At 68.0% G+C, this 57,671-nt stretch carries 46 protein-coding genes and 2 pseudogenes (1 of these 48 running past the window's edge); 23 read left to right on the forward strand and 25 right to left on the reverse strand.

Annotated features, from left to right (window positions below):
• Positions 1-18: 18 nt before the first annotated feature.
• The 4 genes and pseudogenes from BLQ73_RS05000 to purD form a co-directional block, all read right to left on the reverse strand.
• On the reverse strand, positions 19-1,251 hold the full coding sequence (locus BLQ73_RS05000) for a GTP cyclohydrolase IIa (RefSeq protein WP_093169237.1): 1,233 nt from the start codon (positions 1,249-1,251) through the stop codon (positions 19-21).
• Positions 1,252-1,516: 265 nt separating this feature from the next.
• A complete protein-coding gene (gene murA / locus BLQ73_RS05005) occupies positions 1,517-2,800 on the reverse strand; it encodes a UDP-N-acetylglucosamine 1-carboxyvinyltransferase (protein ID WP_093168756.1) in 1,284 nt (427 codons plus the stop codon).
• Between the two features lie 783 nt (positions 2,801-3,583).
• Positions 3,584-4,639 (reverse strand): annotated as a pseudogene (locus BLQ73_RS05010) (GmrSD restriction endonuclease domain-containing protein); the annotation flags it as partial.
• A 249-nt stretch (positions 4,640-4,888) separates the two neighbouring features.
• On the reverse strand, positions 4,889-6,136 hold the full coding sequence (gene purD / locus BLQ73_RS05015; protein WP_093168760.1) for a phosphoribosylamine--glycine ligase: 1,248 nt from the start codon (positions 6,134-6,136) through the stop codon (positions 4,889-4,891).
• 401 nt (positions 6,137-6,537) lie between these two features.
• Between purD and corA the strand changes: the two genes are divergently transcribed.
• Positions 6,538-7,656 (forward strand): magnesium/cobalt transporter CorA, encoded by a 1,119-nt coding sequence (corA, locus tag BLQ73_RS05020; protein ID WP_245690802.1) that lies wholly within the window; start codon positions 6,538-6,540, stop codon positions 7,654-7,656.
• Here the strand turns inward: corA and BLQ73_RS05025 are convergent.
• The 4 genes from BLQ73_RS05025 to fbaA all read right to left on the reverse strand — a co-directional run bounded on the left by BLQ73_RS05025 (position 7,637) and on the right by fbaA (position 11,913).
• Positions 7,637-8,563, reverse strand: coding sequence for a glycerophosphodiester phosphodiesterase family protein (locus BLQ73_RS05025; RefSeq protein WP_093168764.1), 927 nt, complete (start codon positions 8,561-8,563; stop codon positions 7,637-7,639). The genes corA and BLQ73_RS05025 overlap by 20 nt on opposite strands.
• Before the next feature lie 142 nt (positions 8,564-8,705).
• Positions 8,706-9,989 (reverse strand): adenylosuccinate synthase, encoded by a 1,284-nt coding sequence (locus tag BLQ73_RS05030; protein WP_093168766.1) that lies wholly within the window; start codon positions 9,987-9,989, stop codon positions 8,706-8,708.
• Between the two features lie 146 nt (positions 9,990-10,135).
• A complete protein-coding gene (locus BLQ73_RS05035; protein WP_093168768.1) occupies positions 10,136-10,558 on the reverse strand; it encodes a DUF3151 domain-containing protein in 423 nt (140 codons plus the stop codon).
• Positions 10,559-10,653: 95 nt separating this feature from the next.
• Complete coding sequence (gene fbaA / locus BLQ73_RS05040) at positions 10,654-11,913, reverse strand: class II fructose-bisphosphate aldolase (RefSeq protein ID WP_338056592.1); 1,260 nt, start codon at positions 11,911-11,913, stop codon at positions 10,654-10,656.
• Between fbaA and BLQ73_RS05045 the strand changes: the two genes are divergently transcribed.
• Positions 11,831-12,541 carry a DedA family protein gene (locus BLQ73_RS05045; protein WP_093168772.1) on the forward strand — a complete coding sequence of 237 codons (711 nt, stop codon included), beginning with the start codon at positions 11,831-11,833 and terminating at the stop codon, positions 12,539-12,541. The two genes, fbaA and BLQ73_RS05045, sit on opposite strands and share 83 nt — an antisense overlap.
• Here the strand turns inward: BLQ73_RS05045 and BLQ73_RS32095 are convergent.
• Positions 12,519-12,668 (reverse strand): hypothetical protein, encoded by a 150-nt coding sequence (locus tag BLQ73_RS32095; RefSeq protein WP_176955280.1) that lies wholly within the window; start codon positions 12,666-12,668, stop codon positions 12,519-12,521. The genes BLQ73_RS05045 and BLQ73_RS32095 overlap by 23 nt on opposite strands.
• Positions 12,669-12,789: 121 nt before the next feature.
• Here BLQ73_RS32095 and BLQ73_RS05050 point away from each other — a divergent pair, with 121 nt between their 5' ends.
• Positions 12,790-13,671, forward strand: a complete 882-nt coding sequence (locus tag BLQ73_RS05050) for an ion transporter (RefSeq protein WP_093168774.1) — start codon at positions 12,790-12,792, stop codon at positions 13,669-13,671.
• An 87-nt stretch (positions 13,672-13,758) separates the two neighbouring features.
• Here BLQ73_RS05050 and pyrE read toward each other — a convergent pair whose 3' ends face one another.
• Positions 13,759-14,292, reverse strand: a complete 534-nt coding sequence (gene pyrE, locus BLQ73_RS05055) for an orotate phosphoribosyltransferase (RefSeq protein ID WP_093169239.1) — start codon at positions 14,290-14,292, stop codon at positions 13,759-13,761.
• Positions 14,293-14,626: 334 nt separating this feature from the next.
• Here pyrE and BLQ73_RS32100 point away from each other — a divergent pair, with 334 nt between their 5' ends.
• The 4 genes from BLQ73_RS32100 to BLQ73_RS05075 all read left to right on the forward strand — a co-directional run bounded on the left by BLQ73_RS32100 (position 14,627) and on the right by BLQ73_RS05075 (position 21,985).
• Positions 14,627-17,368 carry a sigma-70 family RNA polymerase sigma factor gene (locus tag BLQ73_RS32100; protein WP_176955281.1) on the forward strand — a complete coding sequence of 914 codons (2,742 nt, stop codon included), beginning with the start codon at positions 14,627-14,629 and terminating at the stop codon, positions 17,366-17,368.
• 474 nt (positions 17,369-17,842) lie between these two features.
• Positions 17,843-19,051 (forward strand): NYN domain-containing protein, encoded by a 1,209-nt coding sequence (locus BLQ73_RS05065; RefSeq protein ID WP_093168778.1) that lies wholly within the window; start codon positions 17,843-17,845, stop codon positions 19,049-19,051.
• A 92-nt stretch (positions 19,052-19,143) separates the two neighbouring features.
• Positions 19,144-20,028, forward strand: a complete 885-nt coding sequence (locus tag BLQ73_RS05070) for a putative RNA methyltransferase (protein WP_093168780.1) — start codon at positions 19,144-19,146, stop codon at positions 20,026-20,028.
• 139 nt (positions 20,029-20,167) lie between these two features.
• A complete protein-coding gene (locus BLQ73_RS05075) occupies positions 20,168-21,985 on the forward strand; it encodes a S9 family peptidase (protein WP_338056593.1) in 1,818 nt (605 codons plus the stop codon).
• Positions 21,986-22,020: 35 nt separating this feature from the next.
• On the opposite strand, the gene BLQ73_RS05080 is transcribed toward BLQ73_RS05075, so the two are convergent.
• Positions 22,021-23,574 carry a PP2C family protein-serine/threonine phosphatase gene (locus tag BLQ73_RS05080; protein ID WP_245690803.1) on the reverse strand — a complete coding sequence of 518 codons (1,554 nt, stop codon included), beginning with the start codon at positions 23,572-23,574 and terminating at the stop codon, positions 22,021-22,023.
• 120 nt (positions 23,575-23,694) lie between these two features.
• Here BLQ73_RS05080 and BLQ73_RS05085 point away from each other — a divergent pair, with 120 nt between their 5' ends.
• The 6 genes and pseudogenes from BLQ73_RS05085 to BLQ73_RS34920 form a co-directional block, all read left to right on the forward strand.
• Entirely contained in the window at positions 23,695-28,035 is a 4,341-nt protein-coding gene (locus BLQ73_RS05085) for a HAMP domain-containing protein (protein WP_245690804.1), read from the forward strand.
• Between the two features lie 3 nt (positions 28,036-28,038).
• Complete coding sequence (locus BLQ73_RS05090; RefSeq protein ID WP_093168784.1) at positions 28,039-28,668, forward strand: response regulator; 630 nt, start codon at positions 28,039-28,041, stop codon at positions 28,666-28,668.
• 418 nt (positions 28,669-29,086) lie between these two features.
• On the forward strand, positions 29,087-29,983 hold the full coding sequence (locus BLQ73_RS05095; RefSeq protein WP_176955282.1) for an ABC-three component system protein: 897 nt from the start codon (positions 29,087-29,089) through the stop codon (positions 29,981-29,983).
• Positions 29,980-30,246 (forward strand): ABC-three component system middle component 6, encoded by a 267-nt coding sequence (locus tag BLQ73_RS05100; protein WP_093168788.1) that lies wholly within the window; start codon positions 29,980-29,982, stop codon positions 30,244-30,246. The genes BLQ73_RS05095 and BLQ73_RS05100 overlap by 4 nt, the downstream gene beginning before the upstream one ends.
• A 112-nt stretch (positions 30,247-30,358) precedes the next feature.
• The gene (locus BLQ73_RS05105; RefSeq protein ID WP_245690805.1) at positions 30,359-31,969 is read left to right on the forward strand and encodes an ABC-three component system protein; all 1,611 of its coding nucleotides are present in this window, start codon (positions 30,359-30,361) and stop codon (positions 31,967-31,969) included.
• 314 nt (positions 31,970-32,283) lie between these two features.
• Positions 32,284-32,430 (forward strand): annotated as a pseudogene (locus BLQ73_RS34920) (hypothetical protein); the annotation flags it as partial.
• A 335-nt stretch (positions 32,431-32,765) separates the two neighbouring features.
• Here BLQ73_RS34920 and BLQ73_RS05110 read toward each other — a convergent pair.
• Positions 32,766-34,718 carry a sensor histidine kinase gene (locus BLQ73_RS05110; protein WP_093168792.1) on the reverse strand — a complete coding sequence of 651 codons (1,953 nt, stop codon included), beginning with the start codon at positions 34,716-34,718 and terminating at the stop codon, positions 32,766-32,768.
• A 223-nt stretch (positions 34,719-34,941) separates the two neighbouring features.
• Between BLQ73_RS05110 and BLQ73_RS05115 the strand changes: the two genes are divergently transcribed.
• The 6 genes from BLQ73_RS05115 to BLQ73_RS05140 all read left to right on the forward strand — a co-directional run bounded on the left by BLQ73_RS05115 (position 34,942) and on the right by BLQ73_RS05140 (position 42,513).
• Complete coding sequence (locus BLQ73_RS05115; RefSeq protein ID WP_093168794.1) at positions 34,942-35,376, forward strand: hypothetical protein; 435 nt, start codon at positions 34,942-34,944, stop codon at positions 35,374-35,376.
• 266 nt (positions 35,377-35,642) lie between these two features.
• The gene (locus BLQ73_RS05120) at positions 35,643-36,710 is read left to right on the forward strand and encodes a BMP family ABC transporter substrate-binding protein (protein ID WP_093168796.1); all 1,068 of its coding nucleotides are present in this window, start codon (positions 35,643-35,645) and stop codon (positions 36,708-36,710) included.
• Positions 36,679-38,271 carry an ABC transporter ATP-binding protein gene (locus BLQ73_RS05125; protein WP_093168798.1) on the forward strand — a complete coding sequence of 531 codons (1,593 nt, stop codon included), beginning with the start codon at positions 36,679-36,681 and terminating at the stop codon, positions 38,269-38,271. Before BLQ73_RS05120 ends, BLQ73_RS05125 begins: the two co-directional genes overlap by 32 nt.
• Positions 38,268-39,371, forward strand: a complete 1,104-nt coding sequence (locus BLQ73_RS05130) for an ABC transporter permease (protein WP_093168800.1) — start codon at positions 38,268-38,270, stop codon at positions 39,369-39,371. The genes BLQ73_RS05125 and BLQ73_RS05130 overlap by 4 nt, the downstream gene beginning before the upstream one ends.
• Entirely contained in the window at positions 39,368-40,276 is a 909-nt protein-coding gene (locus BLQ73_RS05135) for an ABC transporter permease (protein ID WP_218125630.1), read from the forward strand. The genes BLQ73_RS05130 and BLQ73_RS05135 overlap by 4 nt, the downstream gene beginning before the upstream one ends.
• 107 nt (positions 40,277-40,383) lie before the next feature.
• Entirely contained in the window at positions 40,384-42,513 is a 2,130-nt protein-coding gene (locus tag BLQ73_RS05140; protein ID WP_143020129.1) for a hypothetical protein, read from the forward strand.
• Here BLQ73_RS05140 and BLQ73_RS05145 read toward each other — a convergent pair.
• Positions 42,491-42,958, reverse strand: coding sequence for a hypothetical protein (locus BLQ73_RS05145; protein ID WP_093168803.1), 468 nt, complete (start codon positions 42,956-42,958; stop codon positions 42,491-42,493). The two genes, BLQ73_RS05140 and BLQ73_RS05145, sit on opposite strands and share 23 nt — an antisense overlap.
• A gap of 100 nt (positions 42,959-43,058) precedes the next feature.
• Positions 43,059-44,084, reverse strand: a complete 1,026-nt coding sequence (locus tag BLQ73_RS05150; RefSeq protein WP_093168805.1) for an aldo/keto reductase — start codon at positions 44,082-44,084, stop codon at positions 43,059-43,061.
• A gap of 112 nt (positions 44,085-44,196) precedes the next feature.
• On the opposite strand from BLQ73_RS05150, the gene BLQ73_RS05155 reads away from it, so the two are divergent.
• On the forward strand, positions 44,197-44,652 hold the full coding sequence (locus BLQ73_RS05155) for a VOC family protein (RefSeq protein ID WP_093168806.1): 456 nt from the start codon (positions 44,197-44,199) through the stop codon (positions 44,650-44,652).
• Between the two features lie 135 nt (positions 44,653-44,787).
• On the opposite strand, the gene BLQ73_RS05160 is transcribed toward BLQ73_RS05155, so the two are convergent.
• From BLQ73_RS05160 to BLQ73_RS05170, 4 genes are all read right to left on the reverse strand, one after another.
• Positions 44,788-44,991 (reverse strand): hypothetical protein, encoded by a 204-nt coding sequence (locus tag BLQ73_RS05160; protein ID WP_093168808.1) that lies wholly within the window; start codon positions 44,989-44,991, stop codon positions 44,788-44,790.
• Positions 44,982-45,131 carry a hypothetical protein gene (locus BLQ73_RS32105; protein ID WP_176955283.1) on the reverse strand — a complete coding sequence of 50 codons (150 nt, stop codon included), beginning with the start codon at positions 45,129-45,131 and terminating at the stop codon, positions 44,982-44,984. Before BLQ73_RS32105 ends, BLQ73_RS05160 begins: the two co-directional genes overlap by 10 nt.
• Before the next feature lie 1,041 nt (positions 45,132-46,172).
• Positions 46,173-46,799 (reverse strand): DJ-1/PfpI family protein, encoded by a 627-nt coding sequence (locus BLQ73_RS05165; RefSeq protein WP_093168810.1) that lies wholly within the window; start codon positions 46,797-46,799, stop codon positions 46,173-46,175.
• A gap of 1 nt (position 46,800) precedes the next feature.
• Entirely contained in the window at positions 46,801-47,766 is a 966-nt protein-coding gene (locus BLQ73_RS05170; RefSeq protein WP_093169245.1) for a GlxA family transcriptional regulator, read from the reverse strand.
• A 92-nt stretch (positions 47,767-47,858) separates the two neighbouring features.
• Between BLQ73_RS05170 and BLQ73_RS05175 the strand changes: the two genes are divergently transcribed.
• On the forward strand, positions 47,859-48,515 hold the full coding sequence (locus tag BLQ73_RS05175; protein WP_176955284.1) for an AarF/ABC1/UbiB kinase family protein: 657 nt from the start codon (positions 47,859-47,861) through the stop codon (positions 48,513-48,515).
• On the opposite strand, the gene BLQ73_RS05180 is transcribed toward BLQ73_RS05175, so the two are convergent.
• From BLQ73_RS05180 to BLQ73_RS05195, 5 genes are all read right to left on the reverse strand, one after another.
• Complete coding sequence (locus BLQ73_RS05180; RefSeq protein WP_143020131.1) at positions 48,456-50,525, reverse strand: ABC transporter permease; 2,070 nt, start codon at positions 50,523-50,525, stop codon at positions 48,456-48,458. The two genes, BLQ73_RS05175 and BLQ73_RS05180, sit on opposite strands and share 60 nt — an antisense overlap.
• A 266-nt stretch (positions 50,526-50,791) precedes the next feature.
• The gene (locus BLQ73_RS05185; protein ID WP_093168815.1) at positions 50,792-51,478 is read right to left on the reverse strand and encodes a TenA family protein; all 687 of its coding nucleotides are present in this window, start codon (positions 51,476-51,478) and stop codon (positions 50,792-50,794) included.
• Positions 51,479-51,604: 126 nt separating this feature from the next.
• Positions 51,605-51,751: a Pycsar system effector family protein gene (locus BLQ73_RS35245; protein WP_476712860.1), complete on the reverse strand. Its 147-nt coding sequence runs from the start codon at positions 51,749-51,751 to the stop codon at positions 51,605-51,607.
• Entirely contained in the window at positions 51,748-52,902 is a 1,155-nt protein-coding gene (locus BLQ73_RS05190) for a pyridoxal phosphate-dependent aminotransferase (RefSeq protein ID WP_275936261.1), read from the reverse strand. Before BLQ73_RS05190 ends, BLQ73_RS35245 begins: the two co-directional genes overlap by 4 nt.
• A gap of 303 nt (positions 52,903-53,205) precedes the next feature.
• Positions 53,206-53,919, reverse strand: coding sequence for an SDR family oxidoreductase (locus tag BLQ73_RS05195; protein WP_093168819.1), 714 nt, complete (start codon positions 53,917-53,919; stop codon positions 53,206-53,208).
• Positions 53,920-54,059: 140 nt separating this feature from the next.
• Here BLQ73_RS05195 and BLQ73_RS05200 point away from each other — a divergent pair, with 140 nt between their 5' ends.
• Positions 54,060-54,461, forward strand: coding sequence for a MerR family transcriptional regulator (locus BLQ73_RS05200; RefSeq protein ID WP_093168821.1), 402 nt, complete (start codon positions 54,060-54,062; stop codon positions 54,459-54,461).
• A gap of 76 nt (positions 54,462-54,537) precedes the next feature.
• On the opposite strand, the gene BLQ73_RS05205 is transcribed toward BLQ73_RS05200, so the two are convergent.
• Together BLQ73_RS05205 and BLQ73_RS05210 are read right to left on the reverse strand one after the other, a co-directional pair.
• The gene (locus tag BLQ73_RS05205; protein ID WP_093168823.1) at positions 54,538-55,464 is read right to left on the reverse strand and encodes a glycosyltransferase family 9 protein; all 927 of its coding nucleotides are present in this window, start codon (positions 55,462-55,464) and stop codon (positions 54,538-54,540) included.
• 37 nt (positions 55,465-55,501) lie between these two features.
• Positions 55,502-57,145, reverse strand: a complete 1,644-nt coding sequence (locus BLQ73_RS05210) for a carbamoyltransferase family protein (protein ID WP_093168825.1) — start codon at positions 57,143-57,145, stop codon at positions 55,502-55,504.
• Between the two features lie 195 nt (positions 57,146-57,340).
• On the opposite strand from BLQ73_RS05210, the gene BLQ73_RS05215 reads away from it, so the two are divergent.
• Positions 57,341-57,671, forward strand: the 5' portion of a protein-coding gene (locus tag BLQ73_RS05215) for a D-glycero-alpha-D-manno-heptose-1,7-bisphosphate 7-phosphatase (RefSeq protein WP_218125631.1). The gene runs 227 nt beyond the window's last position; the window shows 331 of its 558 coding nt (coding positions 1-331); the start codon lies at positions 57,341-57,343; the stop codon falls past the right edge of the window.

Genomic DNA, 57,671 nt, shown 5'->3' on the forward strand with positions numbered 1-57,671 from the left:
CACCCACCGAGAAGCCGCTCAGCGGCTGCCGAGCTTTTCGATGATCAGCCGGTACAGCTGACGCGGCCGACCCGGCTGCGGAGTCCGGTTCGGCGGAAGCGGCCACGCGAGTCCCTCGTCAACCAGCGTGCGCAGCAACCGCCGAGCGGTGCGGGGTGTGACGCCGAGCATGCGCCCGGCCCCTTCCGCGTCGACCACCGTGTCCCCGCCCGACAGCTTGGCCGCCAGACGGGCCAGCACCTCGACCCCTTTGGGTTTCAGCGGGGTCGAGCCGGCCGGAGGCATCCGCGGCGGGGGGACGAGCGCCCGGCCTTCGCGGTCCACCGCGAAGCCCTGCGCCTGCTTGCCCGCCTGAGTGCGTGCCAGCGCGGCCCGTGCGTGGCTCTCCGCGTCGTGCGTGGTGCGACCCATGCCCACACCCACCTCGACCGCCAGACCGAGCTCATCGCGGATTCTGGCCGCGAACGGAAGCACGCGGAAACCGTCCGTGGCCACCGCCACCGAGCCCCTGGTCGCGGTGATCAGGTAGCTGTGGTCGTCGATGGGCCAGACCGTGGCGTTGATCCGGTTGGACTCCTGCACGAGCAGCCGGTGCAGCGAAAGCCGGAGCTCGTCGCGCCAATAGCGCGGCGCGGCCCGCCGTACGGGCTCGCGCAGGGTCGGCACCTCGACCAGCACCACCGTCAGTTGCGACTCCTCCAAGCGGTGATGGGCGCCCAGGAGGGCCGCGGTGTGCAGCGCGGTGCGCACCGCACCTGAGGTCGGGCGGATACGGATGACCGGAACCCCGGCCGTCTGTAGCCGCTCGGCCACCATCGGCAGGCATGTCAGTGCTCCTGACGTGCTGCCCTGGCGGTGCAGCCGTTCGTGATAGGCGGCGATGGTGCCTGTAGCTCCGGGGTCCTCCCGGGTGTGCACCTCCGCCGCGGATAATCCAAGGTCGGAATAGGCCTCCTCCACATCTGGGCGGGCGACCACGTCGACGCTGACGCGCCTCGGGTCGAACCGCTCGTCCATTGCCGCCTTCGCCAGCGTGGCCACCAGCGCGGCCCCGCCGAGTTGCACGAAGGTGGCGGGCATCGTCAGCACGCCCGAACGCCGAGCCAGGTCGTAGGGGACCGGGCTGGCGAACAGGCAGGCGTCCACACCTGGCCCGAGCCGTGTCACCTTGTCGGCTGCCTCCTGCTCATCGCGGTAGGCGGCCGCCACAAGGCGACACGGCAATGGAGCCGCGGCGTGGCCCATGAGCATGACTCTCTCCACGAGATCATGCGGCCCCACCACGCCGATCGTGAGATCCGGCGTCAGAGTGCCCGGGCGTGACACTCGGGGCGTTTCTTCGGCCCGTTCGACCAATGTTCGTCCCATCCTGCCGTCCGTATGCAGTGCTCTCTTTTGGAACGATCGCTCGTGACGGCCGTAATGTCACGCCCGGATTTCCGGAAAAAGATTCGGGGCAAGGGTGAATGTCAGACCAAATTGTTCATTCACGCAGCTCAGAGGGCATTGTGCACGTTCAGGCGACTGTGCCGGTTGAGGTCAAAATCTCTCTCGTGATGTCGGCGCCCAGAGCCCGCATCCGCTCGGCGAGATACGAGTGCCCCCGGTCGATGAGATAGCCGGAGGCGATCCGGGTCTCGCCCTCGGCCGCCAGACCCGCGAGCACCAGCGCGATACCCGAGCGCAGATCGTGCGCCGTCACGTCGGTGCCGCGCAGCGGCGTCATGCCCTTGACGACGGCACGGCTGCCGTCGACCTCGACGTCGGCGCCCATCTTGTTGAGCTCGGCCGCCAGAGCGAAACGGCCGTCGAAAATGCGCTCGTGGATATAGCTCGCGCCGTCGGCCAGGCACGCCACCGTCATGATCGGCGACTGCAGGTCCGTGGCGAACCCCGGGTAGGTGTCGGTGATGATGTTGATCGGGCGGAGCGGACGCTCCCTGCGGACATGCAGGACCGCGCCGTGCGTGGAGAACTCCACGCCCATCTGCTCAAGCTTCCACCGCACCACGCCCAGGTGCTCAAGCGAGGCGCCCACCAGGTTGACCTCGCCGCCCGTGATCGCCGCCGCCATCGCGAACACCCCGGCGTCGAGGCGGTCGGGCATGACGGTGTGTTCCACCGCCCGGAGCTCGCTCACGCCCTCCACCGTGATGAACCCCGTCCCGCCGCCGCTGATCCGCGCGCCCATGCGGGTCAGCATCTCGATCACGTCGAGCACCTCGGGCTCCAGCGCGGCGTTCTCGATCACCGTCGTGCCCTTGGCCAGCGCCGCGGCCATGATCAGATTCTCGGTGCCGGTGTGCGACGGCGTGTCCAGGTAGAGCTTCGCGCCGGTCAGGCCCGCGGCCTTGACGTGGATGACGGTCTCCTGCTCCTCGACCGTCGCCCCGAGCCGCTTGTAGCCCAGGTAGTGGAAATCGAGGTTCCTGCTGCCCAGGTTGCAGCCGCCGACCCCCTCCACCACGGCCTCCCCGAGGCGGTGCAGCAGCGCCGGCGTGAACAGGACCGAGCCGCGGAACCGCCGCGCGATGTCGGCGGGCAGCACCGGGCTGGTCAGCTCGGAAGCGTCGATCACCAGGGTGCGCTCGGCCTCGTGTAGTTCGCACTTCGCCCCGATGGTGTGGGCGAGTTCGACGGCGCGCCGTACGTCCTCGATGATCGGTACGTTGCGCAACACCGTGCGGCCCTTGGCCGCCAGCAGGGCCGCTCCGATCATCGGGAGCACGGCGTTCTTCGCGCCCTGGATGAAGGCGGTTCCACGCAGTGCGTTGCCACCGCGCACGCGGTAACTGACCATTTGCGTCAGGCTCCTTGGAAGTCGCGAGAGATGACAAAATTGGGCGGCAGCCGGGTTGTCGGGCCCCACAGTAGCCGCTAGAGGGTCTTGGCCCTGCCGTTTCCCCTTGGCCCGGCGACCTTCCCCTACGGCCCGGGTTCGTACGGCGAGACCTCGGGGCCGTCCCGCCCGCTGATCGATGTCTTCATCCCTCACCGACCCGCGCCCAGGATGAAAAACACTTCATTGAGTATTCTTCACCCGTCTGGGGTGACACATCAGGCATACCCGATTGTCCGGGTCCAGGATGACCCGAAGAACACTCACTGGCCCCCCGGACCCTGAAGAGGTGAGCCAGTTTTGGTGGATTTGTTCACTCCTATGCGGAATGCCAGGTTGGCTAACCTGACCCAATTTCGGGGTTCACTGCTCTAATTGTGCCAGCTCTCTTCAAGCCCCTTTGACAAGGGGCAGCCCCCGCAGTCGCTCCCCGACATGCCCCCGCACAAACGCAGGCACAGGACAGGAGTCCACCACCTCAGGCCAGCGATCCGCCAAGCACCCGACCACCTCGCGCACAACGCCCGCGATCTCCTCCGGATCGCCCCCCGCCTCCACCGCGAACCTCCGGAAATGATCAATGGTGACATAGCGCGGATCGGCCTCTCGCCCGGCGCGATCAAACCGTCGGGGATGCCGGTCGGCTTCTCTCCGGGGACGAGCCTGCGTTGAGGCACCTCGATCCCCGCGAGCGAGATCCACGCCATCATGGCGTGCTCGTTCTCCGGGAGGAGCGCGTGGCGCTCACTGGGGGAACTTCACAGTCCAGTCGAGCTCTCCGCGGACGTCGACGGTCGGTCTCACGCCGCTGAGCAACCGAGTCGCGCTCGTCAGGGGAGCAGCGCCGATCGAACTGATCACGGGGAGTGCCGACTCCTGGCGACTGAAGATCCCGTCGACGAAGCCGCGCCATGTCCAACGGCGGAGGAGCTCCGCCACGCGCCCCGTGGGGGCGCCGAACAGTGCGACGAACCTGGCCAAGGGCACCAGAACCCACTGGCCGGGCAGCACGCGATCATGAGGAATGTCCGCGTCGGAACGGAGGAAGTCGACAGCGATGCCGAGCGCGTGCTCGGTGCGGCGGAACGCCGCGTTCCATTCGTCGCCGGTCAACGTGTCCAGGGCGGCGTCGTACGGCCTGCCGAATCGGACCGCCGCCACCGAATGCTTGAGCACGTCAGCGGGGATCTCTCCGAACCCGAACGCATCGACATCTGATTCGAGCGCCGCGAGCCCTGTCCCGGCGCCGGCGCCGGGTGCGGCACCGCCCACATCGAGTCGTGTCGTGCGCCACCGATCCGGGTGCCCGCCGAAGGTCAGCCGGTCGAAGATCTGATGCGCTCGCCGTTCGTCGGGCCCCTCGATGACCGTCATCGGAATGGGAGCGGTGTGCAGTTCCGCGATCAGGGCGTTCACACGCATCAACTCCGCCTTGGTGAGCCAAAAGCGCGCCTCGGTCCACGACGACACACCCGCGGGATCCAGCGTGAGTGTGAGAGGTAGGCACTCATCGGGAACCTCTTCGCGTCGGCCGATCGAGACGAAGGTGTCCTCTTTGAGGTTGTAGAAGATACGAAACCGCGGGTCGACGGTCTCTTCGGAGGCGGACAGGGCGCCGACCAGGCTGATGACCCGCTGCCTGCCGTCGAGGACCCACAATGCATCAGGAGTTTCCGGAGCCTCTACGGCGAACGGCCCCAAGCGCACAGTCGCCGCAGGTGCGGGGCGCTTCCACACGACAAGTGCGCCGATGGGGTAGCCGCGGAGGAGGCTATCGAAAAGCCGCGCGACATCGTCGCGTTCCCAGCGATGAGAGTCCGCGAACGCGGGAAAGCGGAGCCGACCGGCTCATGCCAGCTCGACCAGTCCGACCGGAGTGATCTCTTCTGTCTTGGGCCGTTGAGCCATGTCAACCCCCTCTCGCGCTACCCAATGCTACGTCTGTGGATCTCTGCCCCAAGTCTGACCTGCCCGACCTGCCGTACGGCGTGGGCCCGGGAACGCGGCGAGCCGGGCCGCCTCGCGGCCCGGCTCGTCTTACGGGTGTCGTCAGATGGAGGTGTCGGAGGCCGCGGCGGCGATGTCGGTGCGGTGGTGGGAGCCGCGCAGGGAGATCCGCCCGAGGAGGGCGTAGGCGGCTTCGCGGGCGGCGGCGAGGTCGGGGCCGGTGCCGACGGCGTTGAGGACGCGGCCTCCGGCCGACACGACGCGGCCTTCGGCGTCGCGGGCGGTGCCCGCGTGCAGCACGTAGGCGTGCGGCACTTCGGCGGCGAGCCCGTCGATGGCGTCGCCCTTGACGGGGTCGCCGGGGTAGTTCTCGGCGGCGAGCACGACGGTGACGGCGGCGCCCTCGCGGTAGGCCAGCGGGCCGTGGGTGGAGAGGGCGCCGGTGGCGCAGGCGGTCAGGAGCCCGGCGAGGGGGGTGGCGAGGCGGTCGAGGACGACCTGGGTCTCGGGGTCGCCGAAGCGGGCGTTGAACTCGATGACCTTGGGCCCCTTGGAGGTGAGGGCGAGCCCGGCGTAGAGCACGCCCGTGTAGGGCGTGCCGCGGCGGGCGAGCTCGGCCATGGTGGGGAGGACGACCTCGGCCATGATCTGCTCGGTGAGGCCTTCGGGGGCCCAGGGGAGCGGCGTGTAGGCGCCCATGCCTCCGGTGTTCGGGCCGGCGTCGCCGTCGCGGGCGCGTTTGAAGTCCTGGGCGGGCTGGAGCGGGACGGCGGTCGTGCCGTCGCACAGGGCGAACAGCGACACTTCGGGCCCGTCGAGGAACTCCTCGACGACGACCCGCTCGCACCCTGCGGCGTGCTTCAGCGCCTCGTCGCGGTCGCGGGTCACGACGACGCCCTTGCCGGCGGCCAGCCCGTCGTCCTTCACGACGTACGGCGCGCCGAATTCGTCGAGGGCGGCGGCGACCTCGTCGGCCGTCGCGCAGGTGCGCGCTCGCGCGGTGGGGACGCCGGCGGCGACCATGATCTCCTTGGCGAACGCCTTGGAGCCTTCGATCATGGCGGCCCGGGCCGACGGGCCGAAGCAGGGGATGCCCGCCTGCCGTACGGCGTCGGCCACCCCGGCCACGAGCGGGGCTTCGGGGCCGACGACCACGAGGTCGGCCTGAAGCCGCCGCGCCAGGTCGGTGACCTGGTCGGGGTCGGTCGGGGTGAGGCCGTGGAGGGTCGCGATCTCGGCGATCCCGGCGTTGCCGGGGGCGCAGTGGAGGTCGGTGACCGCGGGGTCGAGGCTGAGGGATCGGCAGAGCGCGTGCTCGCGCCCGCCGGAACCAATCACAAGTACGCGCACGGGCTATAAGCCTAGCGGAGCATCGTTGTCCACAGGTTGTGGATAACCCGGTGTGCGGAGGCGGCGCATGACGGTGCGCCACGCCAGGCTTCCGGGTCAATGACGATCAGAGTTGCGTTAGGGGCTAGGATGAGCCCTGCCTTTTGCCTTGTGCTAGGTTTTGGCGGTCCCATGGCGTCTCGTGGTGATTGGAGGTGGTCCGGGATGAGCTCTGGTGATCCCAGCAGTACTCGATGGCGCACGTTCGTCGTGCGCGCCCTAGGCCACTCCACATCGGCGGCCCGGCCGTAGCCCACGTGCGTCTCCTTACGGACTGAGGTGACTTCTTCTTCTGGCGCGCGTGGTTTGACCAGGCTGGGCGGGAAGGCACTGCCATGCGTTCGTCTACGCTTTTCGCCCGTATGACTCGTCACCCTCGCACCACCACCTCCACACGCACTCCCAAGATTCCCGTGCAGTCCGTCAATGGCGCCGCTCCACCCAGCCGCTCGCTCGTCGAGTTCGCCGCCTACGTCGACGGCACCCGGGTGGAGGCCGAGAGCATCGTGGAGGCCCTCGCGCTCGTCCGCGACCACCACGAGATCCACGCCCCCGACGCGGGCGCGCGGGCCTTCGTGTGGGTCGGGCTGCACGAGCCGAAGGCCCACGAGGTCGAGTGGCTCGCCAAGGTCTTCGACCTGCATCCCCTCGCCGTCGAAGACGCCGTCAACGCCCACCAGCGGCCGAAGGTCGAGCGTTACGGCGACTCGCTGTTCGTCGTGTTGAAGACGCTCGCGTTCCTCGACAACGCCGACGAGGGCGCCTCCAGCGACATCATCGCGGCCGGCGAGATCATGGCGTTCGTCGGCCGCGACTTCGTGGTGACCGTACGGCACGGCGAGCAGTGCCCCCTCAGCGAGGTCCGCGCGCGGCTGGAGAGCAAGCCCGAGCTGCTCGGCAGGGGAGCGACCGGGGTGCTCTACGCGGTCGCCGACCACGTCGTGGACCGCTACCTCCATGTGGCCGACCTCATGCAGCAGGAGCTGGAGGAGGTCGAGGCGACCGTCTTCGCCTCGGTCAGCTCGCGCGACATCGGCCGGATCTACCAGCTCAAGCGTGAAATGATCGACATGAAGCGGGCGGTCACCCCGCTGGTGGCGCCGCTCGCCACGTTGGCGCAGCGGCGCCAGATCCCCTCGGACATGCGCGACTACTTCCGCGACGTGGTCGACCACCTGACGCGGGTCTGCGAGCAGGTCGAGCTCTCCAACGAGCTGTGCAACTCGGTCCTGCAGGCCGCGCTCGCCCGCTCCAACGCCCTGGTCAACGAGGACATGCGCCGCATCACCTCATGGGTCGCGATCATGGCGGTGCCCACCATGATCGCCGGGATCTACGGCATGAACTTCGACCACATGCCCCTGCTCAGGTCGCCCTACGGCTACCCGGTGGTGCTCGCCGTCATCGTCGTCGTCTGCGCGCTGCTCTATCGCGGGTTCCGCCGCAACGGGTGGCTCGGCGTCAAGCCCCCACGGGCTTGAGCAGGCTCACCTGCCGGGGCAGCGGCATGCCGCGCGAGGCCCACAGCTCCCGCATGCGGTCGGGGTAGTCCGTCACGACCGCGCTCACCCCGAGGTCGAGCAGCTCGCCGGCCCGCCCGGCGTTGTTGACCGTCCACGCCGCCACCGGAAGCCCCGCTCGCATGGCCGACGCCATGAAGACCTCGTCGATCAGCACGTGGTCGGGCGACAGGACCGTCGCCCCCACGGCCGCCGCGGCCGAGGGGATGTCGCAGCAGAAGTCGTCGAGGTCGAGCCCCGCGAGCCACGGGGATCCCATCGTCGCCTTCTCGATCAGCGCGAACCTGCCCGTCTCCGGGGACAGCTCCCGCGTGTGCCCGAGGATGCGCCAGTCGAAGCTGAGGATCGCCGCGTTGTCCAACCGGCCGTGGCGGGCCAGCTCGGCCACCACCATCTCCGTGAACTCGCGCGGGTCCGCCGACAGGTCCGGGCGGTCCGGGTTGGACTTCAGCTCGACGTGCAGCCGCACGTCGTCGGCGTCGTAGGCCGCCACCAGGCCCAGCACCATGCCGAGCGTCGGCATGCGCGTGTCGGGGACCGGCACCTGCGTCAGCGCGAACCGGTCGTTCGGATGCTTCGGCAGGCGCACCCCCACGTCGAGCGTGCGGAGCTGCGCCAGCGTCAGTTTCTTAATGGGTTTGCCCACGTAAGGGTAGAGCGGGTCGCCGGGGATGGCGGCGCCGGTGTCCGCGCTCGTCACCTTCGACACCGTCAGATCGTGCGTGAGCACGAGCTGGCGGTCCGCGCTCACCGCGACGTCGAACTCCAGCGCGTGGACCCCCACCTCCAGCGCGTGGCTCAGCCCGGGCAGCGTGTTCTCGGGGCGGAGCCCTCGCGCCCCGCGATGACCGTGGATCTCGACATGCACACTGGGACCCTACCGCCCCCCTGTACGTATCCCCGGCAAGCCCGCAGGTCAGGGCCAGCGATTCGCACCGCTTGTACGGCACCGCCCCATTGCGCGTACGGCCCCGGCCATGCGGGCCGGGGCCGTACGGACGGAAGCGGCGTCAGATCAGCGAGCGGATCTGCAGCGTCTGGGTGCGGCCGGGGCCGACGCCGATGGCGGAGATGGGCGCGCCGCTCATCTCCTCCAGGGCCCGCACATAAGCCTGGGCGTTGGGCGGCAGGTCCTCGAAGGTCTTGGCCTGCGTGATGTCCTCCTGCCAGCCCGGGAACTCCTCGTAGACGGGCTTGGCGTGGTGGAACTCGGTCTGCGTCATCGGGATCTCCTCGTGGCGGACCCCGTCGACGTCGTAGGCGACGCAGACGGGGATGCGCTCAAGCCCGGAGAGCACGTCGAGCTTGGTGAGGAAGAAGTCGGTGAGTCCGTTGATGCGCGTGGCGTAGCGTGCGATCACGGCGTCGAACCAGCCGCAGCGGCGGTTGCGGCCGGTGGTGGTGCCGTATTCGCCGCCGGTCTGGCGGAGCCATTCGCCCATGTCGTCGTCGAGCTCGGTGGGGAACGGCCCGGAGCCCACGCGCGTGGTGTACGCCTTGAGGATGCCGATGATCCTGGTGAGGCGGTTCGGCGGGATGCCCGCCCCGGCGCAGGCGCCGCCCGAGGTGGGGGAGGACGACGTGACGAACGGGTAGGTGCCGTGGTCGATGTCGAGCAGGGTGCCCTGCCCGCCCTCAAGCAGCACGACGCTGCCCTCGTCGAGGGCCTTGCTCAAGACCAGGGAGGTGTCGGCGATGTGCGGCTTCAGCCGTTCGGCGTAACCGAGGTATTCATCGAGGACCTTGTCGGCGTCGATGCCGCGCCGGTTGTAGACCTTGGTGAGCACCTGGTTCTTCTCGCCCAGGGCCATGTCGATCTTCTTTTCGAGGATGCCCGGGTCGAGCAGGTCCTGCACGCGCACACCCATGCGGGCGATCTTGTCGCCGTATGCCGGGCCGATACCCCGGCCGGTGGTGCCGATGCGGGCCTTGCCGAGGTAGCGCTCGGTCACCTTGTCGAGGGCCTTGTGGTGAGGCATGATCAAGTGCGCTCCGGCCGAGATGAGGAGCCGCTCGCAACTGATGCCGCGGTCACGCAGCCCGTCGATCTCGCTGAGCAGCACCCCCGGGTCGATGACCACGCCGTTGCCGATCACCGGCGTCACGTTGGGCGAGAGTACGCCGGTGGGCAGCAGATGCAGCGCGTACTTCTGGTCACCGATCACCACGGTGTGGCCCGCGTTGTTGCCGCCCTGGTAACGGACGACATAGTGGACATCGCCGCCGAGCAGGTCGGTGGCCTTGCCCTTGCCCTCATCGCCCCATTGGGCGCCCACGAGAACGACAGCCGGCATGGTTATGTCTCCCAGCACAAAACGAATCCCCCGCCGCAAGCGCGACAGGGGCTCTTGCGTTCAGAGACTACCCGACGCGCCCACGCGGAGGCATTATCGTGCCTCCTGACAGGTCGCATGCCGGGCGAAGCGCCTGAAGTCGCTGATCAGGCGGGGAACAGCTCGTCGTACGCGGTCGCGCTGGAGTCCTTGAGGAACTGCAGGCAGCGCTCGGCCTCCTCCTTCTCACCGATCGCCTGGGCGGCCCGCGCGAGGGCGGCGAGGCATCTGAGGAAGCCCCGGTTCGGCTCGTGCTCCCACGGGACCGGTCCGTGCCCCTTCCAGCCGGCGCGGCGCAGCTGATCCAGGCCGCGGTGGTAGCCCGTACGTGAGAAGGCGTAGGACGTCACCGCGTGCCCCGCCGTGAACGCCTCGTCGGCGAGTGCCGCCCACGCCGCCGGGTAGGTGGGGAAGCGGGCCGCGACATCCGAGACCTTCGCGCCCGAGGTGAGGGCGTTCTTGGCCTCGGGCAGGTCCGGCAGATAGGTCGGCGGCGGCCCGGCGAGTAGGTTCTGGGTTTCCATGGACATAAGTCTTACCTCTCCTCACCGGGCCGAGCACAGAGGGTATACAGGGACATTCTCGAATGGCCGTCCCGGGAGAGTCGCGGGACGGCCGCGAGTGGCTAGCGCAGCTTGGTGCCGGCGGACTTGAGGTGCTGGGCGGCCTCCACCACGCGGGCGGCCATGGACGCCTCGGCGGCCTTGCCGTACGAGCGCGGGTCGTAGACCTTCTTGTTGCCGACCTCGCCGTCCACCTTGAGAACGCCGTCATAGTTGGTGAACATGTGAGCGGCGATCGGGCGGGTGAAGGCGTACTGCGTGTCGGTGTCGATGTTCATCTTGACGACACCGTAGGAGATGGCCTCGTGGATCTCGTGCAGCTCCGAGCCGGAGCCGCCGTGGAAGACGAGGTCGAACGGCCTGTCCTTGCCGAACTTCGCGCCGACGGCCTCCTGGATCTCCTTCAGGACGGTCGGGCGCAGCTTGACGTGGCCCGGCTTGTAGACGCCGTGCACGTTGCCGAACGTCGCCGCGAGCATGTAGCGCCCGTGGTCGCCCACGCCGACGGCCTCAGCGGTCGCGATCGCGTCCTCGGCCGTGGTGTAGAGCTTCTCGTTCATCTCGCCGACGACGCCGTCCTCCTCGCCGCCGACGACGCCGATCTCCATCTCCATGATGATCTTCGCCGCCGCGCACTTTTCGAGGAGCTCGGCCGCGATCTGGAGGTTCTCCTCCAGCGGTACGGCGGAGCCGTCCCACATGTGGGACTGGAACAGCGGGTCCTGGCCCCTGGCCACCCGCTCCCGCGAGATCTCGATCAGCGGGCGCATGAAGCCGTCGAGCTTGTTCTTCGGGCAGTGGTCGGTGTGCAGAGCGATCGTGACCGGGTATTTCTCAGCCACGACCCGGGCGTATTCCGCCAGCGCCACAGAGCCGGTCACCATGTCCTTGACCGTGGTGCCGGAAAGAAACTCCGCACCGCCCGTCGAGACCTGGATGATTCCGTCGCTCTCAGCTTCGGCGAAACCGCGCAGGGCGGCATTCAACGTCTGTGACGACGTCACATTGATCGCCGGGTAGGCGAATCCGCCCGCCTTGGCCCGGTCGAGCATCTCCGCATAGACCTCTGGCGTCGCTATAGGCATCGTTATCTCCCTGGAGACGGCGGTATACGACTTACCGTTGGCCAGTATCCCGCGTCGGGGTGGCCGAGTGTGCAGGGGCATGCCGCCTACGGAGGTGTCCGCCCGTCTGTCGCTACCGGTGGTGTAGTGATTACGGAGAGTAAGATCCCGGAGGGTGGACACTCTCGGGAACCTTCTTGATCCGAAGTGGTGGCTGAGCCTTCTCGGGCCGTTCGCCACGGTCGGTGTGCTCGGCATCGTCTTCGCGGAAACCGGCTTGCTGATCGGGTTTTTCCTGCCTGGAGACTCCCTGCTGGTCGCCGCGGGGGTGTTCAGCACCGCGCAGGCCGCCAAGGCCATCCCCGGTCTCTCGCCGCTCTCCTTTCCCGTGCTGCTCGTGTTCACCCCGCTGTGCGCCATCGCGGGCGCGCAGCTCGGCCACCATCTGGGGGCGAAATACGGCCGAAGGCTCTTCGATCGGCCCGGATCACGCGTGTTCCGCCAGGAATACGTGGACAAGGCGGAGCACTATTTCGAGAAGTTCGGCCCGGCCAGGGCGGTCGTTCTTGCGAGGTTCATTCCGATTGTCCGCACCTTCCTCAACCCCGTCGCCGGCATGCTCGGCATGGACTCCAAACGCTTCTTCCTGTGGAACTGCGTGGGAGCCGTCGTCTGGACCGATGGGCTGCTGATATTCGGACGGTTCGTCGGCATGGCCGTGCCCGATATCGATAGATACATTCTTCCCGGCGCGGCGGTCGTCATCGCGCTGTCGCTCATTCCCATCGTCCGCGAGATCGTGAAAGCACGCCGCGACCGGCGCAGGGCTCGGCGCGAGCGCGGGGATCAGCGCCGAGCGCGCTCTAGGACGAACGCTCAGCCCTGAAGACCTGGCGTTCACCCGCGGTCGCGGCCGAACGCGGCACACCGTTCACCTCGACCCTGACGGCGCCCGCGTCGGCGAGCACCGCGGCCCCGCCGGCGAGCGCCTCCTGCCCGGGCCGCCCCTCCACGGGAGGCTTTTGGCCCGCCCCTCGCGGCCGGTTCGACCGCTCCGCCTACCATGATCCCGATTGGTGTCGTTGAGACCTGTCGTTGAGACGTGTCGTTGAGACTACGAGGGAGTCATGCTCGATGCCGAGTAGGCAGCAACTCCGGCAGCTTCTTGAACATAGGTTCACCCAGCGGGCCGTCGTCACGGTCATCGTCATCAACGCCGTCACCATCGGCTGCGAGACCAGCGCCTACCTGATGGAGCACGTCGGCACGCTGCTCCACGCCATCGACCGGATCGCACTGGCGATCTTCACCGTCGAGCTCGCCGTCCGCCTGTACGCCTACGGGCGCGCGTTCTGGTCCGACCCCTGGAACTGGTTCGACGCGATCATCGTGCTGGTCGCGCTGGTGCCCGCCTCGGGACCGACCTCGATACTGCGGTCGCTGCGCATCCTGCGAGCGCTGCGGCTGGTCTCCGCCGTGCCCAGCATGCGCCGCGTGGTCGGCGCGCTGCTGACCGCCATGCCGGGCATGGCGTCCATTATCGGTCTGCTGACACTTCTGATCTACATCGCCGCGGTGGTCGCCACCAAGCTGTTCGGCGAGATCGTTCCCGACCGTTTCGACGAGTTGCCCCGCTCGCTGTTCACGTTGTTCCAGATCATGACCGGCGACGACTGGGGGAGCGTCGCCCAAGAGGTCATGCGGCACAAGCCGTGGGCGTGGATCTTCTTCATCGCCTACATCCTGATGTCGACCTTCGTCGCCCTGAACCTGTTCATCGCGGTGGTGGTCAACGCGATGGACGACGCCGAGTCCTCCCCGGCCGAGGCGCGCGCCGAGGCCGACATCCACGAACTGAGGGAGGAGCTGGCGGCGGTCAACGCCAAGCTCGACAAGTTGCTGGCCCGGCAGGCGGGCGACACGGCCTCGGCCCAGACCGTGCCCCACGGCCCTGTTCCGCGCGGCCCAGTGCCGCACGGCCCTGTTCCGCACGGCCGTCAGGGCTCCACGCACTGAGCGCCAGGCCCGGTGAAGCCCACGGGTGAACCCCACCGGTGGGACGCACGGTCAGAGGCGGGCTAGAGGTCGGCTGGAGGGGGTCGGCTAGAGGCCGAGGTCGGCGAGGGTGAACGCCGTGCGGTACGGCAGGCCGGTGGAGGCCAGGCGCTCGCCCGCGCCGCGGTCGACGATCGTGGCGATGCCCACGACCACCGCGCCGGCCTCCTGGAGGGCTTCGACGGCGGTGAGGACCGAGCCGCCCGTGGTGGAGGTGTCCTCGACGGCGAGCACCCGGCGGCCCGCCACATCGGGCCCTTCGACCCGGCGCTGGAGGCCGTGGGCCTTCTCGCTCTTGCGGACGACGAAGGCGTCGAGCGACCGGCCTCGCGAGGCCGCCGCGTGCAGCATGGCCGTCGCCACGGGGTCGGCGCCGAGGGTGAGGCCGCCCACGGCGTCGTAGCCGAGGTCTTCGGTCAGGTCGAGCATCACCTGGCCGACGAGCGGGGCCGCGGTTCCGTCGAGAGTGACCCGGCGCAGGTCGACGTAGAAGTCGGCCTCCTTGCCCGAGGACAGCGTGACGCGGCCGTGCACGACGCCCTTGGACTTGATCTCGGCCAGCAGGTTCTCTCGATTGCTCATGAGCACAGCCTAGGGGGCCGCCGAGAGGCGTCGGCATGGGGCTGCAGGCAGGGTCGCGGGCGGGGTCGCAGGGGTGTTGGGCAGGGTCGCAGGCGGGGTCGCGGGCAGAGGTGTGGACAGGGGTGTGGACAGGTTGCGGGTCCGGTGTCGGGCCCTGATTGTCCGCCTCCGCGCAGCAGTGCGACTTTCGAGTTTCGGCTTGTCGGGGGCAAAGACTTGACTTCGGTTTAGCTGGGACAAGGCATGCGGAATGATTTGCCGGGCAACCCCGCGTAATCGTGAGGTCACTATGAGTGTTGAATCCCGGCAAAGCGATGCTGACCTACTCCAAGCCGTGCGATCCGGCAGTGCCTCGGCATATGGAGAGCTCTACGAGCGGCACGTCATGACCGCACGTGCGCTCGCCCGGCAACTGGTCCGGGGCGAGAGCGAGGTCGAGGACGTCGTGGCGGAGGCGTTCACGAGGATTCTCGACCTCCTCCGCAGGGGAGGGGGGCCGGAGTCGGCCTTCCGGCCGTACCTGCTGACGGCGGTGCGCCACACGGTCTACGACCGTACGCGGGTGGAGGCCCGCCAGGTGCCGACCGGGGAGATCGAGGACTTCGACTCCGGCCGACCGTTCGTCGACCCCGCCCTGGCCGGGCTCGAACGCACCATGGTGGCGCGTGCCTTCCTGTCGCTGCCGGAGCGCTGGCGCATGGTGCTGTGGCACACCGAGGTCGAGAGCGAACGCCCCGCCGACATCGCGCCTCTGCTGGGGCTGTCGGCCAACGGCGTGGCGGCGCTGGCCTACCGCGCGCGTGAGGGGTTGCGGCAGGCTTACCTGCGGATGCACCTGGCGGCCGAGCCGCATCAGGACTGCGTGCCCACGCTGGACAGGCTGGGCGCCTACGTGCGGGGCGGGCTCGCCAAGCGCGACACCAAGCTGGTGGACGACCACTTGGCCGACTGCGCCGAGTGCCGTGCGGCCTTCCTCGACCTCGCCGACGTCAACCAGCGCATCCACGAGTTCATCGGGCCGCTCATCGTCGGACCGGTGCTCGCCGGCTACCTCGGGGGTCTCGCCAAGGGCGGCGTCGTGGCGGGCGGTGCAGGGGCGGGCGGTGCCATCGGCGGCCGGCTCGCCTGGTGGCACCGCGCGCCCAAGCAGCAGGCCGCCGTGGTCGGTACGGCTGCCGCCGCCGCAGCCGCGGTGGTCATCGCGGCCATGCTCGTCTCCGGCGAGGACCGCGTACGGCCGACGCCCCCGTCCGTCGCCGCGCCGGTCGTGTCGGCCCAGCCGCCGCCTCCCGTCGAACCGGACCCGAAGCCCGAGCCGAAACCTGAGCCGAAGCCCGAGCCGAAACCCGAGCCGCGGCCCACCTCCGAGCCGGGGCCGCGGGTGGTCGCGCCCGCTCTGCGGCCGGTGAAGCCGTGGACTGCGCCGCGTACGCGCATGGCCGCGCCGCGCGTCGTGGCGTCGATCGCACCGTTGGGCGCGCTCGTACGCTCGCAGCCCGGCATCGTGGGCGTCCGCCTGCGCAACCTCGGCAAGGGCCCGAGCAAGCAGATCGTGGCGATCGTCGTGCTTCCTGCGAAGGTCAGCCTTGTGCCCAGCGCGCGGGGCGACAGGGGAGTCGGGCTGGTCGAGCTCGCCGGGCCGGCGGGCACGGCTGACACAGAGGGCACGGCGGGCACGGCGGGCACAGTGGGCACAGTGGGCACAGTGGGCACGGCGGGCACGGTGGACGGCTGGTCGTGCCGTCCCGACGACGATGGCGCCCGATGTGCGCGGGGGCCGCTCGCGCCGGGGCAGTCGACCGCCGTCTTCCTGCGCGTCCTGGTGGCCGCCGATGCTCCGGAGGGGAGCGGCCCCTCCGTCCGGATCATCGGTGCGGGGAAGGAGATCGAGGCGTCGGCGGGGTCCGGGGTGCGCGCCCTCGGCGCGTCGGCGCGGTTCGCCGTCGACGGCAGAGTGCTGACCCGCACGGTGGGCAACACGCTGATGGGATGCCCGGTGGGCAGCCGCGCCTGTGACCGCGCCGTGCGCTCCCGGTCGGGCGACGCCCGTGACAACGACCTGTGGCGGTTGAAGCCGCTGGACCTCGACGATGACCCGGACACGGCCAACTCCAGCGCCGCCCGGCTCGACCTTCCGGCCGAAGGACGGATCGTGTGGGCCGGGCTCTACTGGTCGGCGTCCACCCGGCCGGGGGAGGCCACGATCAAGTTCCGGCCTCCGGGCCGCAAACGTTATGTGACCCTCAAGGCCACCGATGTGGTCACCCGTGACATGCCCGCGGGGCCTGCCTACCAGGCTTTCGCGGATGTGACCCGGCTGGTGGATGAGGCGCGCATGGGGGACCGTGCCGAGTCGGTGCACGAGAACCGCTCCGGCGCAGGGAAGGAGAGGGAGGCGGCCAACGCGAAGGACGGCGGCAGGGGCGGCAAGGCGGAGCGGGCGGCCCTCTCGTACGGCGCGGCGGTCGAGCGGAGGGCGGCGGACAACCAGCCGTCGGACCGGGACAAGGGCCGAGATGGGGACCGGGACAAGGACAGGGACGGGGAGGCGGACAAGGACAAGGACAAGGACAAGGACAAGGAGCGTGAGCCGGACGCGGAGGACGGCCTGTGGTGGGTCGCGGACGCCAAGCTCCGGCCGGGGGTGTCCACGTACGCGGGGTGGAGCCTGGTGGTGATCGCCACCGATCCGCGCCGGCCGTACAGCCAGGCGGTGGTGATGGACACGGCGAGTGTCATCGAGCCGGGCAAGGCGTTGGAGCTGCCGGTGGGCGGGCTCGCGCCGACGGCGGTGCCGGCGCGCGTGGGGCTGGTGACGTGGGAGGGCGATCCGGGGCTGGGCGGGGATCGGGTGTCGCTCGGCGGTGCCGTACTGAAGCCCGCGGGAGGCGACCGCGTGCCGGAGAACGTCTTCGACGGGTCGGCGGAGGGCGCGGTCGACCGCCGGTTGACGTTCGGCGTGGATGTGGATGTGTTCCGGCCTGTTCTGGGTCAGGAGCCCGTGTTGCGGGTGTCCACTCGGGAAGATGTGGTGCTGTTCGGCGTGGCGGTGGTGGGTGTGCGTGCACGATCCTGACCGCCGGAACGATCCCCACTTTTTCGGGCGCGATAACAGGACAAAATGGTACGGTCTCCGTGAACGCTCGACTGAGGGACGTTCCGGCGACCATCCGTTGACTTCGGTAGGGCTGTGTCGTCGGACCTGCTTTACGTCGGGCGCGACAGAATCAACCGTGATTCACCCCGAGCACGACCTGTCAAGGTTCTTCGTTCCGCCGCGTGCCGCGGACGATCGCGGTCGACCGGCAGGAGCCGGCTCGGTCGTACTGTCGGGCGCGTGAAGCGGATGAACAATGCTCAGTGAACCTTTTCATTTGTTTGTGGGATCCGGATAGCGCACGCCGTCCACGGCGGGCCTCAGTTCCGCCTCTAGACCACGAAGCGGATGAAAAAAGGCCACCGGCATGACTACCCTGGGAAACGGCCGCGCGTCCTGCTCTGAGGGAGATGGAGCCGACGGGTCGTGCCACTCCAGGAAGGACGGTGTCGCGTGGACCGCTGCGCGCTGTTCGTGGACGCAGGCTATCTCGTGGCCGACGGGGCGATGGCCGTACACGGCACCCGCCACCGGGAGGCCACCTCGTGGGACTTCCCCGGCCTGCTCCAGCTCGTGAGCGACCTCGCCCGTGAACGCACGGGGCTGCCGCTGCTGCGCTGCTACTGGTATGAGGCGACCGTCGAGGGCCGCAACACCGCGGAGCACGACGCGCTCGCCGAACTTCCCGGACTCAAGCTCAGACTGTCCCGCATCCGCCCGGGGCGGCGCGAGGGCGTCGACGCGCAGGTGCACCGCGATCTGATGACGCTGGCGCGCAACAACGCCATCTGCGACGCGGTCGTGGTGAGCGGCGACGAGGATCTCACCCAGGCCATCTGCGACGCCCAGGATCTCGGCATCCGCGTCACCGTAATACAGATCGCCGCGGAGTCCTCGTTCGCGGCCTCCCGGACGCTGCGCAACGAGTGCGATGACATTGTCGAGATCGGCAGCGGCCAACTGCGGCCCTACGTGACCTTGGCGACCGGGGCCGACAGCGTGGTGGGCAACGGCCACCAGCCGGGCGTGTCCACCGTGACGCAGCCGACCCACGGCCCGGGGGGCCACCTCGCCTCGCCGAACCGTTCGGCCGCGGGGCAGGCGCACCCGGCCTCGTCGGCGGGCGCGAGGGAGATCGGCGCGGGCGGCCATGCGAACGGGTCCACACCGGCCCCGGCCGCGCGCTCCCACGTGTCGCCCCCGGCTCCGCCCGCGTTGCCGGCTCTGCCGTCCTATCCGGCCTATTTGCACGACACCGCCTCGTCGCCGACCGCTTCGCAGAACACGACCGGCTCCCTCCCCGTCGTGCACCCGCCCGCCGCGCCCACCTCGCCCGGCGTCTACCAGCCCCAGCCCGTCGGCGCCTACGGCGGCCCGCAGGCCGTGCCCGTGCCCGCGGCGACCGGTGGCGCCACCACGACGCTCGCGGAAGCCGTCAAGTCCGCCCATAAGGAGGGGCACGACTTCGGCGAGTCCGTCGCCCGCGACGCCCCCGCCCTGTGGCTGGAGGCGGTGCTCGCGCGCAAGCCTCGCATGCCCTCCGACCTGGAGGCCCGCCTGTTGCAGGGATCGGCGCTTCCCATCGACTTCCTGCTGCACGACGAAGTCCGCCACGCGCTGCGCCGCGGCTTCTGGGACGCCCTCGAACGCGCCCGCCGCTGATCGCCCACGCCCCCTCCGCCCGCCGTACGGCCCGCTCCCGCCTCACAGGAAGTTCACAGCGATCATTCGGCTGACGGGGAGATGATGGGGGGATGCTGGAACACGTTATCGGTCACCTCCTGTGCCCCGTCTGCGGGGAGAGGTTGGCTCTCGGGGGCGGTACGGTCACGTGTGGGAAGGGACACGGGTTCGACGTGGCGCGTCAGGGATACGTCAGCCTGCTCACCGGGTCACGTGCTCCCGGCACCGCTGACACCCCTGCGATGGTGGCGGCGCGGGATCGGTTCCTCGGAGCAGGGCATTACGCGGCGCTTTCGGCTGCCGTGGCCGAGGTGTCGGCCGGTCCGCTGACGGTCGGCGCCGGCGTGGTGCTGGACGCGGGAGCGGGGACGGGCCACTACCTGGCGGCCGTCCTCGACGCCGCGCTCGCGACCGCGAGCGACTCCGGGCCCTTGGCCGTGGGCATCGCGATGGACGTCTCGAAGCATGCCGTACGGCGGGCCGCCAAGGCCCATCCGCGCATCGGTGCCTTTGTCGGCGACGTGTGGCGTCCGCTGCCGGTGCGGAGCGCGTCGGTGGACGTGCTGCTGAACGTGTTCGCGCCGCGCAACGGTCCCGAGTTCGCCCGGGTGCTCCGCCCGGAGGGCGCCCTGGTCGTGGTGACCCCCACGCCGCGCCACCTGGACCCGCTCGTGGGGATGCTGGGGCTGCTGTCGGTCGATGAGGACAAGGACCGGCGGATCGAAGAGGCGCTCGGCGCGGATTTCGAGGAAACGGAGAGACGCGAGGTGGAGTTCGACCTGTCGTTGTCGCCGGAGGATGTCGCGGCCGTTGTTTCCATGGGGCCGAGCGCGTGGCACACCGATCCTGAGGCTCTTCTCACAAGAACGAGCGCACTCGCGAATCCTTTTCGCGTTTCCGCGTCGTTTCGCATGTCTATCTTCAAGAAACCAACGCGATCAAGGATGTCACCTTGACCTTTCAGTGGGATTGGTGTTACCGATGGGGTATTTAGCCCGGAATTACCCCACATTCCCTAAGCAATTGCCATCTGGAGGCGACATACTGGACGGCGACCCGCCGGATAGCGTCGGGGCCGCGCACTACGCGCCCTGGGTGAGCACGAGAACCAATGCGAAGGCCCACAAGGAGGGGACGCGCTATATGAAGGCGGAGGAACGCTGGCAGGCCAGGTTCCGGGCGCCGCGCATGACGCTGCCGGCCTGGGCGCGGCAGGCACCGAGCCGCTCCGTCTACCGCAGCAACGCCTCGGGAGCGTGGGAGATCTACGCCTGGGACCGCGCCACCGGTGGCACCCGCCAGGTCACCGCCCGCAGCCAGGGCACCGCTCACGGCCTGATCGACCCGACCGGCAGGTGGATCTGGTGGTTCGCCGACGAATCCGGCGACGAGCACGGCGTGTGGATGCGCCAGCGGTACGGCGGAGGCCCCGACGAGTCCGTCGCCCCGGACATCCCGCCCGGCCACCCCATGGGCATCGCCCTGTCGGCCTCCGGCGCCGCGGCCGTCGGTGTCGCCCAGCCCGGCATTTTTCAGATCTACCTCGTGCGTCCCGGCGAACCCAGCGAACTGCTCTACGAGCACACCGAAGCCGCGTCCGTCGCCGACATATCCCTCGACGGCTCCCTTATCGCGATCTCCCACAGCGAGCACGGCGACGCCCGGCACCCCTCGCTGCGTGTGGTGCGTCCCGGCGGCCAGGTCGTGGGTGAACTCCACTGCGGCGATGGCCGAGGGGTGATCGGCCTGCGGTTCGCCCCCGCCGTCGGCGACCGGCGCCTGCTCGTGCTGCACGAACGCCGGGGGAGACGCGAACCCCTGGTGTGGGACCCGGTCAGCGACGAACAGCGGGAGATCTGGCTGCGCGACGCCGGCGAGATCAACGCCGACTGGTATGACGACGGCCGTGCCGTATTGATCACCAGCGATAACCGGGGGCGGACCACCCTGTCGAGGTACGACCTCGGCGGGGGCAAGATCATCCCTATCGAGACGCCGCGGGGCGTCATCGAGGCGGCTGCCGCGCGGCCGGACGGCACGGTGGAGTTCGCGTGGTCGAGCGCGGCGCACCCTCCCGTGATGAAGTCCAGCAACGGTCACATCGTGCTCAACACCGCAGGTCCCACCTCACCTCGATCGGTTCCGGTGGAGGATCTCGACGTCGACGGCCCCGGCGGGCGCGTCCACGCGCTGGTGTCGAGGCCGTCGACGGGCACGTCGCCCCATCCCGCGATCTTCCTGCTGCACGGCGGGCCCCACGCGCACGACGCCGACGCCTTCAGCCCTGAGGTATCCGCATGGGTGGAATGCGGTTTCGTAGTCGTAAGGGTGAACTACCGGGGTTCGACCGGTTATGGCGTGGCATGGCGTGACGCACTCCAGGGCGAGGTCGGCCACATCGAGCTCGCCGACGTCATGGCGGTCCGCGACGCGGTCGTCGCCCGCGGCCTTGTCGACCCCGACCGGCTCGTCCTCGCCGGATCATCGTGGGGCGGCTTCCTCACGCTGCTCGGACTCGGCACCCAACCCAAGGCGTGGGCCGCCGGCATCGCCGCGGTGCCGATCACCGACCACCGGACCGCCTACGAGGACGAGGCCGAACGGCTGCGCGCCTACCATCGCGTCCTCCTCGGAGGCCCGCCCGACGAACTGCCCGACCTCTACGCCTCCTGCTCGCCGTCGGCCTACATCGACCAGATCGAGGCACCTGTGCTCATCCTCGCCGGGGAGAACGACCCTCGCTGTCCGATCCGCCAGATCGACGATTACGTCGCCCGGCTGGCCGACATCGGCCACGCGCACGAGATCTACCGCTACGAGGCGGGCCACGGCACCCTGGTCGTGGCCGAACGCATCGCTCAGATGTCCGTCCAACTCGACTTCGTCAGACGCCACCTCGGACTCGACGGCTGATCATCTTCACCGCCGCACACGTGTCATCTCATGCGTCATCTCGCGCGCAGCACGAGGATCGCGAGATCGTCGGTGGCGGGTTCCGGAGCGAACTCCTGTACGGCACGGCGCACCCTTTCCGCGACCGCTTGTGCGGAAAGCCCTACGCACTCGGCCAGAAGCTTGGCCAAACCGCCGTCGTCGTCCAGCAGTCGCCCCCCGCGGCGGCGCTCGGTCACCCCGTCGGTGACCGCGAGCAGCAGATCCCCGGGGTCGAGCCGTATCACGTCGGCTTCGAAGGCGGCCTCGGGGAACACCCCGAGCAAGGACTGAGGCGTCGTCACCGCCTCGACCTCGCCGCCGCTTCGCAGACACAGGGCCTCCGGATGCCCCGCGGACACGAGTTTGACGTCGAGTCCGCCGGAGCTCGGGCTGATCTCACCGTGGAGCAGGGTCAGGAACCTGGCCCTCTCCCCCTCCTCCAGGATCGCCTGGTTGAGGCGGCCGAGCACCGCGGCCACGCCGTACCCCTCACGGGCCAGCAGACGCAGCGTGTGGCGGGCCAGGCCCGTCACCGCCGCCGCCTCGGGCCCAGTGCCGCACACGTCGCCGATGGCGAACCGCCACGATTCGCCGACGCCGGCGAACAAGTCGTAGAAGTCGCCCCCGACCTCGTTCGTCTCCCCGGCGGGCTCGTAGACCACGCCGTAGTCCACGAGCGGCACGTCCGGGTCGGCGGGGGGAAGCAGGCTCCGCTGCAACGCGCGGTTCGCCGCCGCCTGCTGGTCGTAGAGTCGGGCGTTGTCCATGGACAGGGCCGCCCTGCGGCCGATGTCCTGCGCGACATGCACCACGTCGTCGGGGAACCGCTCGGCGCGGCCCAGGCACATCATCCCGAGTGTGCGCCCCCGGGCGATCAGCGGTACCACAAGCATCTGCAGGTCTCCGACCTGCGCCGACGTCACCATCTGCGCGGCCTCGACCGGCAGCTCGAACCCCGAGAGCTCGTCGCGCAGGGCGTCGAGCCTGCTCTCGTCGGCATGCCAGAGGTAGACCGGATGACTGTATCTGGTCGTTTTTCCGGCCGAAGTGTAAACGGCACACCACGTCGACAGCCGCGGCACCACGATCTGCGCGATGATCGCGGGAACCATGTCCGGGTCCAGCGTGCCCGCCAGGAGATCGCTGGCGTCGGCCAGGAAACCCAGCCACGGGGGCTCGTGCGCGCTCTCCTCCGACCACTCGGCCGCGATCTGCCCGGCCATGCCGGGCAGGGGGAGCGTGGCCCACCGGACACGTGTCTGTCCGGAAAAGGTCACCCCCCACTCCTCTACCGGCACCTGCGGTGCTGCGCCCAACCCGATGGAGGGGACGTCCTTCTGTCTCAGCTCCAGCCGTACGGCATCACCGTGGTGATTCCATATAACCTCGAACGGGGCCTCGGCGGCTTCCTTCGCAAGAGCGCTGACCAGGGAATCGGCGTCGGCGAGCGCGGCCGCGCCCGTCGCCCACGCGGTCATGACCTCATGGGTGAAACGCCGGGCGGCGGGGATGGCCTCCTCGCCTGGGGCAAACGTGGCCGCAAGGAGTGCGCGGCTAGGACCTGTCACCGTTCCCTCCCTACCACACTTATGACTGACATGGGGTAAACCGGAGAGCGGGCCTCCCCGGTCCCCATCGTGACAAACTTGCAGGACCCCCGAGCGGTCGCAGGGGGCGAAGGAGGTGCCATGAATACGGCCAAGAGCCTGTCGCCTGCCGAGGAAAGGACTTATCGGGAGTCCGAGCTGCGCCCCATCCTGGAGACGCTCATCACGTGGCGTGACGGTGATTTCCGCCACCGTGTCCCCCACGCTCCACCAGGCATTCTCAGTGAGATACGCCTCCTGATGAACGAGGTGGGCGACCGGCGTGAGCACCTCGCCAGCGAACTTCTGCGTGTGCGCCGCGAGGTCGTCAAGGAGGGCCGGTTCGGCGAGCGGCTCGCCCGAGGTCCGGGCGTGGGTTCATGGGCCGAGAGCGTGGAGACGGTCAACTCGCTGATCGACGCCCTCACCAGCCCGTTGAGAGGCGCCGCCGACGTGATCGACGCGGTCGCCAAGGGCGACCTCTCCCGCCGGATCGACATCGACCGCTCGGCTCGGGGTGAGGTGCGCAGGCTGGGGCGCGCGATCAACGGGATGGTCGACCAGCTCGCCCTGTTCAACTCGGAGGTGACCAGAGTCGCCCGGGAGGCCGGCACCGAGGGCCGCCTCGGCGGCCGGGCCAATGTGCGCGGCATGTCCGGCAGTTGGCGCGACCTCACCGAGGCGGTCAACACCATGTCCAGTCGGGTCTCCGCTCAGGTGCGCGACATCGCGCACGTCACCACGGCGGTGGCGCGGGGCGACCTCAGCCGCAAGGTGACCGTGGACGCCGTCGGCGAGATGTTCGAGCTGAAGAACACCGTCAACACGATGGTGGACCAGCTTTCCGCCTTCGCCGAGGAGGTCACCCGGGTCGCCCGCGAGGTGGGCACCGAGGGCCAGCTCGGCGGTCAGGCGCAGGTGCGCGGTGTGTCGGGCGTGTGGAAGGACCTCACCGACAACGTCAACTTCATGGCGGGCAACCTCACGACCCAGGTGCGCGCCATCGCGACCGTCGCCACCGCCGTGGCTGAGGGGGATTTGTCCAAGAAGATCACTGCTGATGCGCAAGGGGAGATCCTTCAGCTCAAGGACACGTTGAACACGATGGTGGACCAGCTTTCGCTGTTCGCCGACGAGGTGACGCGTGTGGCCCGCGAGGTGGGCACTGAAGGACAATTGGGTGGTCAGGCGCGTGTCCGCGGTGTGTCGGGTGTGTGGAAGGACCTCACCGACAACGTCAACTCGATGGCGAACAACCTCACCTACCAGGTGCGCAACATCGCGGAGGTGACGACGGCGGTCGCCAACGGCGACCTGACGCGCAAGATCGACGTGGACGCCCAAGGCGAGATCCTGGCGTTGAAGACGACCATCAACACGATGGTGGACCAGCTGTCCTCCTTCGCCTCCGAGGTGAGCCGCGTCGCCCGCGAGGTGGGCACCGAGGGCGAACTCGGCGGTCAGGCGCAGGTGCGCGGTGTGTCGGGTGTGTGGAAGGACCTCACCGACAACGTCAACTTCATGGCGGGCAACCTCACCACGCAGGTACGGCAGATCGCCGCCGTGTCCACCGCCGTCGCCCAGGGCAACCTCTCCAAGAAGATCACCGCTGACGCGCAGGGCGAGGTCCTCCAGCTCAAGGACACGTTGAACACGATGGTGGACCAGCTTTCGCTGTTCGCCGACGAGGTGACGCGTGTGGCCCGCGAGGTGGGCACTGAAGGACAATTGGGTGGTCAGGCGCGTGTCCGCGGTGTGTCGGGTGTGTGGAAGGACCTCACCGACAACGTCAACTCGATGGCGAACAACCTCACCTACCAGGTGCGCAACATCGCGGAGGTGACGACGGCGGTCGCCAACGGCGACCTGACGCGCAAGATCGACGTCAATGCGCAGGGCGAGATCCTGGCGTTGAAGACCACCATCAACACGATGGTGGACCAGCTGTCCTCCTTCGCCTCCGAGGTCACCCGCGTCGCCCGCGAAGTCGGCTCCGAAGGCCGCCTCGGCGCCCAGGCCCGAGTCGAAGGCGTCGAGGGCACCTGGAAGCGCCTCACCGAAAGCGTCAACGAACTCGCCGGCAACCTCACCACGCAGGTGCGTGCCATCGCCGAGGTCACCAGCGCCGTCGCCCGAGGAGACCTCACCAGGTCCATCACCGTCGACGCGCCCGGCGAGATCAACGTCCTCAAGGACAACATCAACACCATGGTGGGAAACCTCCGCAACACCACCAAGGCCAACCAGGAACAGGACTGGCTGAAGTCCAACCTCGCCCGGATCTCCAGGCTCATGCAGGGCCACCGCGACCTCATCGCGGTCGCCAGGCTCATCATGAGCGAGCTCACGCCGCTCGTCTCCGCCAGCTACGGCGCCTTCTACAGTGTGGGCACCCCAGGCGACCACGACCTGATCCTCATCGCGGGATACGGCGCCCCCGTCGGCCACGGACCCCGACAGCGCTTCGCCCTCGGGGAAGGCGTCGTCGGCCAGGCCGCGCAGGACGGCAAGTCCATCACCCTGGACAACGTGCCCTCGGCGTACCTCACCATCGAATCGGGGCTGACCAGCGCCATCCCCGCCCAGGTCGTCGTCATGCCGGTCCTGTTCGAAAGCCACGTGCTCGGAGTGCTCGAACTCGCCACCCTCGGCGGCTTCGGCCCCGTCCACATGGACCTGCTCACCCAGCTCGTCGAGACCATCGGCGTCACGATGAACACCATCATCGCCAACTCCCGCACCGAAGACCTGCTGAAGGAGTCGCAGCGGCTCACCACCGAACTGCAGGAGCGCTCCGACGAACTCCAGCGCCAGCAGGAGGAACTGCGCAGATCCAACGCCGAACTGGAGGACAAGGCAGCCCTGCTCGCCAAGCAGAACCGCGCCATCGAAATCCAGAACTTCCAGATCGAGCAGGCCCGGCGCACCCTTGAAGAGCGGGCCGAACAGCTCGCGGTGTCCTCACGCTACAAATCCGAGTTCCTCGCGAACATGTCGCACGAGCTGCGCACCCCGCTCAACAGCCTGCTCGTGCTCGCCAAACTCCTCACCGAGAACGCCGAAGGCAACCTCACCCCGCAGCAGGTCGAATTCGCCCGCACCATCCACGGCGCGGGCTCGGCCCTGCTGCAACTCATCAACGACATCCTCGACCTGTCCAAAGTCGAGGCCGGGCGCATGGACATCCACCCGCAGCAGCTGTCCCTGCCCAAACTCATGGACTACGTCGAGGCCACCTTCGGCCCGCTCGCCCAGGACAAAGGTCTCACCTTCGAAGTCCAGGTCGACAGCGGAGTGCCGCGCGAAATGCGCACCGACGAACAGCGCCTTCAGCAGGTGCTGCGCAACCTTCTCTCCAACGCCGTCAAGTTCACCCCGCGCGGCAGCGTGAAACTTCGTGTCAGCCCGGTCACGCGCTCCGTCGACTACGACGACGACAACCTGCGGGAGGCCCGCGGCATGCTGGCCTTCGAGGTCATCGACACCGGCATCGGCATCGCGCCCGACAAACTCGAGGTCATCTTCGAGGCGTTCCGCCAGGCCGACGGCACCACCAGCCGCAAATACGGCGGCACCGGGCTCGGCCTGTCCATCTGCCGAGAGATCACCCGCCTGCTCGGCGGTGAGATCCACGTCGACAGCGAGCCGGCCAAGGGAAGCACCTTCACGCTCTACATCCCCACGACCTACACCGGCGCCCTGGCCTCACGGGACGGCGGCGCGTCCGCCCGCCCGCGCCCGCAGGCCGAACCCGAGCCCAGGATCGAACCCGCCGACATCCACATGCCGGAACTGCCGGCGATCGTGCCGCAGGACACGCCCGATTTCGACGCCGACGACGACATCGGGACGTGGCAGGGCGACGACCCCCTCACCGGGGCCAAAATCCTCATCGTGGACGACGACATCCGCAACGTCTTCGCCTTGACCAGCGTTCTGGAACGCCATGGATCCACCGTGGTCTACGCCGAGAACGGCCGCGAGGGCATCGAACAGCTCGAACGCAACGAAGACGTGGCGCTCGTGCTGATGGACATCATGATGCCGGAGATGGACGGCTGGGCCACCACCTCCGCCATCCGCCGCATGCCGCAGTTCGCCGACCTGCCCGTCATCGCCCTCACCGCCAAGGTGATGCGAGGCGACAGGGAGAAGAGCATCGCCTCCGGCGCCTCGGACTACGTGCCGAAGCCCGTGGACGTCGACAAGCTCATCGCCCGCCTGCGCGGGTGGCTGAGGCGGGGCCGTACGGCGAAAGCCCGGGAGGCCGGAAACGGCGTCCGAGGCTCGTTGAACGGCAACGCCGCGTCTGGTTCGGTGGCATCGGGCCCAACGGCGCCCACACGCGGACAGGGGACATCCGCACACCCCGCCGCGTCGCCGGGAAGTCCGCCCGCGCAAGATCCACCGGACCCGTCCACAGATTCGCTGGGAGGACCGTGACCGATGTCAGACCGTACAAGGGTCTTGCTAGTCGACGATCGGGAAGAGAACCTCATCGCCCTTGAGGCGATCCTCAGTTCGCTCGACGTCGTCCCCATGCGTGCCCGCTCGGGAGAAGAAGCCCTCAAAGCGCTGCTCAGCACGGAGTTCGCGCTGATCCTCCTCGACGTCCGCATGCCGGGGATGGACGGCTTCGAAACGGCCGCCCACATCAAACGCCGTGAACGCACCCGCAACATCCCCATCATCTTCCTCACCGTGGTCGACGACGTCGCCGACTACGCCTTCCGCGGCTATGCCGCCGGCGCCGTCGACTACCTCACCAAACCCTTCGACCCCTGGGTGCTGCGCGCCAAGGTCGCCGTGTTCGTCGAACTCCACCGCATGAACCGGCGCCTCGCCGAACAGGCCGCCCTGCTGCGCGAGCGCCTTACCGGCGAACTCCCCGAATCCGCCGGAAATCGCTCCGCCGTACTCCCTGAACTCTCCCGCCGGCTCACCGCCGTCGAAACCGAGCTGTCGCGCCTGCGCGACTTCGCCCGCAACGGCAGCCCTCCCGGTTTCGCAGGCCCCCTCGCCGACCTCACCGACCGCATAGCCCACCTCCGCGCCGCCCTCGACGCCCTGGGCTGACCCCCACCACAGGCGGGGCCGTACGGCTGACGCCGTACGGCCCCGCCTGCCGCGTCACGGGTATATATGTATTCACCGTAATAACCGGTTTCTGCAGGTTTAGCTTGAATCTCTATCGGATTTGCTTCACGTTGCCGATGGGATTCCCTGGTTGTTGCACAGCTCCGTGATTGCGCTAGTCAGATACTGGGGCCTGCGGATGTATTCCTTGTCGTGTGATAAGGGTTTCCGTGTGTGGGCCGAAGGGCACCGTTTCTGGTGGCTGTTGCGGGTTTGATACATCCGTTATTAAGAACGGGAGTGACATTCTTTCCGGCGGCGGCTAACGTATCGAGGGCTTGGAACAACTACGACCTCGTCGAGGTGCCTTTTGCTTCCGCACCAGAGACAGTATGCGCAGGCAAGATTCCGCTCATTGGTGGAAGAGAGCAGTGGGAACGAGTTCGAGAAGTTGTTCCACCGGGCTATGGAGCTCAGTCATGCCGGATTTATGCCGATTCGGGCCAGTGGGAACATTGGTGACCTGAGTGCTGATGGTTGGTGTAGCTGTCACCGCACCCTCTATGCCTGCTATGCGCCAGAGATCTTTAACGCGTCCGCAACGCAGCGGAAGTTTCGGTCAGACCTGCGTGGAGCATTGGACAAACGGCGAGAGCAATTCGACATCTTCACTTTCGTTCACAACGATCAGCGGGGCATTCACCCCGTGATCTCCAACCTCATCGCTCAGGGCGCGCAAGACCACCCCGGCATCCGCCTCCAGCAGATGGGGCCTCAAAAGCTCTGGTACGAAGTGATGGGCTTGGGCCGGGACAGGATGGAGGTCCTGCTGGGAGAGTCGATCCCGGTTCATGAGGTCGCCTACGACGTCGGCATGGCCGACGTCGAGGAACTCCTCACTCACCTGGCCGATGCGCGCTCCTCGGCGGCGCCTTTGGAGGAGATTCCGATCCCGAGCCCGCACAAAGCCGATTTCAACAAGCTCGGGCAGGACTCCAAACGGGATCTTCAAGAGGCTCGCCCATTCGTCCATCTGGTGGAACGGTATTACCATGACGTGATCGATGTCACGGAGCGTGACGAGGTGGCCGACGGCTTCGCGGCATACTATCGGCAGATGCGTCAGGAGTACGGCGACAATCCTGATGAGATCTTTTGGCAGATGCAGGGTTACGTCCTGGGACAGGGCCGTCCGCGCCCTTCACGGCTGCGTGCCGGCAATGTCGTAGTCGCCTACTTTTTTGAACAATGCGATATTTTCGAGGTCCCGCCGGCGGGTTGGACCCCGGGTGCTCCGACGGGAGTGCTGTCGTGATCACACCTACGAAGGGGATCTCCCCTGACCGGGCCCTCATTGCCGTCGGCGCTCAGATCGTGATGCAGCTCGACCGGCCTCTCACCGTCAGCCAAACCTGGTCGAGACTCCGGGAGTGGCGTGTCCGGAATGACCATACGGCACCGCTGTCCTTCGGTTGGTTCGTCCTCGCTCTTGACCTTCTCTACACGTTGGGCAAGATCGAGCTACGCGACGATCTCCTGGTGGTGAGGAGGGGGCATGCTAAGGACGCTCTCAGCTGACGACCTGCGGTTCAAAACGGTCAGATTCCAGGAGGGTCTGAATCTCCTGGTAGCCAGGAGAGACGTCGGGGCGGCGCAAACCGACAGTCGGAACGGTGCGGGTAAGTCCAGTGTGATTGAGCTTCTGCACTTTCTCCTTGGTGCTCGGGCGGACAGAAACCATCTCGTCAACCACAAGGAGCTCCGCCAGACCGTATTCACGCTTGCGCTGGACTGGCCTGGGCAGACGACGCCTCTCGACATCAGCCGTCAAGGATCGAGCGCGTCCACGGTCTTGCTGGAGCCATGTCCAATCGTCGGCGATGGCCTGTTCCAGGATCGGTTCTGTCGGACGCCGCTCGCGGAGTGGCAGGCATTGATCGAATCAAACCTGTTCGGACTCTCCAGCGAAATACCGGGAGTGAGTGGGCGGGCGATTCTCTCGTTCCTCATGCGTAAGGTGGGCGATCACGGCTTCAACGAGGCGACGCGGAGTTTCGCGCGTCAATCGGAAACTCAAGCGACGCCGAATTTGGCCTACTTGCTGGGGCTCGATGCGAGCTTGGCGGCGCGTTATCAGGAGTTGGCCACACGAAAAGCTGCACGAAGTCAGTTGAAGAAGGCCGTGAATGATCCCGCATGGGGCAAGGTCGTTGGGAGAAGTGGAGACCTGAGGGGCGAGATCGCAATCCGCGAATCCCGAATCGCTGATCTGAACCGGCAGATAAAGAATTTTCAGGTGATCCCGCAGTTTGAAATACTCAAAGCGCGCGCCGACGAGTTGGCCGCACTCATCCGTGAGCTCGGCGATAAAGACGTTCTGGACCGGCGCAACCTTGATCACCTCATGAAGTCTGTAGTCGATGCCGTAGACCCAGAAGTGCGATATTTGGAGCGGGTCTACGAAGATCTTGAGATCGCGCTGCCAACGCATATCAGCAAGCGGTTCGACGAGGTGCGAGCGTTTCATGCCGCAGTGGTCGCAAATCGTCGCACCTATCTGGAGCAAGAGATCAAGGATGCTCGTGCACGTTTGGCGGCAAGAGAGCGTGAACGTGCTCGCCTCGGCGATGAGCAGAGCGCCATCCTCAAACAACTGAGCGAAGGTGGTGCCCTGGCGGCGTTGACCACCCTGCAGAAGGCGTTGGGGCAAGAGGAGGCCGCCCTTGGTGCGCTCAGGCATCGCCTGGACGCCGCGCTCGCGGTCGAATCAAGCGGCCGAGAGCTTGAAAGTGACCTGTTGAGGCTCAGCCAGGAGGTCGAGACCGATCTAGAGGAACGTCAGGCGATTGTCAGCCAGGCGACGGTGTTCTTCAACGAGTGCGTTCAAAGGCTGTATGGAACCAACCGCCACTCCTACCTCAAGATCGAACCGAGTCGCAGCAGTCTGAAGATCACGCCGAAGATCGACAGTGATCTCAGTTCTGGAATCAACCGTATGGCCATTTTCTGCTTTGACCTCACCGTTGCGGTCATCGCTCACCGGGCGGGCCGGGCCCCTGACTTCCTCGTGCACGATAGCCACATGTTCGACGGGGTGGACGATCGGCAGTTGACCAATGCCTTGGAGCTGGCAGCCGAAACCGTCGATGCCGAAGGTATGCAATATATCGTCACCATCAATGAGGACGAGTTGGCCAAGGCGGAACGGCTTGGATTTTCCTCCGATCCGCACGTTATTGAGCCTCGCCTCAGCGACGCATACGACGAAGGCGGATTGTTCGGCTTTCGGTTTGATAGGTGAACATACGTGTCTACTGACGAAATCTGAGCATTTCGCCGGAGGCAAGCTCCGGCGAAGGCGGGACGGGCAGGGGTGAGGCCCGCGCCCCCATGCTGCCCTTCGATGCCTCGGTCGCGGTCCGCGACGCCGAACGGCTCGCTCAACTCAGAGCCGACCTGGCCTTCCTCGGCTACAGGCGGGAGCCCGCGATGCCGCCGTCGACCGCGGCGCCGGGAGGGCCGGTAGAGCAGGGAAATCAGCTGGCAGGTCAGGCTCTGGAGCACGCTCGTTCCCAGGGCGTCCACCCCTACCGGACGCGCGACCTGGCCGATGCCATGGAGAAGGTCTTCGGGGTTGACGTGGCGATCGTTCGCCTACCCGACGGTTTTGACGGGCTGACCTATGTGGATGAGCACGCGAACCTGGTGGTCGTCGGCACTTCGCGGGTTCCGGCCCGGCAGCGATTCACCATCGCCCATGAACTCGGTCATCTGCGAGAGGGCAGGGCATTTCTGCGCGGGACACCATGGACCTCGTCGCGGAGGGGGTCATGGAAGGGTGCTGCACTCGGGACGAGGGGTTCCGGTTGCTCCACGGCATGCGGAGGGCGGGATGTTACGTGCGCGTGCCGCGTCACCCGTCTCAGCTCTAGCGTCGGTGGGGAGGGGAGGAGGGGAGGAGAGGCTGAGGGCCGGGCGTGTGGCGTGAGCTGGACGCCCGGGGGTTCGCGGGGGCGGGGTGGGGTGGGCCGCGGTCCGGGTCGAGCCGCTGATGTGCTGGTTGGCCGGTTGTCGCGTCCCTCGGGAGGGGGAGGAGGTCAGTCCTTCGCGGAGGTGAGGGCGGGGACGGCGGTGGGCGGGTGGACGATGAGGTCGGCCGGGATGTGGACGGTGGCGTTGATGCCGCCGAAGGGGCTGGCGTTGAGGGCTACGCGGATGTTGTGGCGGGCGGCGAGGCGGGCCACGACGAACAGGCCGAGTTTGTCGCTTTCGGCGAGGTCGAATTCGGGGACGTCGGTGAGCCGGGTGTTGATCTCGTAGAGTTCCACCGGCCCGATGCCGAGTCCGCGGTCTTCGATCTCGACGAGGAGCCCGGTGTCGTCGACGCTGCTGCGCAGGTCGACTTTGGTCTGGGACGGGGAGAACAGCGTGGCGTTCTCGGCGAGTTCGGCGATGAGGTGGATGGTGTCGGCGACGGCGGAGCCGGCCAGGGACACCCTCGGGGTGTGCATGACCTGCACGCGGGCGTATTCCTCGATTTCGGCGAGGGCGGCGCGCACGACGTCGACGACGGGGATGGGGTTGCGCCAGCCTCGGCCGGGGGAGGCGCCGGAGAGGATGATGAGGCTTTCCGCGTGGCGGCGCATGCGGGTGGTGAGATGGTCGATGCTGAACAGGTCCTGCAGGGCGTCGGGGTCGTCGGTGGCCTTCTCCATGGCGTCGAGCTGGGAAAGCTGGCGGTGCAGTAGTGATTGGTTGCGCCGGGCGAGGTTGACGAAGACCTTGCTGACGCCGTTGCGCAGGCGGGCCTGGTCGACGGCGGCGTCGACGGCGGTTTTCTGCACGGAGTCGAAGGCGTGGAGAATGCCGCGGATTTCAAGGGTGTCGGTTTTGACGTCGAGGGGCACGGCGATGTCGGCTCCCGCGTCCGGGGCGGCGTTCGGGCCCGGGGTCGCGTTCTTGCTGTTGCGTAGCCGTTCGACGAGGGCTGTGAGTTTGACGTCGGCGAGTTCGCGTGCGGCGTCGCGCAGGCCGGCGAGTTCGCCAACGAGACGCTTGCGGAAACGCAGGGTGACGACGACGGACAGGACGACGGCGATGAGGCCGACACCGCCGGCGATGCCGATCTGGACGAGGATGGTGACGGCCGCGGGTGTGACGCGGACGACGATGTGCTGTACGGCTTCCGCCTGGTTGCGTTCGACGGCCGTCCACAGGCCGGTGACCTCGGCGGGCCACAGTATGGATTGGGGCGGCAGGCTTTCGCCGGGGCCGGTGTTGCGCAGCCGGTTCTCGATGACGGCGAATCGGTTGTAGAGCGAGGAGGCGTAGAGCTTCTCGTAGGGGCCTCGGATTTCGGCGTCGAGCGCGGAGATGGCTTGGCCGTACAGGAAGCGGCGGGTGGCGGACATCCGGGTGAAGGCGTCGCGTTCGCTGGGCGTGACGCGGCCGGCGGCGACGGCGCCGGTGATGAGGGCGCGTTCCCGGCTGAGGATCTCCTTGGCCTCGCCGAGGGTGGTGACGGCTTTGGCCTGCCGGTAGAGGTGCAGGTCGGGGACGAGAATCATCTTGTCGTACATGCGGAAACCGCTGTCGACGATTCCGCTGTAGAAGTCGATGACTTCGAGGCTGTCGACGTTTCTGCCGTCGACCTGGCGGCGGATCTCGGGGAGTCGTTGGAGTTCGCGCAGCAGCGTGGTGAGCTGGGTGCGGGTTTCCGGTGAGACGGCTTCCCGGGCGTCGTCGCCGGAGGCGAGCCGAGTGAACTCGGCGACGGCCTTATCGGTTTTGGCGCGCTGGACGTGGAGTTCGTCGGGGCTTTGGCCGGGGCGCAGGAATCGCACGGAGGTGAGGCGCTCGTGCTGGATCTGTATGACCGCCTGCTCTGAGGGCATCGAGACCGTGTTGACCACGGTGTTGATTTCGAGGAGCCGGAGCCCGTCGCTTCCGGTCAGTCCCGCCGCGAAGATCCACAGTGCGATAAGAGAGGTGATCGGCACTGCCAGCAGCAGGATGATCTTGACGTGAATCGGTCGGCCGCCTGTGAGCATGTGTCATCCGGGTTGGGAAGTGGGGGGCACGAATCCGGCTCCCACCGGCGCGGCGATGCCGTCATCGGGAACCCGACACGGTGCGGCTGGGGAAGGAAGTTCACGACGACCCTCTCTGGCCGGTGGATGTTCCGGTGGATTCGTGATGAAATGCGCGATCAGAGATCGCTGAGAGGTTACACCCTGGGCGCTCTGACTTGACTCCTAAGTATGGAGGAACGCCGTGCGCTTTCCGCGCTCCTTAGCGGGCTGGACCATCGCCGTCTTTGGTTTCCTCGCCTTCGCGCTGGGGGTGCTCGGCCTCGTATCACCGGACTCTCTGCTGGTCATACTGGGTTTCGAAACCGTTCCCACGGGTGAGAGGGCACCGGGCGACTACACCCTCGTCTATATGGCGGCATCATCGATGGCCGCGGTGAACATGGGTGCCTACTACATGCTGGCGTCGGCTGTCGAGTTCCGGCCGTTCTACGTCTGGACTGTGCCATTCCGCCTTGTCACCTTCACCGTATTCACCATCCTGGTCGTCATCGGAAACGCTCCGGACCGCTTCCTCGGCGTGGCGATCTGGGAGGGCGTGGGAGCCGTCGTCACCGGCGCCGCCCTCTGGTGGGAGTCCCGCCGCGCCCGCGCCACCTCCGTGACCTCCTCCACCTGAGCCCCGCCTCTCCCCCTCCCACCTCTTCACGATCGGGAGGATCTTCACGATTGGGAGGACACGATCGTGAAGACGCCCGTGCCGCCGGGAAGCGGTGGGCTCCGGCCCGTCGAGGGGTCCATGGGAAGATTGGGAAGATAAGGCCACGCAGCCGGTGTTCTCGCTTCCTGGTCGAGTCATCCCGCGTCTCAGGTGAAGGGCCCGCTGCCCCGCGCCGAGGTCAAGGTTCATCGACCTACCCCAACGGGTCCTTTGGAGGCAACGCCATGAAGTTTCCGGCACGAGCCGCTCTCGTGTTTCTCGCCGCCCCGGCCCTCCTCCTCACCGCCTGCGGAGGCGGAAACGGCGGAGCGGGCGGCTCCGGAAGCGGATCCGCGGCCCCCAAGGCCACAGGGCAGCCAGATGTCAACGGCGACGGGAAGGTCGTCATCGGGATCATGAGCCCCGGCGACACCCGGGACAACGGCTACTACCAGAGCTTCGTCGACGACGCGAACAAGGTCGCGCAGGCCAACGGGTGGGAGGTCCGCCCCATCGACAAGCTCAACCCCGCCGACGCGGTCAACCAGGCGCGCAACCTCTGCCGGCAGCGCGTCGACCTCATCGCGGTGGGCGCGAGCGTCCTTGCGGACGCGCTCACCGCCGCGCCCGAACCCCAGTGCAAAGGCGTGAACTGGTACGTCAACGGCGGCGGCGGCGTCGAGCAGACCGAATACTTCACCCAGTCCAAGGACACCGTCAACCAGTCGTTGTACGCCGCGGGCTACGCGGCCGGCCAGCTGCTCAAGCAGGCGGGAGCCTCCAAAGCCGGCTACATCACCGGCCCCGAGCTCGACTTCGCCAAGCAGGCCGCCAAGGCGTTCCAGGCCGGCATGCGGGCCGTCGTCCCGAACGCGGAACTCATCACCACCTACACCGGCGACTTCGACGACTCCGCCAAGGCCAAGGAGGCGTTCGAAGCGCAGAAGGCCCAAGGCATCAAGGTCGTCTACCCCTACCTGGGAGGGGCGACCGACGCCGTCACCCAGCAGGCCAACGCCGCGGGCATCTCCGCCCTCACCCCGGGCACGGACCGCTGTGCCGACACCACGACTAAATACGCCGTGTCGGTGATCTTCAGCCCCGGCGCGTACTTCGCCGCCGCCCTGGAAGACTTCGGCAAGGGCACCCTCAAGATGGGCACCGCCCGCATCTGGACCATGGGTGTCGACCCGGTACCCACCGTCAAGTTCTGCTCACCCGAAGGCGATCAGCAGGACCGGATCGACCAGGTCATGAAGGACATGGGCACAGGGAAGCTCGATGTCGATGCCGCCGTCGACGGAGCACGCTAGGTCGGCCGGGACCGCGGCTCCCGCCGCCGCCGTCCCCTCGGTCGAACTCCGCCGCATCACCAAGCGCTTCGGCTCCGTGGTGGCGTGCGACGACGTGTCCCTGAGCGTGCGGCCGGGGGAGATCCACGGACTGCTCGGACAGAACGGCGCCGGCAAAAGCACCCTGATGAAGATCCTCACCGGTCTCGTGGTCCCCGACTCCGGGGAGATCATGATGGCCGGGCGGCACGTCGAAGTGAACGACCCGCAGACGGCAACCGCGCTCGGGATCGCCATGGTCCACCAGCACTTCAGCCTGGTCGGGCGCATGCGGGTGTGGGAGAACGCCGTCCTCGGCGAACTCGGCCGCGTCGACCGCGACCACGCCAGACGCGTGGTGAACGAGGTCGGCGAGAGATACGGCCTGGCGGTGAACCCCGACGCCTACGTCGACGACCTCTCGACAGGCGAACGCCAACGGGTCGAACTCATCAAATGCCTCCGCCGCCGCCCCGGTCTACTCATCCTGGACGAACCCACGTCGGTCCTCACCCTCGCAGAGTCCCGCGAGCTGTTCTCCGTGCTCCGGCGCGTCACCACCGACGAGAACACGACCGTCATCCTCATCAGCCACAAGCTCGACGAGATCCTCCACGCCACCGACCGTGTCACCATCATGCGCGGCGGAGCCGTGGTCGCCCGCCGCGACACCGCAGGCACGGACGCGCGCGACCTCGCCCGCGCGATGGTGGGCCGCGAACCCGCCACATGGACCGCCGCCTCCGCCGTGGGCTCCATGGACGCCCTGGTCCAGGGGGGCCGGGCCGCGACCGAAGGCGACGTACGGCTCCGCCTCACCGATGTCCGTGCCACCGCCCGCGACGGCCGCCCCCTGCTGTCCGGCCTGTCCCTCCACGTCCGCGCCGGGGAGATCCTCGGCATCGCCGGCGTCGAGGGCAACGGCCAGGCCGCGCTCGGCGACCTGCTGTCCAGCCTCCTCGACCTCGACGGCGGGACGGTCGAGGTGGGCGGCTCCGCCGTACCGACAGGCGAACCCGGAGCCATGCACCGGGCAGGCGTCGGGGTGGTGCCGGAGGACCGGCACGCGTCTGGATGCGTACTCGACATGAGCGTGGCCGAGAACCTTGTCCTGACCGACCTCGACCAGGTGAGCGGCAGCGTGCTCGTCAGCCCCCGAAAGCTGCGCGAACGCGCCGCGAGGCTGATCGAGGAGTTCGATATCGCGGTGCCCTCACCCGACACGCCCATGCGGCTGCTGTCCGGAGGCAACCAGCAGAAGGTCGTGCTCGCCCGCGAACTCGCGGCGCGGCCCACGGTGCTGGTCGCCGCCCAACCCACCCGCGGTCTCGACGTCGGCGCCACCGAATACATGACCGAACGGATCCACCAGGCCGCGCGGGACGGCATCGCCGTACTCCTGATCTCCACAGAACTGGAGGAGATCCTCACCCTCGCCCACCGTGTCGCGGTCATCCACCGCGGCGCGATCGTCGGCGAGATGACGCGGGCCGACGTCGACCTCGAACGGCTCGGCCTGATGATGGGGGGACGGGCCGCATGACGCTCACCAGGCCCGGCGCACGGCACGCCGACCGTGCGCCGGTCCGGTCGAGGCTGCGCACGCCTCTGCTGTACGCCGTGTCGTTCGCCGTCGCACTCGCCCTGGCCGCCGCGCTCGTGACCGTCGGCGGACACTCCATGGCAGACGCGCTGCTCGCGCTCTACCAGGGCAGTCTCGACGGCGGGGCGTCGATCGGCCAGACGATCGACGAGACCACCCCGCTGTTGATCGTCGCCATCGGCGCGATCGTCTCCGCGCGGGCCGGGATCTTCAACATCGGACAGGAAGGGCAGCTCATCGTCGGCGCCGCGGCCGGCGCGGCGATCGGACTGTTCGTGCCGGGCCCCGGGTGGCTCGTCGGCGCGCTCGCGCTGCTCGGCGCGGCCCTCGCCGGCGCGCTGTGGGCGGGCATCCCCGCCGTGCTGTACTACTGGCGCGGGGTGGACGTCGTCGTCGCCACCCTGCTCATGGTGTTCGTGGCCATGCAACTCGTGTCGTTCGCGGTCAACCGCGACTATCTGCTCCAGGAGACCGCGGTCGAAGGCCAGATCCTCTCGCCGCAGTCCGACCTGCTGCCCGAAGGCGTACGGCTGCCGCGCCTCGGCGAATACCCCGACTTCAACCTCGGCACCGGCTTCGTCATCGCGCTCGCCGTCACCGGCGTGGTCGCGTACCTGCTGCGCCACGGAAAATGGGGGTTCCGGCTGCGCATGCTCGGCCTCAACCCGGTCGCCGCCCGCAGGGCCGGCGTGCGGGCCGCCGCCCTCGGCGGCGGTGCGCTCCTGCTGTCCGGCGGGGCCGCCGGCCTGGCGGGGGGCGTCATGCTGACCGGCGGCGTCTACCGCATCCAGGCGGGCTTCGCCGACAACGTCGGCTGGGAGGGCCTGCTCGTCGCGCTCGTGGCGCGCAACCACCCCCTGGTGGCGATCCCCGTCGCCCTGTTCTTCGGCGTCCTGCGCGCCGGCGGCGGTTTCCTGGCCTCCACCGGCGTGCCGCGCTACCTCGTCTCCGTCGTCACCGCGCTGCTCGTGCTCGCCGCGGCCTTCCCGGCCGCCTACGCCGAGCTTCGCAAACGCCGCAGACCAGCCGTGGAGGCGTGAGCGCCGTGGACAGCGTCGAACTCATCCTGGCCAGCGCCGTACGGCTCGCCGTCCCGCTGGCGTTCGCCGCCCTCGGCGAGTGGATCGCCGAGCGGGCGGGGACGCTGAACATCTCCGTCGAAGGCATGATGCTGGGCGGCGCCTTCACCGCGGTCGCGGGCGCCGGTCTGACCGGTTCGGCGAGCGCCGGCCTGCTTTTCGGCGTGGCCGCGGGACTGCTCGTCGCCTTCGTCCACGCGTGCTTCAGCCACCGGCTCAGCGTCAACACCTATGTCGTCGGGCTGACCCTCAACGTGCTCGTGCTCGGCCTGACCAGCTTCCTGCTCCTCAAAACCGAGTCCAGGCAGGTCGACAAGCTCACCATCCCCCTGCTGTCGGACATCCCCGTCATCGGACCCGCGCTGTTCGACCAGCGATGGCCCGCCTACCTGCTCGCCGCCCTCGTCCCCGCCGCGTGGTGGCTCGTCCGCCGCAGCAGATGGGGACTCGAAGCCCGCGCCGCCGGAGAAAACCCGCAATCCGCCGACGTCACCGGCATCGACGTCAACAAACGGCGCAGACAGGCGCTCATGCTGTGCGGTGCGCTCGCCGGACTCGGCGGGGCCTACCTCGCCGTGGCCGAAGTCGGCACCTTCAACCAGAACATGACCGCCGGACGCGGCTATATGGTCATCGCCGCCGTCATCTTCGGCGGATGGACGCTGCGCGGCACGCTTGCCGGGGTGCTCGTCTTCGGCGCGGCCGACGCCATGCGCCTCGCCCTCCCCGCCCTCGGCTACACGCTCAACCCGCAGTTCCTCGTCGCTTCGCCGTACATCCTCGCCCTCATCGCGATGACCTTCTTCGCCACAACCCGCCGCGGGCCCGCCGCCCTCGGACGGCCCTTCGTCAGGGGCATCACGTGACCTCTCATCGGCATGTCACCGAATTGAGGTAGCGGCCGTGCATCGGCAGGCTTTGCCGGCCGGAATTCCCTTGCCTTGAGACTGGTGTCCAGGCATTCCCTCCCGCCATGATGATTCCGGGAGGTGGGGAGGAAATGGGGAATCCGCCGGAGGTGCCGCCGGGAAGCGGGCCGAGAATTCCCTCGGAGTTCAGTGGGATGGATCCGGCGTTGATGAAGAGGTTCATTGAGGAGCTTGAGCGGGCCGCGAGGGTGGTGGCCGAGGAGACCGAGGGGATTCGGCGCGAGCTCAGCGCGGCCGGCCTGCCTGCGGACAGGCTCGCCGCGGCCAGGGAGGTCAGCGGCTGGCTGGAGGACGAGATTCCCAAACTCCGCCAACGCCTGCAGACTATTACGTCCCCGGTTGCGCTGTTACACGGTGGATTGACGCCTTTTGAGGAAACCATTCTGCTCCCGCCCGGCGAGGCGCAGCGTCAAGGCGCGGAACTCGCCAAACGGTTTACCGCCATCGACCTCAAGACCTTCCACCTGGACCCCAACGCCGGCCAGAAGATGCGAGACGTCATCGAAGAACTGGGCCGCCACCGCCACGACGCCGACTTCACCGCCGCATTCTTCGCCGCCGTCGGCCCCGACGGGCTGAAGCCCCTCGCCGACCAGATCAACCGTTTCCGCGGCGAAGACACCATGGTGCCCATCCTCGGTACGGCGCTCGCCGGCGCGATCTCCGGCGGCGGCAGCGTCCCCGGCTTCTCCGCGATCAGGAAAAGGATCGAACAGGCCAAAGGGGCAGAACTGGTATCCATCGCGCCCCTGCTCACCTCCGGTACCTACCCCGCCGAATGGCTGGCCCGTGTCGCCGTGCCCATGCTGGACCTCGACAAGGGACCCGCCGCCGGCGAAACCCTGCGGTCCATCCTCACGGCGCTCGGCAACAACCCCGCCGCCGCCCGCCTCGCCCTCGGCGCGGTCACCGGCCTCAGCCCCCGCAAACTCCCCGGACACGCGGACAAACCCGCGCTCGCCCTCGGAACATTCAACGTTAAGACCCCATTCGGGAACCTGCCCGGCTCCCCGCAGAAGTGGCGCCACCTGCCCGACCTGGCAAACTACCTCAAGCAGTTGAACGCCTGGGTGAAGGAAAACGAGGGCGTCCCCGGCAAACCACTCGGCACCCCCGGCGTGGCGAACGCCTTCGGCCAGATGCTCGCCGCCGCAGCCGGAGCCTACGACGAACGGCAGGGCGAGCACAGCAAGAACGCCGCCTTCTTCGCCTTCACGGTGATGACCACGTTCGACGAGCTCAAACCGGCGGACGGGACCCGGACACACCTCTCGGAGATCGCCGGTTCATACGCCCCCGAGCTCACCCTAGGGGCCGACATGGGGGACTCCGACCTCACCCAGCCGAGCGCCTTCGTGGGCTCACCGGAGCGCGCCGACCTGGTGAAAGTGCCGGGGCTGGTCGGGTCATTCCGCATCAGCCCGGAGGAGACGTTCCTCTTCATGAAGACCTTTGCGGGGCGTGAGGAGTGGCGCCTCCCCTTCGAGGCCGGCATGGGACAACTGGCGGAACGACTCCTCCCCGAGACAGCCAGATTGGCTAAGGCACAAGGAGATGCCCGTGTGATGAGCAGTCTCTTTATTGCTCTTGGAAACGTCAGGGGTTTCGAGTTGGCCGCAATTCAACATGAGCTGAATCCGGATATAGATGCTGATGAGGCGATATTTAAGGCTGAGAGTATTGGTATAGGGGCGGCCATGGGCTTGGCAGGCCTGCTCCTACCGGCTTCGCTGGCCTCTGCAGCGACCTGGACAGTTTTGAGCACTGGAGTGTCCGCTGTCGACGCCTACGGGAGAGCTGAACATGATGATGCGATCAAGGAGGTCAGGAAATTGGAGGACATACAGGTCCTAGGGCGACAGCATTGGACTGCTGATCGTCTCATGGCTCTTGGATTTATGCCGAGAGTCGGACCTGGGCAGGCATCCAATGATGCAGAGGCGTTGATAGCCGATAAGGACGGCCGACTCCTGCCCTTTAATGAGATCGTGAAGAAGCATGGCAGGGCCGGCTTGAAGGCCCTCGATCAATGGCATGTTGACAACGGGCTGGGCACGAACGACGCGTTGGCCCTCGGAAGGCTTTCGCGAGACATGGCAGACGCGTTCGAAGCGCGCAGAGATCCTGGAATGCGTCGAGCTCTTGGCTATGTCAGAGATCCGGAGCTGGAGTGAGGCATTCGGTCTCCCCGTTCACCACGTAGCGTCCTGGTGTTGAGGAATCGAATTTGAGGGTCGTTTTCGTCGGGTCGATGGCCACGGAGATATAGATCAGGTCCGAGCTCACCCGATTCCATTTTGTTGTGCGGTGTGGTGCCACGCGGCTCATAGAACCAAGAAGCAGTTCGTTGAGCATTCCGGGCGACTGCCTGCTACTTGCGTCCTCGCCGGTGGCGCTGAAGGTTTGTTTGGCGCGGTCGTCGCCGCAGGGGATGTCCTTGCCGCCGGGGTCGGTGACCTTGACGTTGAGTGCGCCGCGTTCTTTCAGGAGGGTCATGACCTGGTCTTTGAGGGCGGTGCCGGCTGTGGCGGAGGTGGGGTCGTCCGCGCCGCAGGCGGTGAGGGTGAGGCCGCCGGCCAGAAGAATTGCGCCGAGCCGTACGGGAATGCTGCGGGGCATCGTGGGTCCTCGGAAGGTCGGGACGGCGGACGATCTCTATCGTCCATGAGAACGTCTCCGGTCTTCAAGGTGCGGGGCGGCCCGGGTGGCCGATGGCGTGTCAGCGGCGGCGGAGGGCGGGGTCGGCCAGGGCGGGGTGGGTGCGGCCGATGTCGTCGGGGCTGACGACGGTGCCGGGTGGGACGACGGCGTCGATGGCGTCGAGGACGTCGGGCGGGAGCCGTACGGCATGGGCCTGCAGTTGGCCGACGAGCTGGGCGTGGGTGCGGGGGCCGATGACGGCGGAGGTGACGGCGCGGTGGGAGAGCACGAAGCCGAGGGCGAGCTGGATGAGGGGGAGGCCGGCCTGGTCGGCGATGGCGGTGAGCCGGTCGACGAGGTCGAGTTTGCGGGCACGGACGGGGTCGTCGGCGTAGTCGAAGTGGTCGGCGTTACGTGTGGCGCGGGAGTCGGCGGGCGGGGGTGTGTCGCGGTGGTATTTGCCGGTGAGCCAGCCGCCGTTGAGGGGGCTCCACGCCATGATGCCGAGGTTGTGGCGTTCGGCGAGGGGGAGGACGTTGCCTTCGGCGTGCCGGGCGAGGATGGAGTAGGAGAGCTGTTCCGTGGCGGGGCGTTCGAGGTTGCGGCGTTCGGCGGCCCACTGGGCTTCAACGACGTCTTCGGAGGGGAAGGACGAGGTGCCGAAGGCCCGGATCTTGCCCTGCCGCACGAGGTCGGTGAGTGCGCTCAGGGTTTCTTCGATGGGGGTGTGCGGGTCGGGCCGGTGCAGCTGGTAGAGGTCGATCCAGTCGGTGTCGAGGCGGCGGAGGCTGTCTTCGACGGCGCGTGTGATCCAGCGGCGTGAGTTGCCCCGCCGGTTGGGGGAGTCGCCCATGGCACCGTTGACCTTGGTGGCGATGACGAGGTCGTCGCGGCGGCCTTTGATGGCGCGGCCGAGGATCTCCTCGCTCTCGCCGAAGGCGTATACGTCGGCGGTGTCGATGAAGTTGACGCCGGCGTCGACGGCGGTGTGAACGATGCGTTCGCATTCGTCGTGGTCGGTGTTGCCCCACGCTCCGAACATCATCGTGCCGAGGCAGAGGGGGCTGACTCGGATTCCGGTGCGGCCAAGGGTTCGGTATTCCATGTGCCTGATCCTGTCAGCGCCGGAGCGGTCTGCCGCATCCGCGTGGGAGGAAGGGCGCCGGGGAGGGAAAGGTCAGGACGGAGGTAGTCACCGGGAGGTTGGAGGAGCGGGAATGGGGTTGGAGAAGAAGTTGACCGAGGCGCGCTGGACGCACGTCGCGCTGCCCAGTTGCGACCTCGACGAGGCGATCGAGTTCTACACCACGATGACGCCGCTGGTCGTCGTGTCTACGCATGAGGACAAGGACGGGCGCAACGTCTGGCTGTCCAACGACAAGCAGGTGGAGACGCCTTTCGTGCTGGTGCTGGTGGAGTTCGCCAAGGACAAGGGCAAGAAGCAGCCGCAGCTCACTCCTTTCGCCCATCTCGGGATGGAGGTGCCGAACCGCGAGGACGTGGACCGGATCGCGGCGGAGGCGCGTGAGATGGGCTGCCTGCACTGGGAGCCGATGGAGCTGCCGCCGCCGGTCGGCTACATCTGTGCTTTGAAGGACCCCGACGGCAATGTCGTGGAAATCTCACACAACCAGCAGGTCTTCGAAGAGGTCCGCACCCTCTGGGCCGACTGATCCGGTGGGGTGGTCGGCCGTGAGCTGATCGCTGCCTGCGTTCACCGCGTTTTTGGCCAGCCGATTCCCGGTGGACCGGCTGTGCCGCATGTGCCTGTGGGCGGGCTGTGCCGCATGTGCCTATGGACGTAGGTGTCAGGTGGGGGCTTCGAGGGGGTCTCCGGGGTGGGCGTGCATGCACTCGCCGGTGCCGAGGCACATGCGGCATTCTTCGGTGACGCGGATGAAGACGACCTCGCCGGATTCGCGCACGTGCGGTTTCTCTGGCGTCCACACCGTGCTGCCGCCGCACCATCGGCAGGGGAGCTCGCAGTGGTGTGCGCCATCGGCTATTTGCACTTCCCGCTCCCGCCGCACACGTGGCAGTTCTCCACGGACTTCACCCAGGTCACCGAGCCGTCTTCCTGGCGCTTTGGACGTTCATAGGTGATCTTGCCGCTTCCGGCGCAGTGCCCGCAGTCCGGTGGGGGCTTGTCCATGGATTCCTCCACATCCGTGGTGCCATGCTTCGAGGCGTGGCGACCGGTTTGCGGTTAGGCGGGTCGGGTCCTCGTGCGGTCGTCCACGGCGGGGAGGACCTTGTTGGGCGTTGGGCACGGTGCATGGTTGGGCATGGTGTGTGCTCAGTGCGGTCCAACACGGTCCAACACGGTCCAACACGGTCCAATGGGAGTGAACTGGGCGGCTTGTAGCCGGGACGTTGTGTCAACCGTACGCCCGGCGCAGCAAGATCGGAATCCAGGCAGCGGCATACCAGCCCAGGTCCATCCATGTCCGGTAAGTGTCAGGTAAGTCCTGTCCGACTGCGCGACGTCCCCTCACACAGCGCAAAGATCATCTGGACCGAACGAATCGCAATATGTCACCAAAGGTGGATGGTTCTGGTCATCCGAAACGGTAGGGTCTAGAGTCAATTGTCCCTACAAATGAGACAACTTGTCCGCGCCCAAGGGGGAGGCATTCGCAACCGATCCGGCGGATGTCGCCCAGTCTCGTTGCGGCATGTAGGGGCAATGCGGCCGGTCCGGCACCGTGGGATCGCACCCACGCCGGACCGGCCTCTGTCTGTCGGGGCACATATGGTTCGCGCCCCCGCAAATCTGACCAGGTCCGGATATGTATGAGACCGGGCCGATAGTGGGGCGTTATTTCATGGTTACGGTTACTGGCCGGTAGGTCCCGATGATCCCGGTAGGGTTTACCTGAGCAGTCTTCAACCGGTCAGTGAGTTCGGGCTGAGATGCCCGCTTCAGCACAGGTGGGCAATGGGCCTGGACCCACCGTGTAGGACGGAACTGCTCGTCTCCCGTGGGAAGGTCCTTCCCCCTCTGACCTGCCGTATCAGCCCAACCCAACCTTCCCTTGATGCGGCCGAAGCGGGAGAACCGCTCCGCGCCCCGACACGTGGGGGCGCGAGGACAGAGCGGACCGTGCCCATCTTTCTATGGGCACGATTGCGGAGCCCCGGCCCACTCGCGGCCGGGGCTCTCCCCATTGTCGGCCTGGTCGGCGGTGCCGCTTCAGGAGCTGAGCAGCTCGCGCGCTCGCTCCACCAGCTCCGGAGGGGCGGTCTTTGTGGAACCGGCCCGGAACGGCGGCTCGGGATCGTATTCGATCACCAACTGCACAAGCTGCGCGGTATCCTCGCCCCGTATCCTTGCCAGGAGCGTGAGCGCCATGTCGAGGCCGGCCGACACGCCCGCCGCCGTCGCCACCTTGCCCTCGATGACCACGCGCTCCTCACACGGTCGGGCCCCGTAGTGCTCCAACTGCTCCAGCAGGCTCCAGTGCGTGGTCGCCCGCAGGCCCCGGAGTGCCCCGGCGGCCCCGAGGAGAAGCGAGCCCGTGCACACTGATGTGGTCCACGCCGTGTGCTCGTGCGCGCGCTTGATCCAATTGAGCAACCCGTCGTCGGACAGCGCGTCCGTCGTGCCCGGCCCGCCGGGCACGATGATGATGTCGGGCCGGGGCACCTCGTCGTAGGACGCCGTGGCCGTCAGGGTGAGCGCGCCCTGGTCGTCGGTCACCGGGCCGGGGCGGTCTGACACGAACGTGGTGGTGAATCCCGGTGCGAAGGCCAGCCCCGTGTAGGGGCCGACCACGTCGAGCGCCGTGAAAGCTGGAAATAGCGGAATGGCGATGTGCACGTCATATGTCCTTTGTTCGAAACCGGCGACGGTAGTCACTCGGGCTGACATGTAGGTGGCGGACGAAGACCCGGTGGAGTGTCTGAGGCAGGCCGAGGCCGACCTGTCTGGCCACGCTCGCCAGGGAGTCATCCGTACGCTCCAGCAGCCGCTGCGCCGCGTCGGTACGGCTCAGCTCGACATACCTTCCCGGCGGCACCCCGACCTGGTCGGTGAACACGCGTGAGAAGTGCCGTTCGCTCATGTTGGCCCGCCTGGCGAGGGCAGGGACGCTGAGGTCGTCGTCGGGATGGCTGTCGATCCACACCTGGAGCTCCCGCAGCGCTGCGCTCTGCGGGGTTCTGACGCTCAGCACCCGGCTGAACTGGCTCTGGCCGCCCGGCCGGTGCAGATAGACCACGAGGCCGCGCGCGATGTCGCCGGCCAGGCTGTGGCCGTGGTCCTCGGCGACGAGCGCCAGCGCGAGGTCCACACCGGCGGTCACGCCCGCCGAGGACCACATCCCACCATCGTTGACGTAGAGCGCGTCGCGTTCCACCGTGACGGACGGGAAGCGCCGCCGCAGCTCGTCGAGCAGCAGCCAGTGCGTCGTCGCCCGCTTGCCGTCGAGCAGCCCCGCCTCCGCCAGCACGAACGCCCCCGAACACACCGACGCGGTGCGCCGGGCCATGCGCGAGAGCCTCGCCACACCGTCCAGTAGGGCGGCGTCCGCCAAATGTTCCGCCACGTCGAAGCCCCCCGCCACGACCAGCGTGTCGATCGGCCCTTCGATGTCGTCCAACGCTGTCTCCACCACGACCGAGATCCCGTCACCCGTGCGTACGGTTCCCGCCCGCAGAGCCGTCGGCACCACCTCGTAGCACGGCGGCCGCACAAGGTGGCGCGCCGCGTTGAACACGTCCACCGGACCGGCCATGTCGAGAAGCTGGAAGCCGTCGAAGACCACGATGACAACCCGCTGACTCATGGTTCCCATCATCGTGACCGGTCGCTCATGGCGTCCAGGACACGGTCATCGCAAATCCTGCCAAGATCGCATCGGCCGGAGTTTTCAAGATCGTGGCATATGTGCACGTCAGGGGGCGTGTAGTCGGCGTGTGGGTCTTCGTGCTCGGCGTCACCGCCCTCGTCGCCCTCGAAGTGCTCGTGCCCACCGGCACGCTGCCGCGCCCCGCAACGTGGGTCACCGGATGGAAGGCGCGCCGCAGGCGCTCCAAGCGCTACAGCCGGATCGTGGCCATCGCCGTCAAACACGGCCTCGGCGGCTACATACGCGGACGGCGACGGCTCAACACCCACGAGAACGCGTCCAAGACCGCGCGTTCGCTGCGCGACGCCCTGAACGAGGGCGGAGTCACGTTCGTCAAACTCGGCCAGATGCTCTCCACCCGCCCCGACCTGATCCCCGCCGCCTTCATCGAGCAGCTCTCCACCCTCCAGACCAAGGCCGACCCCGAGCCGTGGGAGCGCATCCAGCCCGCCATCGAGCGCTCACTCGGACGCCCCCTCGGCCAGGTCTTCGCCACCATCGACAAGCAGCCCTGTACGCCTTCGTCGACTGGACCCTGCTGCTCGTCGGCTTCATCCTCGGCCTGCGCTCCCTGGCCTTGGCCTTCAGAAATCCGCCCGACTAGGGCGGCGACGTGCACCGGGAGTTCAGGCGCCGCACCGGGGAGTCAGGCAGGTCAGGAGATGGTGGGCGAAGTCATCGGCTGACCGGTTCGCGCCATACCAGATGAGCCGCGACCTGTCGTCGGGGCCGATGGCGAACTCCACGGTGTTCACACCCTCGGTGTCCTGCAGAAGCCGCATCCGGCGGCGCGCACAGTGGTCGTCTTCACAGCGCAGTACGGCGAGACGCCCGCTCACCCGGTCGTAACCGGCCAGCATGGGCCTCCCCCGCGCGTCCATCGCCATGCCGGGCACCCCGAGGGCGACCAGCTCGCGTATCTCCTCGAACCGCGGCGGCCCCTCGCACGTGCGCGAGGTGCAGGAGATCATCCGTGTCACGACCTGGTCGTCGTCGGAGGTGTCGCTGTGCACGACCACCGGGCGGCCGTCCGGGCGCACCATGAGATGCGTGCGCATCGAGCTCTGCCGCCACGGTGTCACCCGACTCGACGGCAACCGCCGGTCGAAGGTGCGTACGGCGGGCGCCGTACACTCGGCCGACTCGCACAGCACCAGGGTCACCACGTCCGACTCCCGGCTCGCGAACGCCATCACCGGGCTCCCATCGGGCGACACGGCGATGTCCAGCATGCGGTTGTCGAGGGTGACGCGGTAGGTGTCCGACTCGGCCGTCGCGACGGCCGTAGTGGTGCTCGCCGAACACCGGGGATCGCCGCAGAGCGTGAGCTGCAGCAGGCCCTTGCCCCGCGAGGAGGGGTCCTCCGCGAGCGACGCCACGGCCAGCCCGTGCGGGGTCCGGGCGATCGCCGTGTGCACCGCGTAGGCCGCGTCCTTGGAGGCCACGCGCAAGGCGGCCCCTGAGACCCGCCGGCAGCCTTCCGGCCGGCAGGAGAACAACGTCAGCCGCAGCGCCTCCTGGTCGAGCACCCACCCCGCCACGGTGACCGAACCATCGGGCATGGCCACATATCCCGAGTTGACCTCGATGAAGTCCTTCACCGTCACCACGGCGGTGTCCGAGCACGCGGCGTCCGCGCAAAAGGCCAGTTCGGGGCGGAAACTATCCCTCACGACGATGGGATGGCCGTCCGGCCCGAACAGCAGATGGGTCTTCTCCGGCATCTCACCGTCCTGGCTGGACATGTGAGGCAATTCCACATCGGCGACCTCGACCAGGTGGGTCGGGTTGGCGATCAGGGCAGTGCCGTACGTCGCCCCGGGGAGGGCGACCAGCGCCGCGAGTACGGCGACCGCCGGCCCGCAGGCCGACGCCGGCGGCACGGGGGCGGGGCGGGAGGTGCGGCGCGCCTGGTAGAAAACGGCGAGCGTGGCAGCCTGGAACGGGACGGCCATCACGGTGGCGGCCAGGCACAACCCGTCGATCGCGGGCAGCGCGGATCCGACGGGCAGCACCCTCCCCAGGCCCCACAGTGCGAGCGGGATCGCGGAGGGAAGCACCATGACTCCGAGCCCGAGGTTCACCAGCGTGTCGCCGTATGCGATCCGCGCCAGCGCGCGGGCCGTCCGGACCGGCGGCCTGCGGTCAGCGAGCGCGGGAAGGGCCAGAATCAGGGGGAACATCATGAATACCAGGCCGACCAGGATGATCAGCACCGGCACCATCGTGCCGATTCCCGACAGAATCCATAGGCCGACCCCCGTCGCCACTGCGGCGCACACCGCGACCCCCTGAAGGACCAGCAACACCAGTGGCCCCGGCTGCCGCAGCACCTCCGCCACCGCCTGGCCGCCGCACAGCGAGCGCCCCCGAAACGCCTCAAGCACCACCCGGCAGCACGCGACCAGCCCCACCAGCACGCCCAGAACCGTGATCAGCCCCGTCCCCGCGAACGCCGCGCCGACCCAGAACGAGCCGGGGGCGACGCTCGGGGCCCCGTTCACGATGACGGCCCGGTCGCCGATCGCGAGGATGACGCCCAGCGTGGCCAGCGGGCCGGGGGCCAGGGTGATCACCGCGGCCTCCAGGAGCGGCCGGTAGAGGCGCAGGGCCGTGCCGTACGCGGCGGTGATGTAGGCGCGGTCACCGTCGGGCGCGTGGAACGCCCGGTTTTTCTCGGGGCTGTCAGGCGGCACGGAGGTGAGGGCCAATCGAGTTTTTGTCGGTGAGCGAGTACGGCGGACCGGGAATATCATGCGGCATTGGCGGAAGATTTGCCACAAAACAGAAGGATATCGCCCATCGTGCTGCCCGATTGACCGGCTATGGGTAGGTGGTAGAGATTTAAACTAGTGGCACCTCTTAGCGGATTGATGCCCGAAAGCATGATGAATGCGTAATTCGCGGGTTTTTGGCGGCCGTGAGGGAAACGCGTTCTTGAGGACGAGCGCGAACGCCCGCCCTACTGCGCGTCCGCCATGTCGAAGAAACGAAGCTCCAATCGGGTCGCCCGCTGGAAGAAATCGAGCACCCGGCCCTGCTCCTCCACGCCCAGACCAGGACCGACCCGGTCCAGCTCTCCCCGCAGGAAACCCACCCAGGCCCGGAAATCCTCACCGTCGTGCAACTCGATCCACTCCCGGTAGAGGAAGTTCTCGGGGAGCGGCTGCTTCGCCCGGCTCGCCCACCCGAGATACACCCACTCCGCCACACACAGCACGGCGACGATCAGAGCGTAGTTCTGACTCGTCCTCGCCTCGTCCATCAACGCCCGGAAATCCAGCGTCACCGGCTCAAGCACCGTCGGCGACAGCTCCCCGCCGAGCTCCGCGAGCGCCCGGTGGAAATAGCTGCGCTCGGTGTCCGTCGCGATCTGCCCCACAAACCTGCTGAACGGCACGCGGGCCTCGAACGAGTCCGCGCTCGCGACGGCGGCCCCGAGAAGCGCGGTGAAACTGTCGACGAACTGGAAATCCTGCTCCAGATACCTGCGCATCTTGTCGTCGGAGACCTCGCCCCGGTTGATCTCCTCCGCGAACCGGTGCTCCACCACCGCCGTCCACTCCGGCTCGCACGCCGAACGCAGCCACTCACTGAATGCGGGGTCGGCCACCGAAGCGCTCCACACCGCATACGAAATACCGCTCACACGCCCTCCCCAAAATCACACGGATCCCGCCCGGCCAACCGGCCGAACCGCGCCGTACCCGCCCGGCGGACCGCTCTCCCGATCACAGCGAGCATAATCACGGCGCCTTCCCGGACACACCGCGGCCTAACCGATGAGCGCTGCCGCCACCCAGGCCGCGACCGAGGCGGACAGCAGCCGGATGCCGCACTGGATCAAGCGGTATTTCCTAGAGACGATCCTGCTCATGACAAGGATGTGATCCGCCGCCAGCTCCAGCTCTGCCGACTTCACTGGTGATATGCGGTGAGGAAAGAGCCCATGCGCCCGATGGCCTCCTCCAGGTCGTCGGCGTTCTGCAGTGTGACGACACGGAAATGATCGGGCGTCGGCCAGTTGAATCCGGTGCCCTGCACCACGAGGATGTGCTCCTTCTCCAGAAGGTCGAGCACGAACTTGACGTCGTTGTTGATCCGGTAGACCTCGGGGTCCAGACGGGGGAAGACATACAGCGCGCCGGCGGGTTTGACGCAGCTCACGCCCGGGATCTCGTTGAGCAGTTTCCACGCGCGGTTGCGCTGCTCCCACAGCCGGCCTCCGGGGCGGACCAGAGCATCGATGCTCTGCCCGCCGGTGAGCGCCGCCTGAATCGCGTACTGCCCGGGCATATTGGCGCACAGCCGCATGTTGGCCAGGATCTCCAGGCCCTCGATGTAGGACTGCGCCCGTTCCCTGGGGCCGGTGATGGCCATCCACCCCGAGCGGTAGCCGCACACCCGGTAGGTCTTCGACAGGCCGGAGAACGTCAGACAGAGGACATCGGAGGCCAGCGAGGCGATCGAGGTGTGCACCGCGCCGTCGTAGAGGATCCGGTCGTAGATTTCATCGGCGAACACCACCAGGCGGTGACGCCGGGCGACATCGAGAAGCCCGCGCAGAAGGTCGACCGGGTAGACCGCCCCGGTCGGATTGTTGGGATTGATGATCACCAGGGCCTTGGTCCTGCTCGTGATCCTGGACTCGATGTCGTCGAGATCGGGAAGCCAGTCGGCCGACTCATCGCACACGTAGTGCACCGGGGTGCCGCCGCTCAGCGACACCGCCGCCGACCACAGCGGATAATCCGGCGCGGGGATCAGCACCTCGTCCCCGTTGTCCAGCAGCGCCTGCGCGGCCATCACGATGAGCTCGGAAACGCCGTTGCCGAGGTAGACGTCCTCGACCTCCACACCCGCCAGCCCGTTCCTGGCGTAGTGCTCCACAATGGCCTGGCGGGAGGAGATAAGCCCCTTGGAATCACCATAACCGTGAGCGAAAGGCAGATTCCTCACCATGTTCTGCACGATCTCCTCGGGCGCTTCGAACCCGAAAGGTGCGGGGTTGCCCACGTGCAGCTTAAGGATTTTTCTTCCCTGCGCCTCAAGCTCCATGGCCCGTTTCAGCACGGGGCCACGGATATCGTAGCAGACGTTTGCGAGCTTTTCAGACTGGCCTATTTCCATGTCGAGTATCTTAACTCGTCGCAGTATTTAGCAGGGATTAGCGACGAAGATATCAGGGAAAGGCTGTTGCTAGAAAAAATTTCCTGGAAATGCGCCGGCCCCTCGCCGCCCCCTGTAAACGCCGGGCGTCGCGGGGCCGTGCGCCAGGCGGGCGCGGCGCAATGGCCAGGGCGGGTCACCGGCCGCCGATGCCCTTCGAATCGGCGGACCGGCGGACCGGCGGGTCGGCGGGTCGGTGGGTCCCGGTCAATCCGCCAAAGCCTGGGCGTAGAACTGCGCGGGGTCCGCCGCGAGCGACGCCTTAACGTAACGGCTCGCGTCATCGACCAGCACCTCGATCGCGCCGGACTCCACACCGTCGAGGCTGGCTCGCGCGACCTCCGCGGGGTCGATCTTCGGCACGTCGTAGTCGGCCATCATGTCGGTGTCGGCCGACCCCAGATGCACGCCCTGCACCAGCGTCTTCTGCCCGGCGAGCTCGAGGCGCAGGCCGTTCGTCATGTTCCACTCGGCGGCCTTGGCCACGGCGTAGGCGTTCGCCCCGTCGTAGGCGGACCACGACAGCACCGACAGGATGTTCACAATCGCCCCGCCGCCGTTCGACGCGAGAATCGGAGCGAACGCGCGGATCACGCCAAGCGTTCCGAACACATGCGTGTCCAGCTCAAGCCGCATCATGTCGAGGTCGTCGGCCAGGAGGTTCGTCCCCGTCGCGATCCCGGCGTTGTTGACGAGCAGGGTGACATCGGTCGCCGCGGCAGCCGCATCCGCCACCGACCGCGAGTCGAGAAGGTCGAGGCGCAGCGCCACCACCCGCGGATCGGAGATCTCGACCTGCTCGGGGCGGCGCGACGTGGCGTAGACCTTCGCGGCCCCGCGCGCGAGCAGTTCATCGACAAAACGGCGGCCGATACCGCGATTAGCTCCAGTGACGAGCGCGATCGAGCCGGTCACATCCATGGTGCTTCCCCTCGCTCCGGTCGCGGACGCCTTCGCATCCGCCTGCTGGCAGCTACGCTAAGACTTCACGTTGACGTCAAAGGCAAGTCTGGCGCCGCGACGAATACCGGCCGTTGAGACCAGTCAGGAGGACGCACAGCATGCGAATCGGGGAACTGGCCGCCAAGTCCAACGTGAGCACCCGCGCGCTCCGCTACTACGAAGAGCAGGGCATCCTCAGCTCCGAGCGCACAGCGAGCGGCCAGCGGACCTACGCGGATTCCGCGGTCGACCGCGTGCGGCTCATCCAGCAGTTCTACGCCGCCGGGCTCAGCAGCCGCATGATCGCGACCATCCTGCCCTGCGTCGACGCCGGTCACGCGGAGCCCGATCTGATCGAGAGCCTGCGTGCCGAACGCGCCCGCATCGCCGCGAGCATCACCGAGCTTGAGGAAGCCGCACGCAACCTCGACCACGTCATCGACCTCGCCATACACCCAGATCCGGAACACTGCCCGGCTCTGCGCCTGCATCCCGCCGCCGAGGCCACACCACCCCTCTAACCCCTCTAACGGACCGTGAAAGTGGTGGGCACTGTCGGCTGCGGACTCACACTATTTCGGGCGTTCGCGACGTTCATCACACGGTCACCTCCAGTCGGTCCATCACGGTGGTGAGGACGTCTTCGACGCCGATCCGCAGGAGCCCCGCGTCGGGCTCCTCCCCGTGCGGATCGCCGGTCCGGCCCGCCCAGAGCGCGACATGCGGCCCGTCGGGGGCGGGCCCCCACAGTTGCGGGGAGACCGGGCCGAACAGCACCACCGACGGCGTACGGCAGGCGGTGGCCAGGTGGGCGATCCCGGTGTCGCCGCAGAGCACCAGCGAGGCGTCCTCGACCAGCGCGGCCAGGTCGCCGAGTCCGGTGTGTCCGGCGAGGACGCGGTCGGCGGGCAGATGGGCGAGCCGCGCCACGCGTTCGGCGGTGCCGACCTCGTCTTGGTCACCCGTGATGACGACGTCGTGGCCCGCCATGCGCAGCTCGCGCACCACCCAGGCGAACCGGGCGGGCGGCCACCGCCGCGCCGGGTCCTTGGCTCCCGGGTGCACGATGACCGGCCCGGCGCGTTTCGGGGTGCGTACGGCGAGCAGCAGGTCGGCCGGGTCGGCGGCGATCCCGTACCACTGCAGCATGAGGCACCAGCGGTGCACCTCGTGCGCCTCGGGATTCCACGCCGGCCCCCGTACCTCGGGCAGGTGGGGGTGGGCGTGGGTGAGCAGGCGGCCCGGCCGGAGGGCGCGCAGGGCACGGGTGCTCCGCGGTCCCCGCCCGTGCAGGTTGACGGCCACCTCGGGGGAGCGGACGGGCACCGGGCCGGGGCCGGACACGTCCACCAGCTCGTCTACCGCGCCGATCAGCGGCAGCAGCTCCGTCAGCCAGGCCGGTGCGGCGAGGACGAGCCGGTGGCGGGGGTAGGCGCGCCGCAGCGCCCGCAGGGCGGGCACCGCGGTGAGCAGGTCACCCAGTCCGAGCCCCCGGAGCACCAGCACGACGGGGGCGTCCGTCACGGCCGCGACATCTCGGTGGACGGGACGACAACGGTGATCACGAGGCGAACACCTGCCCCCGCCGTACGAGGAACGGGCCGATGGCGAGTGCGTCCACCGGGGCGGAGCCGAAGTACTCCAGCGCGTCCCGCGGATCGTCGACCGTAGGGCGTCCCGCCGTGTTGAGACTGGTGTTGATCACCACCGGCAGGCCGGTGCGCGCCTCGAACTCCGCGAGCATCCGGGCGAGCGGCGGGTCGTCGGCCGGATCGACCGTCTGGACCCTGGCGGTGCCGTCCACATGCACGGCCGCCGGGATACGTTCACGCCATCGGGGCCGCACGTCGTGCACGAACAGCATGTAGGGGCTGGGGAGCGGCCCCCGGCTGAAGACCTCGGCGGCGCGGCCGGCCAGGACCATGGGCGCGACGGGCCGGAACTGCTCTCGGCCTTTGACGTCGTTCAGCCGCTTGGTGTTGCCCGGGTTGCCGGGATGCGCGAGCAGGGAGCGTCCGCCGAGGGCTCGGGGCCCGAACTCGCCGCGCCCCTGGAACCACGCGACGATCCCGTCGCGGGCGAGTTCCTCGGCGACCGCCGCCGCCAGATCGGCAGGCCGCTCGTACGGCACCCGCGCCAGGTTGAGCAGGGCCCGCAGCTCTTCGTCGTCCCAGCCGCGCCCGAGAGCCACCGAGGTCATGGGCGCGGTGGGCTCGCCGTACATCTGCGCCAGATGCAGGGCGCCGCCGAGGGCGGTGCCGGCGTCGCCGGAGGCGGGCTGGACCCAGATGTCGTCGAACGGCCCATCGTGCAGGAGGCGGGTGTTGGCGACGCAGTTCAGCGCCACGCCCCCGGCCATCGTCAGGCGGCGCTCCCCGGTCTTCCGGTGCAGCCACCGGGCGAGGTCCAGCAGGACCTCCTCCAGCCTGAGCTGCACGCTTGCGGCCAGGTCCGTGTGGTCGGCCGTCCAGGGCTCGCCCTGGCGGAGAGGCTTGGTGTAGTCGGTCCAGGTAATGGGGGCGACGCGGAAACCGCCGTCTGCGGTGGGGCGGATGAGCTCCCGCAGTTCCTCAAGAAAGCGGGGCTCGCCATAGGAGGCCATGGCCATGACTTTGTATTCGTCGCTTGACCTGTGGAATCCGAGGTGTTCTGTCACCTCTTCGTACATGAGGCCGAGGGAATGCGGCAGGTCCTGCTCGGCGAGCACCGTGAGTTCGCCGTTCCGGTAGCGTCCGGCGAGATAGGAGGTCGCCTCGCCGCGTCCGTCGCACACCATCACCGCCGAGTCGCCGTACGGCGCCGCCAGGCCGGCCGAGGCGGCGTGGGCGATGTGATGGCTGACGAAGTGGACGCGGGCCGGGTCCAGGCCGGGAAGGGCCGCGGCCAGGAAGGCGGGGGCGCGGTAGGCGTAGGTCGTGCGCAGGTCCTCCCAGTTCGGGTCCCGGTCGGCGCCGCCGCCATGCCGTACGAGGCTGGGATCGTAGGAGTAGGCGACGGCGTCGAGGTCGGCGGGGTGGACGCCGGCCTGGCGCAGGCACCACGCCGCCGCCTGTTCAGGCAGTTCCCACGCGGAGAGCGGCACCGGCTCCTTGCCGTGCTTCCTGCGCGTGAATCGCTCCTCCTCGGCGGCTGCGGCTATCTCTCCGTCGATCACCAATGCCGCCGAGGGGTCATGGAATATCGCGTTAATTCCTAGAAATTTCACGCTAATTCCTCCCGTTGGCAGTACTCCCTCCTCTACCAGGAGCCGCCAGGGATGAAACACTCCATTTGCAAATAAAGAACTATAATCTTCGTGGACCTAAACATTCTTACCAGAAGGCATGGGATCAGGCATGTCGCCATGGTTGACCGGGTAGCAGATCCGGACACAGGCTCCTCGGCCACTACTGGAGGGCTCATGCCCGTCTCACCCCGCGCCCGGCTTCCCGCGGCGGTCCTCTTCGACCGGGACGGCACACTGATCGAGGACGTCCCGTACAACAGCCGCCCCGACCTCGTCAGACCCCTCCCAGGAAGCCGCGAGGCGGTCGAGCGGGTCCGCCGCGCGGGCGTGGCCACCGGTGTGATCACCAACCGGTCCGGCGCGGCCCCAGGGCTGATCGAGCCGGAGCGGCTGTCGGCCGTCAACGCCCGGGTCGACGAACTCCTCGGCCCCTTCGACGTATGGGCGGTGTGCCCCCACGACGACGCGGCGCGGTGCACATGCGGCAAACCCGCCCCCGGCCTCG

The sequence above is a fragment of the Sinosporangium album genome, assembly GCF_900100605.1.
Classification (GTDB): domain Bacteria; phylum Actinomycetota; class Actinomycetes; order Streptosporangiales; family Streptosporangiaceae; genus Sinosporangium; species Sinosporangium album.

Excerpts from the sequence above, each read along its gene's own strand:
- BLQ73_RS05070 (WP_093168780.1), top strand. The coding sequence starts at position 19,144 with ATGCTGGAACACGTTATCGGTCACCTCCTGTGCCCCGTCTGCGGGGAG.
- BLQ73_RS05145 (WP_093168803.1), bottom strand. The coding sequence starts at position 42,958 with ATGCCCCGCAGCATTCCCGTACGGCTCGGCGCAATTCTTCTGGCCGGC.
- BLQ73_RS05125 (WP_093168798.1), top strand. The coding sequence starts at position 36,679 with ATGTCGATGCCGCCGTCGACGGAGCACGCTAGGTCGGCCGGGACCGCG.
- BLQ73_RS05195 (WP_093168819.1), bottom strand. The coding sequence starts at position 53,919 with ATGGATGTGACCGGCTCGATCGCGCTCGTCACTGGAGCTAATCGCGGT.
- BLQ73_RS05140 (WP_143020129.1), top strand. The coding sequence starts at position 40,384 with ATGATGATTCCGGGAGGTGGGGAGGAAATGGGGAATCCGCCGGAGGTG.
- fbaA (WP_338056592.1), bottom strand. The coding sequence starts at position 11,913 with ATGCCGAGCACACCGACCGTGGCGAACGGCCCGAGAAGGCTCAGCCAC.
- murA (WP_093168756.1), bottom strand. The coding sequence starts at position 2,800 with ATGGTCAGTTACCGCGTGCGCGGTGGCAACGCACTGCGTGGAACCGCC.
- BLQ73_RS05200 (WP_093168821.1), top strand. The coding sequence starts at position 54,060 with ATGCGAATCGGGGAACTGGCCGCCAAGTCCAACGTGAGCACCCGCGCG.
- BLQ73_RS05130 (WP_093168800.1), top strand. The coding sequence starts at position 38,268 with ATGACGCTCACCAGGCCCGGCGCACGGCACGCCGACCGTGCGCCGGTC.
- pyrE (WP_093169239.1), bottom strand. The coding sequence starts at position 14,292 with ATGAGCAATCGAGAGAACCTGCTGGCCGAGATCAAGTCCAAGGGCGTC.
- corA (WP_245690802.1), top strand. The coding sequence starts at position 6,538 with ATGACTCGTCACCCTCGCACCACCACCTCCACACGCACTCCCAAGATT.
- BLQ73_RS05000 (WP_093169237.1), bottom strand. The coding sequence starts at position 1,251 with ATGCTCATGGGCCACGCCGCGGCTCCATTGCCGTGTCGCCTTGTGGCG.
- BLQ73_RS05085 (WP_245690804.1), top strand. The coding sequence starts at position 23,695 with ATGAATACGGCCAAGAGCCTGTCGCCTGCCGAGGAAAGGACTTATCGG.
- BLQ73_RS05050 (WP_093168774.1), top strand. The coding sequence starts at position 12,790 with ATGCCGAGTAGGCAGCAACTCCGGCAGCTTCTTGAACATAGGTTCACC.
- BLQ73_RS05110 (WP_093168792.1), bottom strand. The coding sequence starts at position 34,718 with ATGCTCACAGGCGGCCGACCGATTCACGTCAAGATCATCCTGCTGCTG.
- BLQ73_RS05035 (WP_093168768.1), bottom strand. The coding sequence starts at position 10,558 with ATGTCCATGGAAACCCAGAACCTACTCGCCGGGCCGCCGCCGACCTAT.
- BLQ73_RS05155 (WP_093168806.1), top strand. The coding sequence starts at position 44,197 with ATGGGGTTGGAGAAGAAGTTGACCGAGGCGCGCTGGACGCACGTCGCG.
- BLQ73_RS32105 (WP_176955283.1), bottom strand. The coding sequence starts at position 45,131 with ATGGACAAGCCCCCACCGGACTGCGGGCACTGCGCCGGAAGCGGCAAG.
- BLQ73_RS05030 (WP_093168766.1), bottom strand. The coding sequence starts at position 9,989 with ATGCCGGCTGTCGTTCTCGTGGGCGCCCAATGGGGCGATGAGGGCAAG.
- BLQ73_RS05090 (WP_093168784.1), top strand. The coding sequence starts at position 28,039 with ATGTCAGACCGTACAAGGGTCTTGCTAGTCGACGATCGGGAAGAGAAC.
- BLQ73_RS05170 (WP_093169245.1), bottom strand. The coding sequence starts at position 47,766 with ATGAGTCAGCGGGTTGTCATCGTGGTCTTCGACGGCTTCCAGCTTCTC.
- BLQ73_RS05120 (WP_093168796.1), top strand. The coding sequence starts at position 35,643 with ATGAAGTTTCCGGCACGAGCCGCTCTCGTGTTTCTCGCCGCCCCGGCC.
- BLQ73_RS05150 (WP_093168805.1), bottom strand. The coding sequence starts at position 44,084 with ATGGAATACCGAACCCTTGGCCGCACCGGAATCCGAGTCAGCCCCCTC.